The 49,307-nt window shown below is 39.9% G+C and carries 32 protein-coding genes, 2 tRNA genes and 5 pseudogenes (1 of these 39 cut by a window edge); 14 read left to right on the forward strand and 25 right to left on the reverse strand.

The window, feature by feature from the left end:
• The 3 genes in view from J7R12_RS06280 to dprA are tightly spaced (at most 8 nt apart) and all read left to right on the forward strand, a layout consistent with a single transcriptional unit that may run on beyond the window.
• Positions 1–764, forward strand: partial view of a dihydroorotase gene (locus J7R12_RS06280; RefSeq protein WP_126603948.1) — the 3' portion only. 541 nt of this gene lie to the left of the window's left edge; the window shows 764 of its 1,305 coding nt (coding positions 542–1,305); its start codon lies off the left edge, out of view; the stop codon is at positions 762–764.
• Between the two features lie 8 nt (positions 765–772).
• On the forward strand, positions 773–1,408 hold the full coding sequence (plsY, locus tag J7R12_RS06285; RefSeq protein WP_126603947.1) for a glycerol-3-phosphate 1-O-acyltransferase PlsY: 636 nt from the start codon (positions 773–775) through the stop codon (positions 1,406–1,408).
• A complete protein-coding gene (dprA, locus tag J7R12_RS06290; RefSeq protein ID WP_126603946.1) occupies positions 1,383–2,597 on the forward strand; it encodes a DNA-processing protein DprA in 1,215 nt (404 codons plus the stop codon). Before plsY ends, dprA begins: the two co-directional genes overlap by 26 nt.
• Here the strand turns inward: dprA and J7R12_RS09025 are convergent.
• Positions 2,527–2,733: a hypothetical protein gene (locus J7R12_RS09025; RefSeq protein ID WP_126603945.1), complete on the reverse strand. Its 207-nt coding sequence runs from the start codon at positions 2,731–2,733 to the stop codon at positions 2,527–2,529. The two genes, dprA and J7R12_RS09025, sit on opposite strands and share 71 nt — an antisense overlap.
• 265 nt (positions 2,734–2,998) lie before the next feature.
• Here J7R12_RS09025 and topA point away from each other — a divergent pair, with 265 nt between their 5' ends.
• The 6 genes from topA to J7R12_RS06320 all read left to right on the forward strand — a co-directional run bounded on the left by topA (position 2,999) and on the right by J7R12_RS06320 (position 11,425).
• A complete protein-coding gene (gene topA / locus J7R12_RS06295) occupies positions 2,999–5,560 on the forward strand; it encodes a type I DNA topoisomerase (protein ID WP_126603944.1) in 2,562 nt (853 codons plus the stop codon).
• A 3-nt stretch (positions 5,561–5,563) separates the two neighbouring features.
• The gene (gene rnr / locus J7R12_RS06300; protein WP_126603943.1) at positions 5,564–7,849 is read left to right on the forward strand and encodes a ribonuclease R; all 2,286 of its coding nucleotides are present in this window, start codon (positions 5,564–5,566) and stop codon (positions 7,847–7,849) included.
• Positions 7,850–9,173: 1,324 nt separating this feature from the next.
• Positions 9,174–9,341 carry a 50S ribosomal protein L33 gene (rpmG, locus tag J7R12_RS06305; RefSeq protein ID WP_004864083.1) on the forward strand — a complete coding sequence of 56 codons (168 nt, stop codon included), beginning with the start codon at positions 9,174–9,176 and terminating at the stop codon, positions 9,339–9,341.
• 357 nt (positions 9,342–9,698) lie between these two features.
• Positions 9,699–10,259: a thermonuclease family protein gene (locus J7R12_RS06310; protein ID WP_126603942.1), complete on the forward strand. Its 561-nt coding sequence runs from the start codon at positions 9,699–9,701 to the stop codon at positions 10,257–10,259.
• Positions 10,260–10,289: 30 nt separating this feature from the next.
• Positions 10,290–10,925 (forward strand): uracil-DNA glycosylase family protein, encoded by a 636-nt coding sequence (locus J7R12_RS06315; RefSeq protein WP_126603941.1) that lies wholly within the window; start codon positions 10,290–10,292, stop codon positions 10,923–10,925.
• Between the two features lie 17 nt (positions 10,926–10,942).
• Entirely contained in the window at positions 10,943–11,425 is a 483-nt protein-coding gene (locus J7R12_RS06320; RefSeq protein ID WP_126603940.1) for an Lrp/AsnC family transcriptional regulator, read from the forward strand.
• 52 nt (positions 11,426–11,477) lie between these two features.
• Here J7R12_RS06320 and J7R12_RS06325 read toward each other — a convergent pair whose 3' ends face one another.
• From J7R12_RS06325 to glpD, 3 genes are all read right to left on the reverse strand, one after another.
• Positions 11,478–12,467 carry a nicotinate-nucleotide--dimethylbenzimidazole phosphoribosyltransferase gene (locus J7R12_RS06325; protein WP_126603939.1) on the reverse strand — a complete coding sequence of 330 codons (990 nt, stop codon included), beginning with the start codon at positions 12,465–12,467 and terminating at the stop codon, positions 11,478–11,480.
• Positions 12,468–12,814: 347 nt separating this feature from the next.
• Positions 12,815–13,795, reverse strand: a complete 981-nt coding sequence (dusA, locus tag J7R12_RS06330) for a tRNA dihydrouridine(20/20a) synthase DusA (protein ID WP_126603938.1) — start codon at positions 13,793–13,795, stop codon at positions 12,815–12,817.
• 466 nt (positions 13,796–14,261) lie between these two features.
• Positions 14,262–15,797, reverse strand: a complete 1,536-nt coding sequence (glpD, locus tag J7R12_RS06335) for a glycerol-3-phosphate dehydrogenase (RefSeq protein ID WP_126603937.1) — start codon at positions 15,795–15,797, stop codon at positions 14,262–14,264.
• A gap of 340 nt (positions 15,798–16,137) precedes the next feature.
• On the opposite strand from glpD, the gene J7R12_RS06340 reads away from it, so the two are divergent.
• The 4 genes from J7R12_RS06340 (at position 16,138) to J7R12_RS06355 (ending at position 19,410) form a co-directional block, all read left to right on the forward strand.
• On the forward strand, positions 16,138–17,010 hold the full coding sequence (locus J7R12_RS06340; RefSeq protein WP_126604073.1) for a DsbA family protein: 873 nt from the start codon (positions 16,138–16,140) through the stop codon (positions 17,008–17,010).
• 254 nt (positions 17,011–17,264) lie between these two features.
• A complete protein-coding gene (accB, locus tag J7R12_RS06345; RefSeq protein ID WP_126603936.1) occupies positions 17,265–17,756 on the forward strand; it encodes an acetyl-CoA carboxylase biotin carboxyl carrier protein in 492 nt (163 codons plus the stop codon).
• Between the two features lie 14 nt (positions 17,757–17,770).
• Complete coding sequence (gene accC / locus J7R12_RS06350) at positions 17,771–19,129, forward strand: acetyl-CoA carboxylase biotin carboxylase subunit (protein ID WP_126603935.1); 1,359 nt, start codon at positions 17,771–17,773, stop codon at positions 19,127–19,129.
• 205 nt (positions 19,130–19,334) lie between these two features.
• Positions 19,335–19,410, forward strand: a tRNA-Thr gene (locus J7R12_RS06355).
• Between the two features lie 137 nt (positions 19,411–19,547).
• On the opposite strand, the gene J7R12_RS06360 is transcribed toward J7R12_RS06355, so the two are convergent.
• The 11 genes and pseudogenes from J7R12_RS06360 to J7R12_RS06415 form a co-directional block, all read right to left on the reverse strand.
• Positions 19,548–19,766, reverse strand: coding sequence for a hypothetical protein (locus tag J7R12_RS06360; RefSeq protein WP_126603934.1), 219 nt, complete (start codon positions 19,764–19,766; stop codon positions 19,548–19,550).
• 128 nt (positions 19,767–19,894) lie between these two features.
• On the reverse strand, positions 19,895–20,122 hold the full coding sequence (locus J7R12_RS06365) for a hypothetical protein (RefSeq protein ID WP_126603914.1): 228 nt from the start codon (positions 20,120–20,122) through the stop codon (positions 19,895–19,897).
• Positions 20,119–20,505, reverse strand: a pseudogene (locus J7R12_RS06370) (lysozyme); the annotation flags it as partial. The gene J7R12_RS06365 and the pseudogene J7R12_RS06370, both read right to left, overlap by 4 nt.
• Positions 20,504–23,156 (reverse strand): annotated as a pseudogene (locus J7R12_RS06380) (DUF6990 domain-containing protein). The pseudogenes J7R12_RS06370 and J7R12_RS06380, both read right to left, overlap by 2 nt.
• 5 nt (positions 23,157–23,161) lie before the next feature.
• Positions 23,162–23,650, reverse strand: a pseudogene (locus tag J7R12_RS06385) (SMI1/KNR4 family protein); the annotation flags it as partial.
• Between the two features lie 52 nt (positions 23,651–23,702).
• Positions 23,703–24,269, reverse strand: coding sequence for an SMI1/KNR4 family protein (locus tag J7R12_RS06390; protein WP_126603931.1), 567 nt, complete (start codon positions 24,267–24,269; stop codon positions 23,703–23,705).
• A gap of 107 nt (positions 24,270–24,376) precedes the next feature.
• Complete coding sequence (locus J7R12_RS06395; RefSeq protein ID WP_126603930.1) at positions 24,377–24,841, reverse strand: SMI1/KNR4 family protein; 465 nt, start codon at positions 24,839–24,841, stop codon at positions 24,377–24,379.
• A complete protein-coding gene (locus tag J7R12_RS06400) occupies positions 24,838–25,314 on the reverse strand; it encodes an SMI1/KNR4 family protein (RefSeq protein ID WP_126603929.1) in 477 nt (158 codons plus the stop codon). Before J7R12_RS06400 ends, J7R12_RS06395 begins: the two co-directional genes overlap by 4 nt.
• 52 nt (positions 25,315–25,366) lie before the next feature.
• On the reverse strand, positions 25,367–25,942 hold the full coding sequence (locus tag J7R12_RS06405) for an SMI1/KNR4 family protein (RefSeq protein ID WP_126603928.1): 576 nt from the start codon (positions 25,940–25,942) through the stop codon (positions 25,367–25,369).
• A gap of 65 nt (positions 25,943–26,007) precedes the next feature.
• Positions 26,008–33,627: a two-partner secretion domain-containing protein gene (locus tag J7R12_RS06410; RefSeq protein ID WP_126603927.1), complete on the reverse strand. Its 7,620-nt coding sequence runs from the start codon at positions 33,625–33,627 to the stop codon at positions 26,008–26,010.
• Between the two features lie 90 nt (positions 33,628–33,717).
• A complete protein-coding gene (locus J7R12_RS06415; protein WP_126603926.1) occupies positions 33,718–35,481 on the reverse strand; it encodes a ShlB/FhaC/HecB family hemolysin secretion/activation protein in 1,764 nt (587 codons plus the stop codon).
• A gap of 434 nt (positions 35,482–35,915) precedes the next feature.
• Between J7R12_RS06415 and J7R12_RS06420 the strand changes: the two are divergent.
• Positions 35,916–36,295: pseudogene (locus J7R12_RS06420) on the forward strand (type ISP restriction/modification enzyme); the annotation flags it as partial.
• A gap of 315 nt (positions 36,296–36,610) precedes the next feature.
• Here the strand turns inward: J7R12_RS06420 and rpoC are convergent.
• The 10 genes and pseudogenes from rpoC to J7R12_RS06470 all read right to left on the reverse strand — a co-directional run.
• Positions 36,611–40,821: pseudogene (rpoC, locus tag J7R12_RS06425) on the reverse strand (DNA-directed RNA polymerase subunit beta').
• Positions 40,822–40,999: 178 nt separating this feature from the next.
• Entirely contained in the window at positions 41,000–45,148 is a 4,149-nt protein-coding gene (gene rpoB / locus J7R12_RS06430) for a DNA-directed RNA polymerase subunit beta (protein WP_126603923.1), read from the reverse strand.
• 284 nt (positions 45,149–45,432) lie between these two features.
• The gene (rplL, locus tag J7R12_RS06435) at positions 45,433–45,804 is read right to left on the reverse strand and encodes a 50S ribosomal protein L7/L12 (protein WP_126603922.1); all 372 of its coding nucleotides are present in this window, start codon (positions 45,802–45,804) and stop codon (positions 45,433–45,435) included.
• A gap of 100 nt (positions 45,805–45,904) precedes the next feature.
• Complete coding sequence (rplJ, locus tag J7R12_RS06440) at positions 45,905–46,423, reverse strand: 50S ribosomal protein L10 (RefSeq protein WP_126603921.1); 519 nt, start codon at positions 46,421–46,423, stop codon at positions 45,905–45,907.
• 365 nt (positions 46,424–46,788) lie between these two features.
• Positions 46,789–47,487: a 50S ribosomal protein L1 gene (gene rplA, locus J7R12_RS06445; protein ID WP_126603920.1), complete on the reverse strand. Its 699-nt coding sequence runs from the start codon at positions 47,485–47,487 to the stop codon at positions 46,789–46,791.
• Between the two features lie 4 nt (positions 47,488–47,491).
• Positions 47,492–47,920 (reverse strand): 50S ribosomal protein L11, encoded by a 429-nt coding sequence (gene rplK, locus J7R12_RS06450; protein WP_126603919.1) that lies wholly within the window; start codon positions 47,918–47,920, stop codon positions 47,492–47,494.
• A 148-nt stretch (positions 47,921–48,068) separates the two neighbouring features.
• Positions 48,069–48,599, reverse strand: a complete 531-nt coding sequence (gene nusG / locus J7R12_RS06455) for a transcription termination/antitermination protein NusG (RefSeq protein ID WP_126603918.1) — start codon at positions 48,597–48,599, stop codon at positions 48,069–48,071.
• 20 nt (positions 48,600–48,619) lie between these two features.
• The gene (gene secE / locus J7R12_RS06460; protein ID WP_126603917.1) at positions 48,620–48,832 is read right to left on the reverse strand and encodes a preprotein translocase subunit SecE; all 213 of its coding nucleotides are present in this window, start codon (positions 48,830–48,832) and stop codon (positions 48,620–48,622) included.
• Positions 48,833–49,039: 207 nt separating this feature from the next.
• A tRNA-Trp gene (locus tag J7R12_RS06465) sits at positions 49,040–49,115 on the reverse strand.
• A 55-nt stretch (positions 49,116–49,170) separates the two neighbouring features.
• Positions 49,171–49,307: EF-Tu C-terminal domain-related protein (locus J7R12_RS06470; RefSeq protein WP_455708587.1), on the reverse strand; the 137-nt coding region annotated here is incomplete at its 5' end.

Raw genomic sequence — 49,307 nt, forward strand, 5'->3', positions numbered from 1 at the left:
CATTGATGCACGAAACACAAGATAGGGACCTCTCAGAACAAGGCGTGATCAATGAAGGACTTCTAGCAAGTTGGCTCGGTCTTTCTGGAATACCCCGTGAAGCAGAAGTCATTCCACTTGAAAGAGATTTGCGTTTGGCCGCATTAACACAAACCCGCTATCATGCCGCACAAATATCGACAGCACTCTCTGTTGAAGCACTTCGCTTAGGAAAACAACGAAGTGAGAAGATTTCAGCCGGTGTATCCATTCATCACTTGTCTCTTAACGAAAATGACATTGGTGAATATCATACCTCTTTTCGTTTTATGCCTCCATTGCGTACAGAAGAAGATCGTAGAGCAATGATTGAAGCAATAAAAGATGGAACAGTAGATATTATTGTCTCTTCTCATGATCCTCAGAGTCTTGATACAAAACATTTACCATTTAATGAAGCATCTGCTGGCGCCATTGGTATGGAAACCTTATTGAGTGCCGCTTTACGCCTTTATCATGATGAAAGCATCTCCCTTCTACGTCTTACTGAACTTTTATCAACGGCACCCGCAAAACTCTTTGGACTCAGTGCAGGAACACTCAAAAAAGGTGCTTATGCAGACCTTATTTTGCTTGATCTTCATGAACCATGGGTCGTTTCTACAGAGAAGTTATATTCATGTTCAAAAAATACACCTTTTGAAAATACACCATTCCAAGGACGTGTTCTTGAAACCTTTGTCAAAGGGCGATCAATTTTTAAAGTCGATCAACAAACGAAATGAGATTTTTCATGAATGAAGGTGAAATATTTTTTCAATTTGGTACATGGTTTGTTTTTCTGTTGTCTTATCTCATTGGTTCTATCCCATTTGGTCTACTTTTTACGCGTTTGGCTAAACTTGGCGATGTAAGAACTATTGGTTCTGGAAATATTGGAGCTACAAATGTTTTACGCACAGGGAATAAAAAAGTTGCTGCCCTCACACTTGCTTGCGATATATTGAAGGGAACTGTTGTTGTTCTTGTAATAAAATTTTTAAGTAATCCAATAGAAAAGAGTATTGTTGTTTCACTGGTTGGTTTTTTTGCCTTCTTGGGACATCTTTTTCCCATATGGCTTAAGTTTAAAGGCGGCAAAGGTGTTGCTACCTATCTTGGTATATGCTTAGGACTCTACTGGCCAGCAGCTATTGTTTTCATTGTTGTATGGATGGTGATTTTTCTACTCACACGCTACTCTTCATTATCCGCACTCGTTGCTGTAGTTATCACTCCAATCTTTTTCTATTTTTCCTATCCTTATTTCTATGCGCATTGTATGCTGTTATCTATGAGTATATTGGTGATTATAAAACATCACGCCAATATCGGTAGATTATTAATTGGGAAAGAAAGCAAGATTGGTACGCAAAACGGGGACAAATAAAGGAATCTTGCTCACGGATCGTCAACGTCTAAATTGGCTACGGTTGTTGCGGAGTGAAAATATTGGAGCCGTGAGTTTTCGCAATCTCATTGATCATTATAAAACAGCAGAAAATGCTTTAGCTGCACTTCCTGAACTGAGTAGAAAAGGTGGGTTGTCTACATCTCTTCGGATAACAACGATAGAAGATGCAGAAAAAGAAATGCAAGAAGCCGAAAGATTAGGTATTCGCTTTATCGGTATAGGAGAACCAGATTATCCAGCCTTTCTTAAGGTGATAGAAGCATCACCACCGCTTATTGCCATAAAAGGCAATGTTTCAGTTTTTCAGACACCTTCTGTTGGAATTGTGGGATCTCGAAATGCCTCAGCGGCCGGTAAAAAGCTTGCTTCTCAATTTGCTCATTTTCTTGGTGATGCTGGCTTTACAACAATTTCTGGACTCGCTCGTGGAATTGATAGCATCGTGCATCAAGCAAGCCTGTTAACAGGCACAGTCGCAGTAATGGCTGGTGGAATTGATCACATCTATCCTCCTGAAAACAAAAAATTGTACGAGGATATTATTGCTAACGGTGGAGCTATTATCAGTGAAATGCCTATTGCTTGGAAACCACGGGCTATCGATTTTCCAAGAAGAAACCGTATTATTGCAGCTCTATCACTTGGACTTTTGGTTGTAGAAGCTGCCACACGATCAGGCTCCTTAATTACCGCACGTCAAGCAGCTGAAATGGGACGATTGATCTTTGCCATCCCCGGCTCTCCACTTGATCCAAGATCTATTGGTACAAACAATCTTATCAAAGATGGCGCGTTGCTCACCACACATCCTTCTGACATCATAGAAGCACTTACACCATTAACCCCAACTCCCACACATTCTCAACTCAATTTTTTTGAGGAATCAGCTTCTCTACAATTCGAAAAGGAATGTTTTAACACACCTGATGAAAAATCCTGTAGCCCTTCTCCTCTTGGAGATGATGAAGAACGCACAGCTGTTCTTTCTGCCCTTTCAACAACTCCAATCGATTTAGACACACTCAGCACCCATTCAGGTGTTTCACTCCCAAATCTTTACCTCTTGCTGGTGGAGCTCGAGCTTGCTGGAAAGCTTATTCGACACTCTGGTGGTTATGTGTCATTGTCGCGTTCGGATCTTCTCCAAGAGCCTCAGCACTATTAATAATGCTTTGTCCTTCTTTGGCAACCATATCCAAAAGCAACGCTAAAAGCGGGCTATGTGCTTGACGCGCCATCTGATTCATTTGCTTTGACATATCTGTAATATATTGGATAACTTTTAAATGATTTATAAACATAATCCTCTATCCTTGAGTATTTCCCCTCCTACTTCTCAATAGACGTTATCTTAGTATTTCGCCGTATGTTGTTGTATTAACAGTGGAAAATAAATCGTGTAATTCTATATAGGGTGTATTTTAATAATAACAATTACAAGTTGTACAATATTAATGTTTTTTATATGGCTAATGTTTTTTTATGTGCTCTTCATAAATTGCCATTAGCTATTCCTATGAAAGGAGTTTATAAGAAAGATTTTTATTTCAACATTCGGGTAAAATTATGAATATCGTTATCGTTGAATCTCCAGCAAAAGCAAAAACAATTAATAAGTATCTTGGATCTCAATATAAAGTCGTCGCATCATTTGGACATGTTCGTGATTTACCTGCAAAAGATGGCTCCGTTCTACCCGATCAAGACTTTTCTATGAAATGGAGTGTAGATTCTGCTGCCACTAAGCGCTTAAATGAAATAGCAAAAGCAGTTAAAGAGGCCGATAGTCTCATTTTAGCAACGGACCCTGATCGTGAAGGAGAAGCCATTTCATGGCATATTCTGGATATTCTTCGTCAAAAAAAAGTTTTAAAAAATAAATCCATTAAAAGAGTTGTCTTCAATGCCATCACCAAAAAGTCTGTGCTTGATGCTATGAACAATCCACGTGATATTGATACATCACTTGTAGATGCCTATCTTGCACGTCGCGCTCTTGATTATCTCGTTGGTTTTACACTCTCACCTGTTTTATGGCGCAAACTTCCTGGTGCGCGTTCAGCAGGACGCGTTCAATCGGTTGCTTTGCGTATTATTTGTGATCGTGAATCCGAAATAGAACATTTTATCAAAGAAGATTATTGGTCCATTGCAACACAGTTAAAAACCATCCGAAATGATAGTTTTCAAGCAAGGTTAACAATGTTTAATCAAAGAAAAATAGGCAAGCTTGATATTCAATCTCAAGAACAAGCAGACCAAATTCGCTTTATGTTGGAGAAAGCCCAATATCATACACTCAGTGTTGAAGCAAAACCAACAAAGAGAAATCCTTCCCCTCCATTTACAACATCCACTTTACAGCAAGCGGCTTCTTCAAAACTAGGTTTTTCAGCCTCTCGCACTATGCAAGTTGCTCAAAAACTTTATGAAGGTGTTGAAATGAATGGTGAAATGGCAGGGCTTATTACTTATATGCGTACCGACGGTGTACAAATAGCACCAGAAGCTATTGAATCAGCACGAAAAGTGATTCATGAATCCTTTGGCAGGGACTATATCCCTGAAAAACCGCGTTTTTATTCAACAAAAGCAAAAAACGCACAAGAAGCGCATGAAGCTATCCGCCCAACAGATTTTCAACGCACTCCAGATCAAGTACGAAATTTTCTCGATAGCGATCAAGCAAAACTCTATGAACTGATATGGAAACGCGCTATTGCTAGCCAAATGCGTTCTGCTGAAATTGAACGCACAACTGTTGAAATTGAAGCACAGAAAGGAGAAAACAGCGCAAATTTACGTGCAATAGGCTCTGTTATTCGTTTTGATGGCTTTATTTCTGTCTACACTGATCAACGAGAAGAAGAAAACAGTGAAGAAAATGAAACAACACGTTTGCCACAAATTAACGCAGGCGAATCGCTTACAAAAGAAAAAGTTGAAGCTATACAACATAGTACAGAACCACCTCCCCGCTATTCTGAAGCTTCCCTCATTAAAAAGCTTGAAGAGCTAGGAATTGGTCGACCTTCAACCTATGCATCTACATTGTCCACACTTTGTGATCGTGGATATATTGTCATGGATAAACGAAAGCTTATTCCTGATGCGAAAGGACGTATTGTTACAGCCTTTCTTGAAAATTTCTTTAATCGCTATGTAGAGTATGGTTTTACAGCAGATCTTGAAGAAAAACTGGATCTTATATCGGATGGAAAACTTTCTTGGAAAGATGTAATGCGTGATTTTTGGGATGAATTTAACGCATCTATTACCAATATACAAGAACTCCGTATAACCAATGTTCTTGATGTTTTAAACGTAACATTAGCACCTCTCGCCTTCCCTCTCCGTGAAGATGGAAGCGATGTCCGCTCTTGTCCGCTTTGTACAAATGGTCAGTTATCCTTAAAGTTAGGGCGTTATGGTGCATTTGTTGGCTGCTCTAATTATCCCGAATGCAAATATACCCGCCAACTTGGAACAGAGACAGGAGAAGAGAATGATGCCATGCGTAATGATGAACCACTTATGCTTGGTATCGACCCTGAAACAGGAAAAAATATCTCTCTTCTTAATGGTCGTTTTGGCCCTTATATTCAACTCGGTGAAAGCAAAGAAGCTAAGCGTGTAGGACTACCAAAAGAATGGCAAGCAGAAACTATAACCCTTGATAAAGCCTTGGCCTTAATATCCTTGCCCCGTGAAATTGGCATTCATCCTGAAACAGGCAAAATGATTACAGCCACCATTGGACGTTATGGTCCCTATCTGTCACATGACGGCAAGTCTGCTCCTCTTCTTCATACCGATGAAGTTTTTGATATTGGTATTAATCGCGCTGTTACAGTGCTTGCTGAAAAACAAGGGAATAAAACAACGCACAGTAGAACAGCACCAACAGCACTCGCAACATTAGGAAATCACCCAGATGGGGGAACAGTCACTGTGCGCAATGGACGTTACGGTCCATATGTTAATTGGGGTAAAATTAATGCAACATTGCCAAAAGATAAAGATCCAATTAGTGTAACACTTTCAGAAGCATTAGAACTTATATCCGCTAAAGCATCCGGCAAAAAAACAACTTCAAAAAGAGCTTCTTCTTCAAAAAAAGAGACATAAATCTTGGCTAAAGGTGAAAAAAAAACAAAATATCCCCACTCATTTAATATGGAACGGCTGCCTAACAAAGCAGAAATTCTTTCCTTTATTAATGAGAATCCTCACCTATCAAACAAACGTGAAATTGCCAAAGCCTTTAACTTAAAAGGCAATTCTCGTATCTGGTTAAGAGACATCTTACGTGAATTAAAGGACCAAGATCTTATATCAAAACAGCGTAAAAAGGGAATAAGTAGAGAGAAGTTACCACCGGTTGCTGTCGTAAAAATTAGCGGGCGTGATGAAGATGGTGATTTTATTGCACAACCTCTTGAATGGGAAGGGGATACAAAACCAAATATCGAAATACGTGCTTTTCCTCGCATAAAAGGGGCAAGCGTTGGTGTTGGAGATCATATTCTTGTAAAAATTTTTCGAAATAAAACGTCTCAAAGCTCTGCTTATATAGGACGAATTATTCGTAAAATTGATGTATCGCCAAAGACTACATTTGGTATTGTCCGAAAATTAAAAACTGATCAATGGCGCCTTGACCCTATAGATCGTAAAACAAATGAACTCATTATTGATACCTCTGAACCATCTTCAAAAATGAAGATAGAATCTGGCGATCTTGTTGAAGTCGAAATTAAAAAAAATACTGGGTATGGACTGAAAAGCGCACAAATAAAAAACGTTTTAGGACACATTGAGAGTGAAAAAACACTATCAATGATTGCGCTTCTTTCAAAAGGGATTCCCTATATTTTTCCTGAAGAGGTTCTTGAGCAAGCAAAACATATAAAACCTGCCAAGATAGAAAATCGCGAAGATTGGCGACAATTGCCACTTGTTACAATTGATCCTCCAGATGCAAAAGATCATGATGATGCTGTTTATGCAACAAGGGATAAAGACCCTGCAAATCCTGGTGGCTGGATTATTGTCGTCGCAATTGCAGATGTTTCTTACTATATAAAAACGGGAAGTGCTTTAGATAAAGAAGCATTCAAACGGGGAAATTCTATTTACTTCCCTGATCACGTTGTGCCAATGCTCCCAGAACAAATTTCTAATAATTTATGTTCTCTACGTGAAGGAAAAGAAAGACCAGCTTTAGCTGTTCGTATGACTTTTGATGAAAAAGGTCATAAACTAAGACATAGTTTTCATCGAATCATGATGCGTGTAATAGCCAAGCTCTCTTATCAAGAGGTACAATTAGCCATTGAGGGAAAGATAACCCAAAAAACTGCTTCTCTTATCGAAAATGTCTTGCAACCATTATGGCAAGCTTATGGGTGTCTAAAAATCGCACGAAATCGTCGGCAACCTCTGGAATTAGAAATAGCAGAAAAAAAAATTATTCTTGATCAAGATGGATGTATCAAAGATGTTGTAAATGAAACATATCTAGAAGCACATCGTTTGATTGAAGAATTCATGATACAAGCGAATATTTCCGCTTCTGAAACATTAAAAGAACATCATCAACCCCTCATTTATCGTATCCATGATAAGCCCTCTCTTGCAAAACAAGAAATACTGCGAAATTTTCTTCAAAGTTTAGGCATATCACTCTCTCGAGGTGTAGAACTTACATCCGCACGTCTTAATAGCATTTTAGCAAAAGTCATGAATACACAACAACAAGAATTGGTCAATCAAGTTATTTTGCGTACACAATCTCAAGCTGAGTATAATCCTAAAAATATCGGCCATTTTGGTTTGAACTTACACAACTATACACATTTCACCTCACCGATCCGTCGTTATGCTGATCTTATTATTCATCGCGCACTCATTAAAGCCCTAAAACTAGGGAATGACCAATTAACAAACATACAAGAAGAAAATCTTACAGAAATCGCTACACAAATTTCTTTCTATGAGCGCCGTGCCATGATAGCTGAAAGAGAAACCATTGATAGGCTTGTTGCACATTATTTAACCAACAAAATCGGATGTAGTTTTACAGGCCGTGTTTCAGGAGTCACAAAAGCAGGTCTTTTTATCTCACTCGATAAACTCAATACAGATGGTTTTGTGCCTATTTCTACTCTTAAAAATGATTATTATTATTTTGATGAAGTACAGCATATTCTTGTAGGAAAGCGTAGCCACAAAGGCTATCAACTCAGTGATAGAGTAGAAGTGAAGCTGATAACAGTACAGCCTTTTGCTGGCGCCTTATGCTTTGAGCTCTTAACAGCCCCTCGTCCAATAGCCTTTTCATCTACATCCTACAATAAGAGCAAATTCATAACGAAAAAACGAAGACAAAGTTTTTATGGGAAAAATATTAATTAAATATAAAAAATAATAAAATAGAAATTATTTAAAATACAATAAATAATATTAGATATATTTTATTTATGAAATTATTCTTATTTATCATTAATAATTATATTACTTAATTAACAACAATACAATAAAGATAGAATAGTTTTCTCTATTAAACAAATTAATGTATATATTTATTTCATTATCAATAAACTTTTTATCAGTCGAATGAAAAAAGCATAATTAAGCTCTCCTCATGCTAAATCAGTTTGAATCTTCAAAATTATTTTTTATCTGCAACCATTACAATCATGGGTATTGTCGAAATAGCATTGCACTCAACTGATTTTACTTCTAATAACTGAGAAAAATATTCCAAAGAATACCATCAACTATAGCAAAACAATTGGCGGAGAATCTGCTACAATTTATTGTAACCATCTTTACTGTTCGAATCTCCTCTAGGTATTATTTAAACAATAATGGCTCATAGAATATTTAAGCTTTCTAAGTTTCTGTTTTTATTTTGCAAAGCAATTTGAATTTTGTTTATTTCAAGATTTATATGAGGTTTCATACTATTTACCAAAGTAAGGACACAAAAAAACATATCTCTTTTACTACTGGCTGCACCTTCATTGTACTGGAAAAATTTTGTGGTTTAAAAAATAAGCTCAGAATTTAAAAAAGAACCCAAACACGCTATTTTTCCCCTTTCCAGCTTTATAATGACAGTATTTATTTATAATATTGTCCAAATGGAAAACTTGTCTCTTATAATACAGTTTATCCATGAGTATAATAAAATAAGCTGCACATTTTATTGGCAATACACAGCCTTGGTAACATTTTCACTAATCTCTATTAGCATTTATAAGCAAACATGGAAGAGATCATCGCTCTTCACTAATGGGCTGCACTCTCTTTAGGATTTAGTGAACTTTTATGGTTTCATAGATAATAAAAACATCAATGGCTTTGATATTTGCTCTCTTTCCCTCTAAGATAATTTCACGTCTTTATACAATCGGGCTTGCTTATCTAATGGGTGTAGCTCAAAAAGCATAAACTTTCTCATGCTCATTGTGCTTTTTTGTTATGGAACAATATACTTATGGATCAACCATTCCAAACAGAGTATGAAATATCTTAAACCATTTTATTTTTTAGAAGCAGTGGTTTGTTTTTTCGCTTATATATTATTTTACTGCTTGTACAATGCATAAGGAAATTAATCAGCTCTTGACTTTTTTTAGAACATCCGTAGTGTTGCCACAAAATCTGATTACATGAGAAATAGATTTTGATAGCAAGATAATATCGTTTTCAGTATAAATAGGATTCTTACATTATGGCTAAGGCAGCAACCATTAAGATCAAGCTTTTATCAACTGCAGATACTGGTTTTTTCTATGTCACAAAGAAAAACAGCCGTACAATGACTGACAAAATGAGTAAACGTAAATATGATCCAGTTGTGAAAAAACACGTCGAATTTAAAGAAACAAAAATTAAATAACGGACTGTACCACTTAACTGGTGAGTTCTGCAATTGAAGGTTGACACAGTTTTATTCCTCTTCAAAATCATTTTTTTGAGGGGTGTTTTTATTTTTTTATAAAGGAATACTATATCTGTAATCTGTACGTTTTATATAAACTTGGATAGGTTGACTTATTTTCTGGTTGCCTATTTTTATAGTCATACGTCTTATCACGATATTATATTTGATCTATTTATGTAACCGAAATACAAAGCTCATATAAAAAGATTTTCTTATTATCATGAGATATTATCGAGGAAATGGGAAATTTTATAAAAATTATGAGTACTTCTCATTCAATCAAACATGTCATAATGGCAGTTTCTTTATTTCATGAAAAAAAATTACCATTTTAATTCAAGAATCTTTCATTTAAAGTTTATCGGTTTTAGCTTTCTTGTCGCTACTACCTTTCTTATCATTATAACGATTTATTTTAAGCATACTCAAACACTCTCTCAAAAAGAATATTCTTCTTCTAAAGCATTTGTCGAAGGTCATGCCTCTGTTATTGATGGCGATTCAATCATGATTTCTTCTGTTACAATCCGGCTTGCTGGAATTGATGCTCCAGAACTCCACCAATTCTGTGGTAAAAAAGATGCACGCTATCCCTGTGGGCTCGAGGCAAAAAAATACTTAGAACAGCTCATAGAAAATCAACCTGTTAGATGTCACTGGCATAAAAAAGATAAATATCGCCGTATCCTTGCAACATGTAAAACAAAAGAAATTAGCAATATCAACGCAACACTTGTACAAAATGGTTGGGCTGTAAGTTACTATGACTATCCTGAAGAAGAGCGAAAAGCCAAAAAGACAAAAAAGGGGATATGGCAATCTAATTTCCAACGACCAAAAGAATGGCGAAAAACACATCCTCGAACAGAATAAGAAAATTATTTTTTAACCTTCTATCTGCCAATGAAGCAATCACACTATAACGCAATTATTGAACTTGAAAAAAAAATTTATTCCTGTCGTACTTGTATCCAACATCCCCATTATCTCCCTCCTCTTCCTCATGAACCAAAACCGGTCGTTTATTTGTCTGATACAGCTTCGATTGCAATCGCAGGTCAAGCACCAGGATTGCGTGTCCATGAAACTTCTATCCCTTTTAATGATCGTTCTGGTGAAAGATTGCGTAATTGGCTCAACGTAACAAAGGAGGAATTTTATAATAGATCTCATTTTGCTATTGTCCCTATGGGCTTTTGCTTTCCAGGCTATGATCAAAATAAATCTGATTTGCCTCCAAGACGTGAATGTCGTGAAATATGGCATGAAAAAATATTTCACGCTATGCCACAAATAAAGCTTGTCCTTGCTATTGGAAGTTATGCACAAAAGTGGCATATTACTGAGTTAAGACATAAAACTGTTTCAGCAACCGTCAGTGATTGGAGAAATATTCTTTCCATACGTCAACCTCGAGGCTATCATGTCATGCCTTTACCTCACCCATCATGGCGAAACACTTCTTGGTTACAGAAAAACGCATGGTTTAACGAAGAGCTTATTGTGTACCTACAGAGTTTAATACGTGAATTTTTATAAACTGAATCGAGAAAAATATGGATCGCCTTGATCGAAAAATTCTATATCTTTTACAAGAAAATGCAACACTTTCTGTCGCTGATATCGCTAAAAGAATTGGACTTTCAACCACTCCTTGCTGGCGCAGAATCCAAAAACTTGAAGAAGATGGTGTTATTCAACGTCGTGTTGCTGTGCTTTCTCCAGAGAAAGTAAACGCACACGTTACTGTTTTTGTTTCTATTCGTACAAATACACACAGCCATGAATGGTTTAAGCGTTTTTCAAAAATTGTTCGAGAATTTCGTGAAGTCATCGAATTTTATCGAATGAGTGGAGATATTGACTATTTATTACGTGTTGTCGTTCCCAATATTGAAGCTTATGATCTCTTTTATAAAAAATTAATTACTAAAATTGATATTCGTGATGTCTCATCTTCTTTTGCAATGGAACAAATTAAATATACAACAGAACTTCCACTCAGTTATATAAAATTGCAAGAAAAAACGAGCGAATAAAGTTCTTAAAATTTTCTTTTAATACACTATCATCTTAGGTGATCAAATCTCCTTATTCAACAGCCACCATTTGTGTATGCATCAAAATAGCAGCCTTGACAATACCCGCTGCCATGGCCGCCCCTGTCCCTTCACCAAGACTCATCTCTAGATCTAAAAGCGGTTCTTTGCCAATTTTTTTTAAAAGTTTGCGATGTGCAGATTCACAAGAAACATGCCCAATCAGAATATGATCAAGAGCCCTAGGATGCATTTTATAAAGTAACGCGGCGGCGGCTGTTGCTACAAAACCATCTAAAATAACCGGTATTTTTTCCATTCTTGCTGCTAAGATAGCACCAACTATAGCAGCAATTTCGCGTCCTCCTAAACGACGCATTATTTCAAAAGGGTCATTAAAATAATCCTTATGTAAAGAAATTGCTGCCTTAACTGCTGCTATTTTACACTGATAGAATTCTCCTTCAGATTTTATTCCACTTTCTGCCCATTCCTCAACTTCTCCACCAAATAACGCTAAACATAAAGCTAAAGCTATTGTTGTGTTTCCTATGCCCATTTCACCTATACACAGGAGATCTGTCCCACCAGCAATGGCTTCCATTCCAAATGCCATTGTAGCAGCTGCACTACGCTCATCCATTGCTGCATCCTTAGTAATATTCATTGTGGGATATTCCAATGCTAAATCAAAAATCTTCAATCCAAGATCATAAGCTATACAAATTTGATTAATAGCACCCCCACCAGTTGAAAAATTTTGTACCATCTTTTGCGTCATAGATTGTGGAAATGGTGTAATATTTTCTTCTGTGACACCATGATTCCCAGAAAAAATAGCAACTAAAGGGCGCTTTACGATAGGCTTTTCTGTTGCTCTCCATCCAGCATACCAAACCGCAATATCTCCTAATTTTCCTAGTGATCCTTGAGTTTTCGTTAATTCTGTTTGCCGTTTTTTTGCCAAAGTTACAGAGAATTCATCTGCAATAGGTAAATTTGTGAGTAAAGCACGAAAATCATCAAATGGACTAACGGTCATGAAGATACCTTTTCAAATCTAAATTGTTTAATGAGAATCTCGTCATATATACAGGATATGAATATTTATTGGTTTTTTAAAAGCGGCTTTTAAAGAACATTAAATTTTGTTAGTAAATTTATTTTTGCATGATATCTTTCAACAAAGTGACTATTTTACTGATTTATAAACTAAAATATTATCAATATCTTATTATATATTTTTAAATTATAGTCTTAATTTATTTTTACATTGCATAACCTTCATCAGTATACTGTTTAACATGTAATACTAACATCCTCTTCATAATAAAGATTGAGAACTTTAGGAAATTTAAACTTTAAGAAAGATCAATCTGTAAACTGTTGTTAAATGAGGGCAGAAAAAGCCTCTTTCAAAATATGCACACCTGCATCGGTTTTTGTTGCATCACTGGATAATATTTGCCGCCATCGGCGTGCTCCATCTCGCCCATGAAATAAACCAATCATATGACGAGTCACATGGGAAAGGCGCCCTCCTAATGCGATATGTCGAGCAGCATAATCACACATGGCTTCAATAAGATCACTATCACTCATTTCACTCTGGAGCTCACCATATATTTCAAAATCAATATGTTTTAATAAAGCTGGATCATGATAAACTTGTCGACCAACCATAGCAGCATCACACAAAGTCAAATGTTCTTTGATCTCATAAATAGATTTAATTCCCCCATTTATCCCAATAAATTTATGAGGATATTTCTGTTTTAGTTTATAAACTCTTTCATACTTAAGTGGAGGAATATTGCGATTTTCTTTCGGACTCAATCCTTGTAACCAAGCTTTTCGTGCATGTACCCAAAGGCCGTCACACCCAGCATTCCAAACCTGATCGGCTAAAAGATCTAAAGCGAACTCTTCATCCTGCTCATCTACACCAATACGACATTTGACCGTTACAGGGATCGTAACGACTTGTTTCATCGCTTCCACAGCACTTGCTACAATATTAGGATGTAACATTAAACAAGCACCAAATACACCTGCTTGAACCCGATTTGAAGGGCAACCAACATTGAGATTTATTTCGTCATAACCAAATTCTTCAGCAATTCGAGCAGCCTCTGCCAATTTCTTCGGATTTTTTCCTCCTAACTGCAAGGCAATTGGATGTTCTTTATCATTAAAAGTCAATAGTTGTTCACGAACACCACGGATTACAGCATCAGCTACAATCATTTCTGTGTAAAGAAGAGCTTTTTTTGTTAAAAGGCGATAAAAAAATCTACAATGTTGATCTGTCCAGCCCAACATTGGTGCTACCGCAAATTTTACTGATGATGGAGAACTATAAGTTATCATAAGAGCTTAGTTTCTCATCTCTATTAAGTATTTCCCATACATAGTAGGTCTCCACTCTTTTCCACTTCACCGAAAATTTTATTTTCTTTACCATTACTTAGAGAGGAAAATACGCTCTCTATCCAACTCTTTTCCTCAAATAACCAAAATTTTTCAATAGTTTAAAAAAGAAAGACAACAGAACGTTTCTAACAAAACGAAATATCCAGATATCATGGCCATGCAACTGATGTTATAAGAAATAAAATTGTACCTAAAAAACGCATTTGAATAATACTTCCTGTCACTCAAATAGTCCTTGAAGGATTATAAAGACATTATACAATACAGTATCGAAGATATTTTGGGTCTCACAAAATAATAAACGAAAGCTCCTCCCACACATCATTATAGCTTATTTCTCTTCAACGTTTTTCAGTTTATTGTGCAAATAGATTTTACAATAAGGTGCTCGTGTAAAGCTGAATTAATATAAATCTTGTTCGCTCTCTTTTTGGCTTTTCATATAAGCGAAAAGAGCATCAATCTCTTTTTTCTTAAACAAAAGCCCAAGTTTCGAACGACGCCATAACACATCTTCGCATGTTTTAGCCCACTCCTTTTCCATTAACCATTTGACTTCTACTTCATAAAGTCCATGACCAAAACTTTTCCCCATATCTGCTTTCCCATTTGCAAATATCACCAGAGCCTCCGAACCATAAGAGCGCGCAAGTCTACGATATGTAAAATCATCTAAATCTGGAATCAAAAGAGCGATCTTATTTTCAAGTGTATCTAGCCTATTATATGGAAAATCACCTCCGGGAAGCGTTGAATTTTCTGTCCATGGAGCTCCTTTTATCCCAAGCGCTTTTTCAACAAATTTCATTGCATCTTCAGCCAGCTTACGATAGGTCGTAATCTTACCACCATAAAGATTAAGGAGCCGTGGCATATTTTCTGTGCCCATTTCCTTTAAAACGTAATCACGCGTAATTTCTTGTGCTTTTGAAGCTCCATCATCATACAGCGGACGAACACCAGAGTAAGTCCAGACAATATTCTCACGCAATACTGGTTGTATAAAATATTCACTCGCTGCTGCACAAATATAATCAATCTCTGTATCCGTAATATGAACATTAGCTGGATCACCCTGATAGTCACAATCTGTTGTTCCAAGCAATGTAAATTTTTCCTGATATGGAATAGAAAATATAATACGTCCATCACCGTTTTGAAAAATATATGCACGGTCATGAGCATAAAGCCTAGGAACCAGAATATGAGACCCCCTGACAAGCCGTACGGGCGGCTTCTCCTTACAGCCTAATACGTTTTCCAGAATATGATTAATCCAAGGCCCCGTCATATTCGCAACATAAGAAGCCGTAACGCAATATTCCTCGCTGTTTAATTTATTTCGAAGAATTATAAACCATTTTTTTTCTTCTCTCTTTAAAGAGAGAATTTCTGTGCGCACTTTTATATCGGCGCCCTGCTTTTTTGCATCACGAGCATTAGCAATTACCAAACGCGCATCATCTACTCTTGCATCAGAATATTCAAAACCCTTCTGATACTCTTCCTTAAGCGTAGAACAAAAATCTTTTGAAAAATTAACCTTTTTACTGCGCCACAGTTTTTGTTTCCAGCTTCCTAAATAATCATAAATGAAAAGCCCCATACGCAACATCCAAGCAGGACGCAACTCTTTATGATAAGGGAGAATAAAACGTAAAGGACGCACAATATGTGGAGCCATCCGCAAAATAATCTCGCGCTCTTTTAGCGCTTCACGAACAAGTTTAAACTCATAATGTTCAAGATAGCGAAGACCACCATGAATAAGCTTTGTCGATGCACTTGAAGTCCCTGACGCAAGATCATTCATCTCCGCCAATCCCACTTTAAATCCGCGTCCAGCTGCATCCCTCGCTAACCCACATCCATTTATTCCTCCACCAATGATAAACAGGTCGTAATGCGTTGTGGTTTTCATCATTTTATTTTTCATCATTTATTTAATTTACTATACTCAATAAGATAACAGCTAAAAGATAATGCCAATGCTCTTAATCGAATGGTTACGTTCTTTTTTCCAATAATAAATACGCATAAAAATATTTTTGATATTATAGAATTAAAAACAACATTTGATAAAAAAACGGAAAACTTAGCCACTGTAAAAAACAGTACTATCGTAAAATATGCTTTATATGAAAGCTCCTTAGAAAAAAATTGATATTTTCTCTGCAACCTACTAGATTTACACTATTTAAATATCTTATTGCACATAGACAATAGCTTTCATATAAATTTACTCAACATTACAATAGGAATATGAAGCCATATAAATGATGACCTATCAGTCCCAACACTCAAAAACAACGCTCATTTCAAAATTTTTAACAACAGCTCTGTTGACTATTTTGACCTTTTCTTCTTTTTCATCAAATGCAATAGCACGCGAGAAAACAGCCAATCATTTCAGCTCAGAAAAACTTAAAACAGAGCTTCTAGAAGATCCTGCGTTCTTATCTAAGCTAAAAAAAAAGCTTATACCACTTATCAATGATCACGATATTCAAAATATTGTAAGAGATTATTTACTCACTCATCCAGAGATTATGGTCGAAATGCAGCTTATCCTCCAAGAAAAGCTGGAAAAGAACAGCAAACAAACGGCTCAAAAACAAGCTTCAATCATCAATTTGTTTAAAAAGGAAATTTTTCAGTCTCCTCATGATGCTGTTTTGGGAAATCCAAATGGTAAGAAAGTGCTTGTTGATTTTTTTGATTACAATTGTGGATATTGCAAAATGTCCTATTCATACATAGAAAACTTAATAAAAGAGGATCCAGATCTACGGGTTATTGTCAAAGATCTACCAATTTTGGGAGCTGATTCTATGGCAGCACATACTGTTGCCTATGCTTTTCGAAAACAATTTCCAGAAAAATATCCTCAGTTTCATAGAGCGCTTTTAACTAGTAAAAGTCGCGCGAATGAGGCCAAAGCTATCAAAATAGCAGTTTCATTAGGAGCAGATGAAAAAAAACTGCGCGATGCACTAAGGGATTTTAATCTTCAAAATTCCTTTAAAGAAAATATTCAAATTGCCTCTGCTCTCAATATTACAGGGACACCTTCTTATATTATTGGTGATAAAATACTCATTGGAGCCGCAAGCCAAGATGTTTTAAAAGAAGCCATCGAAAATATACAGTAAATATCTTTTCTTCCTCTCGTCAACTTGATGAAGAATACCGTACATGAAATAATTTTATGCTTTCTCTTTTTTGGTAACAGGCTTATAAATGTGATTTCATATAGCAGATACTGGATTAAAACTGCAAAATATAATGCTTTAAAAGTAAATAGCTTTTAACAGAAGCCTTAAAAAAGGTCATCCATAGTCTAGAGATATTCGATCATAACAATTAAATAGTAACGATCTTCATTGATCAAGGAGTGAAAAATAAAATGGCAACAAAAAAAATGGATGCAGGAAAATATACCGCAATTGATACGAACATTATCCGAGACCTCGCTGAAATTTTAAATGATACAAATTTAACAAATATTGAACTTGAACAAGGTGAACTGCGTATTCGTGTATCCCGTCAAAATACCCCAGTCACTCCTGAACAAACAATTTATGCCCCTATTTCGACCCCTCCTGTTGCCGTAACTTCTCCTCCTATCCCAACAACTGAAACTCCTCTACAAGAAGACAAATCAAAAAATGCAATAACATCTCCAATGGTTGGGACAGCCTATCTTGCGCCTTCACCAGGTGCACAACCTTTTGTGGAAGTAGGACAAAATGTTTCTGAAGGACAGACTTTACTTATCATTGAAGCGATGAAAACAATGAATCAAATTCCATCACCACGCTCAGGAACGGTGACTGCTATTTTTGTTCAAGATGGACAACCCGTTGAATTTGGTGAACCACTTATTGTTGTTGAATAAAGCAAGGGGCAACTATGATTCGAAAAATTCTCATTGCTAATCGTGGAGAAATTGCTCTTCGCGTACTACGAGCCTGCAAAGAGCTTGGAATAAAGACTGTAGCCGTTCACTCCACTGCTGATGCTGATGCGATGCATGTTCGTCTTGCTGACGAAAGTGTCTGTATTGGCCCTCCCCCAGCACGCGATTCTTATTTAAGTATTCAGCAAATTATTGCTGCATGCGAAATTACAGGAGCTGATGCTGTTCATCCAGGCTATGGCTTTCTTTCTGAAAATGCAAAATTTGCAGATGTTCTAGAGGCCCATGACATCACATTTATCGGCCCAACAGCTGCGCATATTCGGATCATGGGCGATAAAATTGAAGCAAAGAAAACCGCCAAAAAACTTGGAATTCCTGTAGTCCCTGGTTCTGACGGAGCTGTCACTGAAGAATCTGAAGCTCTGCGTACTGCTCGTGAAATTGGTTATCCAGTTATTATTAAGGCTTCTGCTGGTGGTGGGGGACGCGGTATGAAAGTGGTCCATTCTGAACAAGAGTTTGCTATAGCTCTTAAAACAACCCGTTCAGAAGCAGCAGCGGCTTTTGGAGATGATGCAGTTTATATCGAAAAATATCTAGAAAAGCCCCGTCATATTGAGATTCAAGTAATCGGTGATGGAGCAGGGAATGCTGTTCATTTAGGAGAACGCGATTGTTCTCTTCAACGACGTCATCAAAAAATATGGGAAGAAGCGACATCACCCGCGCTTAATGAAACTGAACGGAAAAAAATTGGTGACATTGTCGCAAATGCCTGTGCACAACTTGGATACCGTGGAGCCGGTACTATTGAGTTTCTTTATGAAAATGGCGAATTCTATTTTATTGAGATGAATACGCGTTTACAAGTCGAACATCCTGTAACCGAAGCGATTACAGGCATAGATTTGGTTCACGAACAAATTCATATTGCATCAGGCTGTAAACTTTCAGTTGCACAAGATGACATTTGCTTCTCTGGTCATGCTATTGAATGTCGCATTAATGCGGAAGATCCTATTAACTTTACGCCATCTCCAGGAACCATTACACATTTTCATACACCAGGAGGTTTAGGCATTCGCGTTGATTCAGGTGCTTATTCAGGTTATCGTATTCCTCCTTATTATGACAGCATGATTGGAAAGTTGATTGTTCATGGACGTACACGTTTAGAATGTATGATGCGATTACGGCGCGCTTTAGATGAATTTGTGGTCGATGGAATCAAAACCACATTACCTCTCTTTCGCGATCTCATTAATAATAAAGATGTTGCAGAGGGTAATTATAACATTCATTGGCTAGAAAAATATCTTTCTAACCAATCGAATTCTTCAGATTCGTAAATCTGGTAGCAAAAAGCATTTTTTTCTCAACGCTTTTATAAAGTATCAATGTAGAAATAATTTCTGACATTGTGATAAAGGATGATAAGAAAACAAAGAAGTTCATTATTTTATAATTTGTCGTATAATTTCTAAAAATATGCACAAAAACTGATAATTTTCTATTTTCCTTTTTGTGAGTTTGTGCTACCTCCTATGTGGTTATGCCCTTATAGCTCAGTTGGTAGAGCACCTGATTTGTAATCAGGGGGTCGGGAGTTCGAGTCTCTCTGGGGGCACCATTCTCTTTTTTATCCGAAATAATTTATTGATTTTCCATATATTTTTAAAAGTAAGGGATTCATGGATAAAAGTGAGGGAATAGGATTTCAAATCATGCCTCTACAACGGGGAATTTTTTTGAGAAAACTTTGCACATTTAGCTCTTTGTGAACCATCTTTTGAGGTGTGTGAAGATGTTATCAAGTGCATCCATAATGCGGGCAAAATCGATAATGAACATAAAGATAATGAACGCCACCCACTTCACGCAACGAGACATCATCTTTAATCCCTGATAGGTATTGATCATCTCATAAAGCAGCTGTCGTTCGGTTTCTGTAAGTTCTTTATCTTTGTTGCTTGCTTTCTCGACCATCTTTCCAACCGCATAAATGCGTTCCCTGCTTGTTATGCTTTAAAATATCTCTTGCTAAGTTGGGACTGATGACCGAAACATCCCGCTTATCCAAATAAATAGGCAACCAGCCAACACAAGAAACAACCCTATTTCCCGCGCACCCAACGAGAAAGTTCAGTGCGAACATCACCATCACTTTTCTGATTAACTTCATTTTCAACCTCAAACCGTCTCATTGCTGTCTTCAAAGCATGCTTGGTTTGCTTGTGCTGTTCACTTCTTTTACCCAAATGAAAGGCTTTTGCTAATGCCATAAAAAAAACGGCTAAAGCCGCTGTAATCATCAGGGAATATTTCTTGAGCCAGAAAATCACAATCGTTGCTCCCGAAACCGCTTGGCCACAAACACTATACCTGTTACAGCCGCTAAAACCATTATGCCTGCTAATGCCCATTGGATTGGTCCATTGCCTGCTAACAACCCTCCAAGACCTGAACACGAGCCTATAATCGGGGCTAGCGCTTCTGCTTTGAGAAGTCCTGTTGCCTGTTTCGTTTCTACATGTTGATAGTTAGAAGAAACATAAGATCCCTTCGCCCATAACCCCGCTTCTGCCGCTCTACGGTTTGCTAATCCTTTCAGAGGCTTGCCCCCTATCTTATTCCATCTCTGTAATTCTGCTGGAACCGATTCATAATCACCCTGATTAAGCTTCTTCAACAATGTTGACTTGCGAAAAGCAGCTGTCCCTACATTATTTTTTTAAGATACTATTTCTTGTCTTTTTTCCGATAAACTGAGCGATTTTCTCTTTCCAAGAGCGGGGTTGCTCTTCACTAGAAACCTCTCGTTGTTCATCAAGATTTTCTCCAACCTGTTTAATCAAAGCATAGCTGAGTTGTTTGCTTCTTTCTACTTCTTTGGCTAAAACCAATGCACGTTCAAGATGGGTTTGGTTGATATTCTCATCAAAGCCTAGATGATCTCCTGTCCCAAAGCTTTGTTGATAAGACTGTAAGCTTTCAATATCACCCAATAAAGCAAGGGCACCAATATGAAGTAAAGCATAATCCTTATTGTCCGCTTTAGATGTTGCATCCTTTTCCCAAGGCGCGGTGCCATAATCACAACGAAGTCTTTGAGAAAGATCAATGGCACTTACTGCCCATTCTAGCGCATCATCAAGTGCTTGCTTTAAGCGATCCGCAGTGACTTCTGGTTCAAAGATTTCCAATCCCTTGGCTTCAAAATTAAGCTGTATATCTGGAAAATCTTCCGTGTGGGTAGGATCAATGAATTTACAAGCGGTGGAAAGAATGGCCGTGCTAATCAAAAAAGCGCTATCAAATTGCGGGTAATCTTTGGCAATTTCGTCGTTATAAAGAATGTTTACTTCACGATCAGCCAATTGATAGCTTGCCATATGGTCATTCTCATTGATTTTCTCGGTTGACCAGCCTAAGCTTTTCAAAAGTGCTGTCGCACTTTCCATGGTGAGACGATCATCAGTGTCATACGCTTCATCCACTTCCTCTGCCACTTCAACAGGCACTGTTTTTGAGTCAAGGGGTGCTGTTTGCGCATCCAAGCTTAAAATCCGGAGCGTTTTTTGAAAAACCCGTTTGATAACCCTGTGCAAGAGTAAGAGCCTTGTCAATATCATATCTTGTGATAGTATCCACAAAGCCTAAATAGTTCTTTCTTTGAAAACTCTCCTTATAAAATTTGAGTTTTTTGACATTGCCAGTCAAAATAAGTGCAATAAGGTGAAATTCTGCAAGGCAAAATTCACTATCTGTTGGCAAAGCGGCATAGTCATAGATAATTTGATTGACATTTTGTTGGTCTGCCCACTCAAGAATATTCATACAGATCTGCTGTAATTTTCCTTCATCCAAGTCAGCACCAGACAATGTATAAACTTCTTCTGCCTCTTTAAGAGCTATATATTGAGGCATATTATAGAAAATTTCTTTATGAGCAGTTGAAAAACCAAGTGTTGAAAGTGAAGCTTTCAAGGTAATAGTGGAGGGCTCTCCTTCTGTCTCAAGCTTATAAACTATATTGATGAGACGGTCTTTGCTGATAAAATAAGCATTGCGATTGTAATTTTTATCGCGATAAACTGTCCAACCCATCGCTTTTAGGTGCTCGGCAATTTTATTGAAAACCACTAAAGTTTGTGGACTAATATGAGCTTCTGTTGTCTCTCTCTTCTTTAGAGTTTTTAGATGCTTTTCAGCAAATTCAAGAGCACGATTAACATGGGTTTCTAGTTCTTCATCAAGACTTTGCAAATGCTCAGGAATCTTACCTACCGCAATGGAATTTTGATAAGATTTCAGCACATCAATTTTACCGGTCAACGCTAAGCAAGCCAAATGCCAAGGAATATCTTGTGTATAGCTATATTTTTGAACACGTGCTTTGCTTTCTATTGATGCTTCTAAATCCTGAGCGCGTGCCCATTGTATTATTCGCTCAGAGATTTTGATAAACTCTTGCTCATTCAATGTCTCCACACAAATATCAATCCCTTTATCAACACCACTAAAAAGCCCTCGCCCAATCGTATTAAAAGACTGATAAATATTTGTAGCTGATATCTTCCTACATTTTCCACTATCGTGAATATAATGGCAAGCTACAGAAATCTCTTCGTTAGAGATCTCTGCTTCAAGATGGACATTGTAATCATCATGAAGACGGATAAAACCAAAATCAAATTGAATAAAACGATCCGGCAAAACCAACCACATTTTCCCAGGCTCTGTGGCAAGCCACCCTTGGGTTTTGAGAATACGAGTTGCTGTTGTAAGACTTATCGAACGCTGTTTAGGCTTTTTGCGCGCCAAAAGATCATCCAATTCGTTATTTTTATAAGCCTCAGCAAAAAAGATGGCACGCTCAACCTGCGTCATCTTTTCATAATCAGAAAACTCTGGTGTATATAATTGAGATGTGGATTTATAATTCCTTAAAGCCTCAATATCGCCAAGTAGAGCTTTTGCAACGAGAGAATGATTGGCAGATTCTTCACGTAATTTTTGCTCAATATCTTGTGCTTGCGCCCAAGCTAACACTTTGTTTAAAGCCACCTTGACATGGTTTTCAAAAAACTCCAGCGCTGTAACTCCAAAATTTTCTTCTGAAAAAATCAGCATATCCTCATATTGATGTTGCGATTCTTTACCGTTAATGTATTCACAGCCAAAACAATAAGCAGCAGTAGTAAGACTGACAGAAACCCACAATCTTCCGCTATCCCGTCCATAATCTATGACACCATAATGAATACGCACTATGCGATCGGGAAGGTGATAATAAGCAAACATATCACCCATTTTATCGCGATGAGGCTCCCAGCCAAGTCTTTTTAAAATCTCTGTTGCGTCTTTGGTTTGCATCGTCATTCCCCCCCAGCATGTTCCATAATTCTTTTACAGAGAAATTCATAAAAATTACTTGCATAATAATGTGACGCTCCAGATGGAATCTCGACGTAGAGTGGGCATTCACCATCCCGAAACTGAGTATAATCAAAGTAAAATGTCTCACCAAAATCTGTTCTGCTAACGAAAAGCTGCTCTGGTGTCACAAAACCACGTTCTCTATTGAGTAAGTTTCGGTAAACAATATCACCAGCAGGAATACCTTCCCCACAATCTCCATAAATGCTAAAAATTTCATCACCACCAATTTCTCCTCCTCCATATTTTTTTAAGAAAACTTTGTAAGAGGATGTGAATTGTACGCCGAGAGCTTTCTCCGCCTTTTCAATCTGTAAATCATCTGTTTCATTCTCTTCATCATCTTCACTACCCAAATTGATAATCTCTTCATCATATTTATTCACTTTATCAATTAATACTGCAACATCATCTAAGGTATAGGTTTTCATAGATGATCCTCAAAACTTGCATTATAAACGCTCCATATTTGCTCTATCAATTTCACCTCTTCCATAGTTTTTTCCAAAAACGCTTGTAAAAAGGGATAGGTTGCGGAGTGGGAGAGTTCTCAATCTTTTCAATCGGTTGGTCACCTTCAGGTATCTCAGCTCCCGCGTGTACTTTAATTCTTTTGCAAAGGAACTCATAAAAATTGCTAGCGTAATATTCGGACTCCTCATCCGCAAACATGACATAGATTGGACATTCTCCATCCCGAAACTGTGCATAATCAAAGTAAAAGGTTTCATCAAGATCATAACTAACAACAAGTTGTTCTGATGTCGTAAAACCACGTTTTCTATCATTTAAGTTTTGGAAAACAATATCACCAGCAGGAATACCCATAGGATTATCATAAAGACTATAGATTTCTTCACCACCAATGTCCCCGCCTTTACAATGTTCTAAAAAACTCTTGTAAGACGATGTAAATTGTAAACCGAGAGCTTTCTCCGCCTTTTCAATCACGAGATCACCAACTGCATCATCTTCAGTACCAAAATTGATAATATCACAATTATATTTATAAACTAATTCTACAACATCAGCTAAGGTATAGGTTTTCATGAGTCCTCCCCCCTAAAAAATATTAACGATGCTTGCATTCTTGAAAAGAAAAAAATAACGGTGGTTTAACATTGCAATTTGGAAGTAAAACCACCATACAAAGAAATTTACTTCAAGTTATCTGTAATTCTTTTACAGAGGAATTCATAAAAATTACTTGCATAATAAAGGGGATCGCTAGGTGGAAATCTAAGATAGAGCGGGCACTCACCATTCTGGAATTGAGAATAATCAAAATAAAATGTCTCACCAAAATCAGTTCTACTCACAACAAGCTGCTGTGGTTTTGCCAAACCATTTTCTATATCCGTTATGTGATAATAAACGATATCATCACTACGAGCAATTTCAAAATTTGTATTATAAACACTTAATATTTCCTCACCACAGATCTCCGCTCTTCCATAATTCTTCAAAAAACTTTTGTAGGAGGATGTGAATTGCAATTTAAGAATCCCCTCTGCTTTTTCAATTAGTACATCATCAACTGCTTCATCTGTAGTGCCAAAATCGATACTATCGCTATATTTATCAACTAGTACTGCAACATCAGTTAAGGTATAGGTTTTCATGAATCTTCCCCTGCATGGTCCTTAATTCTTTTACAGAGAAATTCATAAAAATTACTTGCATAATAAAGGGGATCTCCAGATATTATCTCAAAATAGAGCGGACATTCACCATCCTGAAACTGAGAGTAATCAAAGTAAAATGTCTCACCAAAATCAGTTCTACTGACAACAAGCTGCTGTGGTTTTGCTAAACCATTTTTCATTTCTGTTAAGCGATTATAGACAATGTCACCACCATAAACAGTTTCAAAGTCTACACCATAAATGCTAAAAATTTCCTCGCAACCAATTTCTCCTCCTCCGTAATTTTTTAAAAAACTCTTGTAAGAAGATGTGAATTGCAAACCTAGAGTTTCTTCAGCTCTCTTTATCCATACATCATCAGGAGCATCCTCTGCAGTACCCAAATTGATAATATCATCATCATATTTATCAACTAATTCTATGACATCATCTAAGGTATAGGTTTTCATAGATGATCCTCAAAACTTGCGTTATAAACGCTCCATATTTCCCCTATCAATTTCACCTCCTCCATAGTTTTTTCCAAAAACGCTTGTAAAAAGGGATAGGTTGCGGAGTGGGAGTGTTCTCAATCTTTTCAATCGGTTGATCACCTTCAGGTATCTCAACTCCCGCGTGTACTTTAATTCTTTTGCAAAGGAATTCATAAAAATTGCTAGCGTAATATTCGCAATCGCCCAATGCAAACCGGACATAGATTGGACATTCTCCATCCCGAAACTGCGTATAATCAAAGTAAAAAGTTTCATCAAGATCATAACTCACAACAAGTTGTTCTGGTGTCACAAAACCACGTTCTCTATCGAGTAAGTTTTGGTGAACAATGTCACCAGCAGGAATACCCATAGGATTCTCATAAAGACTATAGATTTCTTCACCACCAATTTCTCCTCCTTTGTAATTTTTTAAAAAACTCTTGTAAGACGATGTGAATTGTAAGCCGAGAGCTTTCTCCGCCTTTTCAATTACAAGATCATCAACCGCATTTTTTGCAGTACCAAAATTGATAATATCATCATCATATTTATTCACTTTATCAATTAATACTGCAACATCAGCTAAGGTATAGGTTTTCATCAATTATTTCTCCATAAATTATTCTATAAGCTGCTATCTTTCTCTTTTCACCAACCGGTAGATCACTACTGCCGATGCTCCTGTCCCCATCTGTCAAAATCTAGACCTATGATACTCCATTTCATATCAATTATTCCTCCTAAATTACTGTTTTTTTGTTCTCTATATCCTTTAGCGCGTTCCTTCCAATATTCCTCTCTCCACCTATCAAACATATCTCTATCGATAAGCGATTGATGTGTTTTTGGATTAGCATGAATCACGGAACTATATTTGTTATGATCTTTACTACCAATTTCTGCTATGGGACCTTCATGCGTTTGCTTTAGGTGATGCAATTCAACAGATTTACCATCAAATCCTATAGGTGCTCTTCCTGCTTCCATTCTCTCAACATTGGTGCCCCACACTTCTTCCCCTTTTACTGTCCAACTAACAATTTGGTTAGGATCAAACAAATCGTCTCTCTGATAGGCTTTGTTAGTCTGTCCAAATTTGCTATCGGTAAATTTAATGGGTTTTTCTTTTAACCAATTCTTTTTGTCTTTAGCAGCAAGTTTGGTCAGTTCTTTCTTCGCTGCAAGTTTGGCAGGATCTCCTTGAGCTGCAAGTTCTGCAAGATTTTTCTTGGAAGCGAATTGGGCAAAATCTTTCGTAGCATTGAACTTAATCACAGCCTTTTCGCCAAGCTTTATGGCTCCCTTGGCTGCTCCAGCTCCTCCGACCATTTCGGCCACTGTTCCTAGTGGTTTACCTATCATTTGGCCGAATTCAAAACCAGCACTGAGTGCTCCATCCCCTCCCTCTTTATCCATTGTTTCCGTTATGTGATTTATATGCCCGACAAAGGAATCCCTAATACCTCCCCAGAATTGACCAAAACTTCCGTAGACATCATCAATCACATGTCCACTCGTGGCCCAAGATATTGCCGTTCCAACGCCTTTAACAGCCTTTTTACCGCTCTCAATTGGATTGCTAACTATTTCTAACCCTATTTCCACAGCGCCATGAACGGCATCATTTAATTCTTCTACGGCACCAGCAATCGCACCGGCCGTTGCAGCTGATGCAAAAATCCTATCTTGTTGGTCATCAATATCATGCCATTTTTCGTTAACATCTTTTCGACACTGATCATCAGGGCACTCTTCTAACTCTTTCTTCATCTGAGCGCGTTGTGCACTCCCCAAAAAGTTATTTGCAGCGGCATTGCCTGCGGCATCAGCACCGGCATCAACATTGCCACCAGCAAGGCCAGCAGCAAAGCCACCCGCAGCCCGTGCAACATTAATGGTGTTGTCTCTAAAGGAAGGAAACTCAGCATCAATCCTTGCGTTTATACGGGCTTCCTCTTCAGGGGTTGGTGTGCGACCGTTTAGATCCCCCACTTCCTCTTTTACAATGCCCTTCACCCACAATTGAAACTGGAGCATAGCTGTGGCTTCGCCCACAGCCCCGCCGATAGCACCGGCAGAGCAAGCGCCACTCGCAACCGCGCCTTTTAAGCAGCCAAGACCGGCATGAGCAACGATCTGTGTGACTGTGTTCATCTTCCCTTCTGCCTTGGCCGTGCCAATTTCTTCCGCCAATGTCTTGCCAACCGTATCAGACAAGGCGATGCGCAGATTGTTAAAAAAGTTCTTGTCAAGAGAGCCGCCCTCAAGAGCCGTTTGAACACCCGCGCCAATGGCGGCTTTGATCAGGTTCTTTTCCGCTTCAAGGGCGATACGATCGACAAAAGGAGCGGTTTTAGGTAAAGACTGACCAACCCCTGCCATATCTGTCAATTGGCTGGTTAAACCTGCAGTCAACATCGACGAGACAACGCTGAGGAGAGTCTTGGAAGAGCCAAGCTCATGCAAGGCGCCGGCAATGTTGCCGCGATTATTGACAAGAGCTATGGCGCTTTTGTTAATCAGTGCTTGGACACCTGCCTGTATCGCCGCATTCATCGCTGTGCTCGAGCCAAGCCCTAAAGCACCGGTAATCGCACTGGCAGCGCCCGAGGCTGCTCCGCCCGTAACCGCCGTGACAACCAATGCCACGAGAGCCGCGCCAGCTTCTGTCAATCCTTGGGCTTTATAATCCCAGTCTTTAAACTCAGCTTGAACTGCTTGCCAATCTACTTGCTTGGCTAATTCTGGATCATCTCGTAGTTGCTTAATCCATGCCATCCCTGGAGAGCGAGACAATTGCTCAAGGGATTTGTCTAAATCACCGGTTGCCTTATATTCAACAACAATGCCATTGCCAGCATCAATCTTCATACCACCCTTAGCATCTATGGTGACATGCTCGATGGTCTCCTTAAGGTAACCTTTGTCGCTCTCACTCCACCACACAAGGTTTTCGTTACGCTGATAAACATCCTTAAAATCTTGATCCTTATTGGTGAGAAACTTGATCTTCCCCTTATCTGATGCCAAATGCGTCTCACCATCACTTGAGAGCCCTACCGCACCAAGCGTGAAATCACCGTTTTGCGCATGCATGGAGAGGTTGCCACCAATGTCAAACGTGCTTTTGTTTGTGGTAACTTCTGTTGATTGTTGACGAAACTTATTCTTTTGCTTCGATTTGTCGCCTTCTTTACCCCTAAGGTCTAAATCAAAACTGTTAAAATCTTGCACCGAAGTCAGCGTGAGAGCACCACCACTGGTGAAATTCCCATTACCTTCTCCTTTAACCTTAGCCCCATCCATGATGAGGTCGCCGTTCGTAACAAGGTTAAGATCACCCCCACTGTTGATTTCACTCAACTGATGGAGACTGCTTTGGGCGTTATAATGCCCTTTTTCCAATGTCTCCTTGTGTTCACTCTCTAGCACCAATGTACTAATGCTAGCAGAACCATCGACAATCATCGTCATTGGACCGCCGCTGGTGAATTCCCCACCCTCTGCGCCAAGATCTCTAAGGGAGTGAATGTTTAATTCATCATCAGAGAGAATTTGTCCCTTCTGCCCAGCCCGATCAACAAAACCATATGCATTCGTGTCACGGATTTTTGCCGTGCTATTGACAATTGTATCACCCGTCATGGTGACCGTATAACCATGAATAGCACCTGACACATTGGCTAAAAGACCGCCACTGGTGAGATCTATAGGTCCGGTAGCATCCAAAAAACCACCGTTATTGAACAAAGTTTGTGTGGTCGTCACATGGAGTGCAGCATCACTTAGCACAGCACCGCTATTGGTAAGACGGTTCGCATTCAAGGTGACCCCATGCCCTTTCAAACCTGCACTGGCAAGAGTTTCTTGCGATCTTTGTGCATTGTTTATCCCTTGTTCTGAAGAGGACGTGCTTGCCAAATAAACGTGGGGTACCAAGACCTCTTGTCCATCGACAAAGTGGGTTTCAAGCCAGATCATATCCTTTTTGATCCCAGCAATCTGCTGGGGCGTTAAGGGCTTGCCTAGCTCTAATCCCAAAGGACCTTGCTGCTCTACAGCATTGTCATAGAGCCTTTGCATTTGTGCATTGGGGTCTTCAACCTCAAGAAGAGTGCGATTGCCTGTCAGATCAAAGATTTGCTCACCCACCAGACGATATTCAAAATAAGCATCCCCCAACCTTTTGAACACTTGCTCAGGCTTATAATTGCCAATCTTTTTTAAGTAATAGTCCGAGCCTAAAAATTTACTTGGATTGATAAAATCTGGACGCGTCTCAATTAAAAACGGCACATCCGGAGATTGTTTACCTGCCAGTTCTGTCTTAACAGAGCTAAGTCCATCTTGCGTTGGCACCTGTATGGATTCTGATGCGGGTGTTTTTGTGCTTGGTGCAAAAAGCGCCTTGTGCCCTGTCAAACCATTGATAATGCCGTCTAATCTATCATCGCTGATCAACGGTTTGAAGCCGTCAACTTCAGTATTTTTAACCCCAGCCAAGCCTTTATTGCCAGAGCTTAAGCCAATTTGCTCAACCCCCTCACGCACCGCATGATTATCAAGAGTCTCTTTGACCTTAACATCAAGAGTGCCACCAGCTTCTATCGTGCCATACACAACATCATAGGTACGTGTGGTTATTTTGGTATCGGTATAATGTCCCTCATCTGTTATGCCTCCCAAAGCACACCCTCCTAACAATGTGTGGCAGTGTTTTTTTCTGCGGCTCGTTTCAGTTACAGTCCTGGTTGTTTCGATTAAATCGCGCCCTTCATTGAGCAGGGTATCGCCCCGCATCTCAATGTTGCCATTAGCAGCAATCAAACTGTAACTATTGCGGATATCGCCGGCATGAACTATGAGATGACGACCTGCAAAAATCTGTGCAGCTCCATTGGTAAAATGAGGCTGCTGACGAATGATCGTAGTGTCAACATCTTCCTTTATCTGGTGGTGTCTAACACCAGTGCCTCTCCATTCTCCTCGCACGTAACTGTGACCAACCACCTTATCAGTCACTTCAACCCCACCTTCACGCATATTGGTGAGTGAAGAGACATCGAAGGTCATATCACCGGAGACAGCTTCTAAAAGCCCAGAACTGTTGATCACAGAGCCAGCCCGCTCTCCACTTAAACCACGGATGACTAAATTGTCTTCGGCAATGACATCGCCAAACTTATTGAGGAAAGATCCATCCAAAGAGAGCGTTGTGGATTTTTTTGCATAAATCAGTCCGCTATTGCTCATATCAGCGCTCACATTGAGCACAACCCCATCATCACTCGAACCAATACTTCCGCTATTGTCCAAAACATCTGCAGTTAAAACAAAAGCGCCACCACTTTTGAGGACCCCACCTTCCCCATTTAAAAGAAGACCACCCTTCCCCCCTAAGGAATCATGATTTGCTGCTATAAGCGTCAAAGTGTCACTGGCTAAAAGCTGTCCAAAATTTGCTAAAGAACCAAGCTTCGCATCAACAACACTGCCCACTATGATGCCGTGATTGCTTAAAACACCATGGCTGTTGAGAGTAAGTACTCCGCCTTGCGCTTCCACAAGCCCAGCTTGGATGAGTGTGCCTGCCTTAAGTGTTACATCATAGGCGCCAACCTGGCTTGTCTCACCCATTGTCAATATACCATCACTGGAAAGCTCCACCCGCTTTTTAGAAACAATGCGCCCCGTTTGGCTGAGATTTGTTTGCGCATGCAAAGCAATGGTATCATTGCTTTCTATTGTGCCACTATTGCTTAAATCACCGTGGCTGGTCAGTTGAAGCTCACCACGCTCAATCTCTATGTGCCCTGCTTGTGCTATACTATCAGCAACAACACTAACAGCCCCTTGCGTAGAAATGAGACCATCAACATTCTCAAAACTGCCCACATCAATGCGCAAACCATCCCGCGCTAAAACATGCGCACCTTCATCAGGTGGAGTGTTTTTGGGGTCTGAATTTGTCGTTTCAGCTCTTTTATTGACAAAAGACGTTGCAACAATCTTCATCTCACCGGCTAAAGCACTGAGAAGACCCGCCTCATTGTTTATATGACCAGCACGTGTCTCTTTCAGCCCACCAATGGTGAGAGCCTCTTCAGCAATCATTCTGCCCCGTGTGTTGGCCAGATTACCATCACTGGATATATCCAGTGATTTTTTGGCGTAAATCAGCCCGCTATTGGTGACATCCCCCGCCACATTGAGAGCAACGTTCTCACCACTGGAGCCAAGCGCACCGGCATTGTCTAATTGTCCTGCCGACAAGACAAAAGCACCCCCACTTTGGAGGACTGCTTCAGATGCATTCACAAGAAAAGCTTGTTGTTGAACAGCATTTTCTGATGCGCTGATCATCAGATGCAAATCATGGGTTGCGATAAGGATGCCTTGATTGGTAAATGCACCAACATGGGCATCGACGCTCTCACCGCGCATGGTGCCGCTATTGATGACCCCATCACGCACCTGAAGGGTTAATGCTCCCCCTTGGGCTTCTACAGCCCCCACTTGGGTTAAAGCATCAGCACTCAAAACCACATCATGACCTAAAAGCGTACTGTGCGTGCTGGTTGTGAGCATGCCCCCCGCTGTCAAGGCAACTTTCTGCATACTGACAATATCACCAGTGTGATTGAGGGCACCATGAGCATCCAGCGTTATCTCCCCATTGGACAACACAGTGCCTTCTTGGATCAGGGCACCGTGATGCGCATAAAGGTCAACTTTTTGCTCTGCCACTAAGCGAGCGCGGGATGTAAGCTCTGCTGCTTGCATCAAAAGAAAGCCGCCGGCGCTATAATGACCAGCACCTACAGTGAGAGCCTCATCGGCGCTCAAGACGATATTCCCCTTGGCACCAATATGGTTGTTTAAAGCGCTGATTTGATTGGTTTTAATCGTCAGATCACCAAGGGAAGAAACCCCGGTTTGATCATTGTCTTGCATGCGGCTTAGATCAATTGTTGCTGCTTGGATCTCTAAAAGATCACCGGCTGCTATCCGACCATCCCCCGCCTCAAGCTTTGTCGCCTTTAAGTGCAAAGAACCCGTCGCTGACTGTTGACCATCACTCCCAATACCGCTTGCTAAAAGAGCATGAGACTGGAGCTTGATCACATCGGCGCGCACATCAACAGTACCGCTTGCTGCAACGCGAGCATGTTCAGCCAATTCAACATGTTTCAAAGCCTTCAGTTCAACCGCTTCTTCTGAAAAAAGCAGATCGTTCACATGCACACTGTCGTGATGGGAATGTGCCTTCACCGCTCCTTTGGCACGTGCTTTGGCAATTACCAGCTTGCCATCACTGGTCAACCTCATGGCGCCTGCATTGGCAACCATGTTGCCAAGCATCTTAACGCCGGCGCCTTTATCATTGGCAAGAACCCGGATCTGCCCCGCATACATCCCACCAAACTCGCTAGAATCAATTGCCAATTCTGGCTCTTTGCCATCAGAGCCAAGTGATGTTGCTTCGCGCTTCCCATAAGCAAAATGATTATGCCCCGCTATAACGGCCAATTCCCCTTTGACTTGAAGAGGACCCTCTACACGGATCTTGCGCGAAACAAGATCAAAAATATCCACTGTGCGCCCATCCGCACCCTTGGCTCCAATGGTGATGTTGCCACCTTCAACGCGCAAACCACTCAAAAAACCATCAGCCCCAATGATCGGCTGTCCTGTCGATAACGTCACCCGTGGTGTATTGATAAAACCGCAACCATTACAGGTAAGTCCGTTGGGATTAGCGATAATCACATCAGCCGCTTGCCCATGAACCTCCGTCATCCCTTCAAGACGCGAGCGATTGGCACTCACCACTTCATTAAGAATAACCTTTGCGGCACCGGTATTCCGTAAATTACCATTGCCAGGTACCAATCCCCCAAGCTGTGAACGCGAAACCTCCTCTGTCGAATTGTTCAAAATCACGCCATGGGTATCAACATTGAAACTGTCATATTTGTTATGAGAAAGACCTTGTCCATTGGGGCGAACAATATCAATCAGCGGCACATCATTGCCGGCTTTCCCCACCGTGGGGCGGAAAACAGAGCCAACTCCATCAGCCGCTTTAATCCCTTGGCTCTCTTGCACAACAGGGTTTTGTGCACCAAGCGCTTGTGCTTGCAACAACAAAGGCTGAAAAGCTAAGCAAAAACTTAAAACCAGTGAAAGCCCCTTCTGTGCCCCTCGCTGCAAAACACCAAGAACAGGCTGTCCCAGCTTGTATCCATATCCCAATTTATGCTTTTGATCTTTCAATCCCCGCATCTTTCACTCCTTATAAATTCTCTATCTCTTTGTAAAAAAGACCCCCCAAAGGGTCTAAACAACAAGGCGATATTTTTACCGCCCCTTATTCTAAAACCTTAACAAAGTCCGTACTTGAAAGACTCCAACCGCGTTCCCCTTCTCTATCGGTCTCGACGCCTTCAAAAGATTGGAATAAGACAAATCAATATCCATCATCTCTCCATCCGCATGGAAACCAAGCGTTGCTCCAACCAAGCGACCACCAAAACTGTTTTTGCTTACATCATTGGCCACGGCTCCCAGATCAAGCGCCAGATAAGGAGAAAATTGGCTCATCACCTTACGACCTTTTTCGGAGGTAAAACCTGGCAATAACAGAGACAATTCATTGCGCCAAAACACTCCGTTATTGCCGTAATAAACTGCCTCACGCACCCCACGCACAGATGAATTGCCCCCTAACGATATTTGTTCTGAACCAAACAATGTATCGGGAGACCACTGCCCTGAAAGCAGCGTATTGTAGCGAAAGTGATATGAATGGAGTGAAAAAGGACGCACATAGCCCAAAGAAAAAGACCATTTTCTAAATTGCCCTTTAGGCGCATTGGGCGAAATATTTTCTTGCTCTTTATCATCATAGGCTTCTAAAATCGCTAAACCCTTATGAAATCCTAGATGAACATTCAATTCTCCTCCAAGCCATTGGCGCATATGATCAAATTCAAAGGTCGCAATAGCCAATTTACGGCTCGATACATCAACCCTACTGCCCAGAATAAAATTATCGGCATATTTCCAAGTCAATCGTCCCGTAAGCCAAGTCTTGCCCTCTTGATTACGGGCAATAACCCGTGAAATCCAAGGGGTAAGTGATAACGACTTGCCCGATGTTAAAATATCGGAAAATATTCCTTTAACACTCGAATGATATTGGCTCCACGTCCCATCAAAACCCGTTGTCCAAGTGCCATAGGGAATGGAAAATGAACCAGTGATCGTATCGCTATTGGGACGCTTTTTGGAGAAGTGATACGGTCCACCATCCATGGAGCGCTGATAGCTAAACGACCATTGATCATTCCCACCTAAAAGATCATCAAAAGAAAGGCTCAAGCGCGTTTGATAAAGCCCTGTGGCTTTAGCGCCAAGATTATCGCTGGAAAGCGTAATAAGCCAAGGTTTCTGTTTTTCAATATGAACATCGAGTATCGAAGCACCCGAATTGCTACCCGCTCCAAGATTAATGGTGGCTTGGCGTGAGAAAAGCCGATTGATTTGATCAAGCCCTTGCTCTATCTGGCGCAGATTGGTCGGTTTCCCAATAAGGTTTGGAAAAGCCATAATGATCTCGCCTTGATCTTTCCTCTCAACTTTATGCCCATCAAGGGTAATATCTTCCATCACACCTTCAACAACAACAATTTGCAGATGACCGCCGCTTAAATCTTGCTCAGGCAAATAAGCCCGCACCGCTATATAGCCACGCTGCATATAAAGCTTAGTGACAGCTTTGAGCACTTTGTTGATATCATCAATACCTAAACAGCGCCCTTCCCAATGAGAAATAGCATCATGAAGATCTCTGTGAGAAATCAATCGAACACCAATCAGTTCAATGCTTTTGATCAACAAACAGGTTGTATGGGGGGAAGCATCATGGAGAACTGTAGCATCATCATCCGGTAAAGATATCCCTTGCGTTTTGTTTCTACGATGTAATTGCTGAAAACGTTGTTCTTGCGTTTGTTGACGCTGAATGCTCTCTGATTGATTAATCGCTTTCTCACGAATGTTATGTGCTAAACTCGGTAACGAGAAAAGGCACAAAAAAGCCGTGGTAAGCACAAAAGAAAATAAAGAGCAACGCATTTAATTTTTACACTCAATGTGACGTGCAAAACAAAACGCCTTATCCTCTCCAAAAGGAAAAGAACGAACCGCGTAACACTCTTTTAATTTTCTCAGGAGAGTAATTCTTTGAAAATGGTCGTAAAGAGTATAAACTACGTTGACCGCACCATATATCCCCGTCTTATTGCTTGCATAAGTCATATATCTCCCCCCACCTATGAAGATGATAATCACCCGTTAAAGTGTAATCTTACACACTATGCACTCTTTATCTAAGGCACAATACGTAAAGCTTTTTGAGAATAAAGAAAGACTTTAATGCACAGAATATACAAAATTTATTGGAACTGTCACATATTAGAAACAACAACAAGCTATCTACTGTTACTATGATCTGATAAACAAAACAACATGACCATGGCTTATTACCTACAAAAGTAAAAAAGAAAGGTCGCTATAGAATTACTAATGAAGGATTAGCACACTTTAAAACAGCTTATCCAAATGACAAAATTACTAAGGATGATATCTTCTATTATGTTTACGGTCTCTTGCACTCAGAAGATTATAGGGCTCGTTATGCTGATAATTTATGTAAAGAACTCCCTCGCATCCCTTGTGTAAAAAGTTCTGAAGACTTTTGGATGTTTGTTACAGCAGGGCGTGAATTAGGAAATTTACACGTCAATTATGAAACTGTGGAATCCTATCCTGTTCCTTTAAAAAAGGCAATCCAAAACTTACAGATATTCCTAATCCTGAGAAATTCTATTACGTTACAGAAATGAAATTCTTTAGCAAGGATAAGATAAAAGATAAGTCTATAGTTATCTTATTTTGAGATAATATGTCCTTTTCTCTTAACATATGATAGCTCATCATCTTAAACATTTTTCAATTTTAAATGTATTTAAAATAAAGTTTCTATCTTACTGCATAAATAAAAAACTTTATAAATAAAGTAAAAGATGAATATTATTATAAAAAATACAATAAGCTACCAAGAATTCGTTAAACTATAATCGCTTTACAGCCTTTGCAGTTATATTTATCAGAAAATATACAAATTTTATATTCTGAGATATAAAAAAACGCCCAAATTCTCTATTTGGGCGCTCTCATATCATTTGTTAACATGCATGTTAAATTATTCAGCAACCGCTTCAGTTGTCATATTTGTCAACATAGCTTTAGCCATCTCATTGTTGCTAGATTTGCGCTGCCATCTACGATCAAATCATCACGAACTGCAGCGATACGGCGGATTTGAGCGATCGTACCACCTGTCCCTGCAGGAATAAGACGGCCGACAATAACATTTTCCTTAAGACCTTGCAAAGTATCAATTTTACCAGAAACTGCTGCCTCAGTAAGCACCCTTGTTGTTTCCTGAAATGATGCTGCTGAAATAAATGATGGTGTTTGAAGAGATGCTTTTGTAATCCCAAGTAGGATGGGGGTACCAGATGCAGGTCTTTTCCCCTCTGCAATTAAATTATCATTGATTTCATCAAGTTCAATACGATCAACATTGTCACCTGGAATATAGCCAGAATCTCCAGATTCAGTAATCTCAACTTTCTGCAACATCTGACGAACAATCACCTCAATGTGCTTGTCATTAATTAAAACTCCCTGCAAACGATAAACTTCTTGAATTTCATTAACAAGATAAGATGCCAACGCTTCAACACCCTTAATTGCCAAGATATCATGAGGAGCCGGATTTCCATCAAGGATATAATCTCCTTTTTCAATTTGATCGCCTTCTTGGAAGTAAAATAGTTTACCCTTTGGAATTAAATATTCTACTGGTTCAAGAGTCTCATCATTTGGTTCAATGATAATACGACGCTTATTTTTATAACCACGACCGAAACGAATTGTACCACTAACCTCAGCAATAATAGCGTGATCCTTTGGACGCCTTGCTTCAAAAAGCTCAGCCACACGTGGTAGACCACCTGTAATATCCTTTGTCTTAGCACTTTCCATTGGCAAGCGAGCAATAACGTCACCGGCCTTAACATGAGAACCAGGCTCAACAGAAAGAATGGTTTCCACTGACATCATGTAACGGGCTTCACCTCCCTTATATAATTTGGCAATGGTCTCACCTTTTTTATCTGCATATATAATAATAGCCGGCTTTAGATCAGCACCACGCGGATTAGCGCGCCAATCAATTACCAAACGTTTCGTAATACCTGTAGATTCATCAGCTGTTTCAGTAACTGATAAACCATCAATCATATCTTCAAAACCTACATAGCCCTCAACTTCAGTTAAAACAGGACGTGTATAAGGATCCCACTCTGCTATACGTTGACCACATTTAACCACATCACCATCATCAACAAAGATATGTGCACCATAGCTAACACGATGCACTACACGCTCTTTACCGAACTCATCCTTGATAAGGATAGCCATATTACGCCCCATAACCACCAAATGACCTTCAGAATTGCGGACCACATTGCGATTACGAATCTCCACTGTACCTTCATAAGAGGCTTCTAAATAGGATGAATCAACAACCTGCGCCGTTCCCCCTAAGTGGAAAGTACGCATAGTAAGCTGCGTTCCCGGTTCACCAATGGACTGAGCTGCAATAACACCAACAGCCTCTCCCTGATTAACTGGTGTCCCGCGTGCCAAATCACGACCATAGCATTTGGCGCAAACACCAAGGCGCGTTTCACATGTCAAAGCAGAGCGGATTTGAACAGACTGAATTCCAGCTTCTTCGATCTTAGCAATATCAGCTTCCTCAATCATTCCCCCCCCTTCAAGGATAACCTCTCCAGAAACTGGATGTAAAATATCAACAAGTGCTGTGCGACCAAGAATTCTTTGCCCAAGAGATGCAACAATTTGTCCTGCATCAACAATCGGCTGCATAGTAAGCCCTTTTGTAGTACCACAATCAACTGCTGAAATAATAGCATCCTGCGCAACATCAACAAGACGTCGTGTGAGATAACCAGAGTTGGCTGTTTTTAACGCAGTATCAGCAAGCCCCTTACGTGCACCGTGAGTCGAGTTAAAATATTCATTAACAGTTAGACCTTCCTTAAAGTTTGAAATGATTGGTGTTTCAATAATTTCACCCGATGGCTTTGCCATTAAACCACGCATACCAGCTAATTGTTTCATCTGGTTAGCAGAACCACGCGCACCAGAATGCGACATCATATAAATCGAATTCATTGGCCGCTGACGACCTGTTTTAGGATCAAATTCAACAGCCTGAATACGTTTCATCATTTCATCTGCAACACGATCCGTACATTTACCCCAAGCATCTACGACTTTATTATATTTTTCACCTTGCGTAATCAGACCATCATTATATTGCTGCTCATACTCTTTAGCCAAAGCTTCTGTTTCTGCAACCAAACGTGACTTACTATCAGGGATAACCATATCATCCTTGCCGAACGAAATTCCTGCACGACAAGCATAAGAAAAACCAAGCTGCATAATACGATCACAGAAAATAACTGTCTCTTTTTGTCCACAATGCCGATAAACCTGATCAATCATTTTAGAAATATTCTTTTTAGTCATTTCTTGGTTGACAATATCAAACGAGATATTCGGATTTTTCGGCAAAAGTTCTCCAATAATCAAACGGCCAGGTGTTGTCTCATAAAGTTTAGCAACTTTCTTCCCATCTTTTCCTATATTGTTAACGCGGCCTTTGATCTTTGTGTGGAGAGTTATAACTTTATTTTCCAAGGCGTGATGGAGTTCACCTATATCGGAAAAAGCCATTCCCTCACCTGGTTCTTTTTCAGAAACAATTGAAAGATAGTAAAGACCAAGAACCATATCCTGTGATGGAACAATAATCGGTGCACCATTGGCTGGATGAAGAATATTATTGGTCGACATCATCAAAACACGCGCTTCAAGCTGCGCTTCAAGAGAAAGCGGAACATGGACTGCCATTTGATCGCCATCAAAATCCGCATTAAAAGCAGTACATACCAATGGATGAAGTTGTATAGCTTTTCCTTCAATTAAGATAGGTTCAAATGCCTGAATCCCCAAACGATGCAATGTCGGCGCACGATTCAGCAAAACAGGATGTTCACGGATAACCTCATCCAAAATATCCCAAACTTCCGGATGCTCTTTTTCAACAAGTTTCTTTGCTTGTTTTACAGTTGATGAATAGCCCTTTGCATCAAGACGCGCGTAAATAAATGGCTTAAATAATTCGAGAGCCATTTTTTTGGGAAGACCACATTGATGCAATTTTAATTCAGGACCAGTCACGATAACAGAACGTCCCGAATAATCAACACGCTTTCCAAGTAGGTTTTGACGGAAACGCCCTTGCTTACCCTTTAACATATCTGAAAGAGACTTAAGCGGACGCTTATTCGCTCCAGTAATCACACGCCCACGTCGACCATTATCAAACAATGCATCAACAGCTTCTTGCACCATACGTTTCTCATTGCGCACAATAATTCCAGGAGCACGCAATTCAATCAATCGTTTCAAGCGGTTATTACGATTTATCACACGTCTATAAAGATCATTCAGATCTGACGTCGCAAAACGCCCACCATCAAGTGGAACCAATGGACGTAAATCAGGTGGAATGACTGGAATCGTTTTCATAATCATCCATTCTGGCTTATTGCCAGATTCAAGGAAATTCTCAACGATCTTAAGTCTTTTAATCAGCTTTTTCTGCTTTAATTCTGAAGTCGTCTCAGACAATTCGACACGCAAATCATTCGCGATTTTCTCTAATTCCATGCCGGCTAGAAGCTCATAAATAGCCTCAGCGCCAATCATCGCTGTAAACTGATCTTCCCCGAACTCATCAATAGCAAGCATATATTCTTCTTCAGAAAGAAGCTGATGGAGCTTAAGGGATGTCAATCCTGGTTCTGTTACAATATAGTTCTCAAAATAAAGAACCCGCTCAATATCCTTCAAAGTTAAATCTAAAAGTGTAGAAATACGACCTGGTAAAGACTTAAGAAACCAAATATGTGCAACGGGTGCCGCGAGCTCAATATGCCCCATGCGCTCGCGCCGTACGCGCGAAAGAGTCACCTCTACACCACATTTTTCACAGATAATGCCCTTATATTTCATGCGTTTATATTTACCGCATAAACATTCATAGTCCTTAATAGGGCCAAAGATACGTGCACAAAAAAGTCCATCACGCTCTGGCTTAAAAGTCCTATAATTAATAGTCTCAGGCTTCTTGATCTCACCGTACGACCAAGACAAAATCTTCTCAGGGCTCGCAATGGAAATACGAATAGAGTCAAATGTCTGCGCTGGCGCCTGAGGATTGAAAAGATTCATGACCTCGTGGTTCATGCCGTTCTCCTTCAAAGATTCTTAGAACCTGTTGTAATATCTCATTAATTTTGTCACAGATTGTATTTAAAACCCATTTCTATTTTTTAAACTATCTGTGCCACCTTAATAAAAGTTTTTTTTATGAGTCTTTCTCAAGACAATCAAAGCGCATCCTTCCCACTGCGCTTCTTGATTATTATTCTGCTGTATCAGACAATGTCCGCTGTGCAATAAGTTCACGCGCATCATCAAGTTCTACATTAAGAGCTAGTGACCGCATTTCTTTTACCAATACATTAAAACTTTCGGGTATACCGGCCTCAAATGTATCATCACCGCGCACAATCGCCTCATAGACTTTTGTTCGACCAGCCACATCATCTGATTTTACAGTCAACATCTCTTGCAAAGTGTAGGCAGCACCATAAGCTTCAAGTGCCCAGACCTCCATTTCACCAAAACGCTGCCCACCAAATTGTGCCTTACCGCCTAATGGTTGCTGTGTAACCAGCGAATATGGTCCAATCGAACGTGCATGAATCTTATCATCAACAAGGTGATGCAGTTTCAACATATAAATATAGCCAACTGTCACCGGACGATCAAAAGGCTCTCCAGTACGGCCATCATAAAGCGTAACCTGTCCTGAACTATCTAATCCTGCATCCTCCAGCATCATGTTGATATCAGCTTCATGTGCTCCATCAAAAACAGGTGTGGCAATTGAAACACCTTTCTTCATCTGCAGCGCTAATTTGTAAAGGCTCTCGTTATCATACTGACGTACTGGTTCATTATGATCATTATCAGACATGAGATTCTCAATACGCTGACGCAAAGGAAGGATATCCCCAGTCTCTTGATACAACTCTATCAAATCGCCAATCTTCTTGCCCATCCCAGCACACGCCCAACCAAGATGTGTCTCAAGAATTTGTCCAACATTCATACGACTAGGCACACCAAGCGGATTCAACACGATATCAGCATGGGTCCCATCCTCAAGAAATGGCATATCCTCTACGGGAAGAATACGCGATACAACACCCTTATTACCATGACGTCCCGCCATTTTGTCACCTGGTTGGATTTTGCGTTTTACAGCCACAAAAACCTTTACCATTTTCATGACACTAGGAGGCATTTCATCGCCTCTTTGAATCTTCTCAACTTTATCCATAAAGCGACGTTGTAACGCTTCTTTCGATTCATCATATTGCTTACGCAAAGCCTCAATTTCATTCTGAAGCTTTTCATCTTCAACAGCAAATTGCCACCATTGTGAACGCGGATAGTGGCCCATCACCGTATTGTCAAGCTTCTTGCTGCCTGAAAAGCCCTTTGGGCCTTCTACAGCAACTTTACCTGTCAACATATCAGTAAGACGCGCATAAACATTGCGATCAAGAATTGACTGTTCATCATCACGATCTTTCGCTAAACGCTCAATTTCTTCACGTTCAATAGCCATTGCACGTTCATCTTTTTCCACACCATGGCGGTTAAAAACACGAACTTCAACAACAGTTCCAAAAGTTCCAGGAGGCATTCGCATAGAAGTATCACGAACATCTGAAGCTTTTTCTCCAAAAATGGCACGCAGAAGCTTCTCTTCTGGCGTCATGGGACTTTCACCCTTTGGTGTAATCTTACCAACCAAAATATCACCAGGCTGAACTTCAGCACCAATATAAATAATGCCAGCTTCATCAAGATTTCTTAACGCTTCTTCTGCAACGTTAGGAATATCGCGTGTAATTTCTTCAGGACCAAGCTTTGTGTCACGTGCTGCAACTTCAAATTCCTCAATATGAATAGAGGTAAAAACATCATCGGCAACAATGCGCTCGGATAACAAAATAGAATCTTCATAATTGTATCCATTCCAAGGCATAAAGGCCACAAGAACATTTCGCCCAAGAGCTAAATCACCAAGATCTGTAGATGGACCATCTGCTATAATATCACCCTTCTCTATTCGATCACCAACATGCACGAGAGGGCGCTGATTAATACAGGTAGACTGATTGGAACGTTGAAATTTCTGTAGACGATAGATATCAACACCAGACTTTGAAGGATCTAAATCTTCTGTCGCACGGATAACAATACGGGTTGCATCCACTTGATCAACAATACCACCACGCTTTGCACTAACAGCTGCGCCTGAATCACGAGCAACAACAGATTCCATACCCGTACCAACAAAGGGTGCTTCAGCACGTACAAGCGGAACCGCCTGACGCTGCATGTTTGATCCCATCAACGCACGATTTGCATCATCATTTTCCAAAAATGGAATAAGAGCTGCCGCTACCGAGACCAACTGTTTTGGTGAAACATCCATCAAATCCACATGATCCCGCGGTGCCATCAAAACTTCACCAGCATGGCGGCAAACAACGAATTCTTCTGTAAAGCGCCCTTCAGCATCTAATGACGAATTGGCTTGAGCAACATAATGCTTTGATTCTTCCATAGCAGACAGATAAATAACTTCTGTTGTCACTTTACCATCAATAATTTTGCGATACGGACTTTCAATAAAACCGTATTTATTAACGCGCGCAAATGTTGCTAAGGAATTAATCAAACCAATATTAGGACCTTCCGGCGTTTCAATCGGGCAAATACGACCATAATGCGTAGGATGTACGTCACGAACTTCAAAACCTGCACGCTCACGGGTCAAACCACCAGGGCCAAGAGCAGAAAGACGGCGCTTATGGGTAATTTCTGATAAAGGATTCGTTTGGTCCATAAACTGCGATAACTGCGAAGATCCAAAAAACTCACGAACCGCTGCAGCAGCAGGCTTTGCATTTATCAAATCCTGAGGCATGACTGTGTCAATTTCAACTGATGACATACGCTCTTTTATCGCACGCTCCATACGAAGTAAACCAATGCGATACTGATTTTCCATCAGCTCCCCAACTGAGCGAACGCGTCGATTGCCAAGATTATCAATATCATCAATTTCACCACGACCATCACGCAATTCAACCAACATCTTAACAACAGCAAGAATATCTTCTTGACGCAAAATGCGAACCGTGTCTGGACAATCAAGGTCCATACGCAAATTCATCTTAACACGCCCTACGGCTGAAAGATCATAACGCTCTGGATCAAAAAATAACGAATGGAACATAGCTTCCGCTGTATCCATTGTTGGTGGCTCACCTGGACGCATAACGCGATAAATATCAAATAACGCATCCTGCCGACTTTCATTTTTATCCACTTTTAAAGTATTACGGATATAGGCTCCAATATTCATGTGATCAATATCAAGGATATTAATTTGATCCGCATGTACATCAGACAAAACCTTCAATATTTTTTCATCAATTTCATCACCAGCTTCAAGATAAATCTCACCCGTCTGATAATTGACTATATCTTCTGCTAAATAACATCCCAATAAATCATCTTCACTAACTTTAACCGCCTTGAGACCTTTCTCAGCTAAAGACTTTGCAGCACGAAGTGTTAGCTTTTTACCAGACTCGGCAACAACTTCACCACTGTCTGCATCTACAAGGTCAGAAACAAGCTTCATTCCTTTAAAACGATCAACAGAATAAGGAATACGCCACCCATCCCCATCTCGCTCATAAGTGACTTTATTATAAAATGTTGACAAAATATCTGATGCATCCATACCTAATGCCATCAGAAGACTTGTAACGGGAATCTTGCGCCGCCGATCAATACGGGCATAAATAATGTCCTTAGCATCAAACTCAATATCAAGCCAAGAACCACGATAAGGAATAACACGAGCAGCAAAAAGAAATTTTCCCGATGAATGCGACTTTCCTTTATCATGATCAAAAAATACACCAGGAGAACGATGCATCTGTGAAACAATAACACGTTCCGTACCATTAATGATGAAAGTACCATTTTTCGTCATTAAAGGCATATCGCCCATATAAACGCCTTGCTCTTTAATATCTTTGATATCTTTTGATCCAGTATCCTCATCAATATCAAAAACGATTAAACGTAATATCACCTTTAATGGTGCAGCATAAGTCAAATCACGCTGACGGCATTCTTCAACATCAAATTTTGGTAAATCAAATTCATAACCAACAAACTCGAGCATAGCTGTACCGGAAAAGTCCGAAATAGGAAATACCGATTTAAAAACAGCTTGCAAACCTTCATCTGGTCGTCCACCTTTTGGTTCCTCAATCATGAGAAACTGATCATATGACGCTTTTTGAACCTCAATAAGATTCGGCATCTCTGCTACTTCAGGAATCTTACCAAAAAATTTGCGTACGCGCTTACGACCATTGAATTGAGACATCATCGCTAGGGTCTGAGCCATCGTCGCTCCTTGATCTTTACTCTTCAAGGTAGACTAAACCTTGAAAGCTTTATGTCATTAACCTGCACATGCAGACCAGTTCACTTAATACCCGATAACGAGTACCACCATTATTCCCCACAACACAAGCCAACCACACACTTGGCTCTCCAATGAGGAAATAAGAAGTAAAGCCCACATCCATTACAGCTATTCGACTGCTGGAAAAAGGCTTTCATTAATCATCTCCCCTCTTTTAGAGAAAGGAAATCGGCGAACATAAATGCCCGCCGATTAAAACAAATTTATTTAAGTTCAACTTTAGCACCAGCAGCTTCAAGCTGAGATTTAATTTTTTCTGCTTCATCTTTAGAAGCACCTTCTTTAATAGGTTTAGGCGCTCCCTCGACCAGATCTTTAGCTTCTTTCAGACCAAGCCCAGTCAGTGCGCGAACTTCTTTAATAACATTAATTTTTTGCGCACCACCTTCAATAAGAATAACATCAAATTCTGTTTTTTCTTCTGCAGCTGGAGCAGCAGCACCAGCAACAGCAGCTACAGCTACAGGAGCAGCAGCTGAAACGCCCCATCTTTCTTCCAATAACTTAGAAAGCTCAGCAGCTTCCAAAAGGGTTAGGTTAGAAAGGTCTTCTACGATCTTCGCTAGATCAGCCATTTTTAAATTCCTTCAATTAAAAGATTCAAACCATTATTTATTATTCAAAAAAAACAAAAAAGCATAAAAACTTTTCCATAAACGTGAACATCAAACAGCCTTAAGCCGCCTTATTCTCCTGAGCATATGCTCCAATGACACGTGCAACCTGACCAGCAGGAGCATTAACAACTTGTGCAATACGGGTCGCAGGGGTAGAAATCATACCTACGAGTTTTGCCCGCAACTCGTTTAATGAGGGCAATGAAGCCAATGACTTCACAGCATCTACACTCAAACTTGTTGCACCCATTGAACCACCAAGGATGACAAATTTGTCATTGTTTTTAGCAAAATCAACAGCAACCTTCGGTGCTGTAATTGGATCTTCTGAATAAGCAATAAGTGTTTGCCCAATAAACAAATCCACTAACGATTCAGATTCCGTGCCCTGAAGAGCGATTTTAGCAAGACGGTTTTTGGCGACTTTAACGGCACCGCCAGCTTCACCCATTTTTGAACGAAGATCGTTCATCTGTGAAACTGTCAGGCCAGAATAATGTGCAACAACAACAGAACCAGACTTCCGAAAAGCCTCGTTAAGCCATGTAACAAATTCGCGTTTTTCCGCTCTATTCACTGTTTCTCTCCATTTAACAGATTTATTGAAAACAAATCTGTTGGTTACCTTTGATAACATAAAACACTTTATGTCATCGATGAGGATCCTGTCCCCTTCTTCACGCACAGCGATCAAAGGCAACCTTGGTTCAAACCCTTTAAGTCTTTTAACTCTCAGTTTTTACCCCAGTCTCATGCGGGTTTTTTTCGATTAAGATACCTCAAACAGTATCACCCACAATCTCGGACAGGATATTCCGGAATTTCTTCCGGTATAACCCAAGCTCGATAAAGCTCAGATAGATAAATGCCGAAAAATCGACATTCTAAACACAATCTTGATCTTTACATACCCCAAAATAAAATTACAAATCTGGTTTAAACTCACTCTGAACGAACAGTTGCAGGATCAACTTTAACTCCAATCCCCATAGTCGAAGAAACTGCAACCCTCTTAACATACTCACCTTTTGCACCTTGCGGTTTAGCTTTAATAACAGCACTAGCAAAAGCTTTAATATTTTCCACTATCTTTTCAACACCAAAAGAAGCCTTGCCAATACCAGCATGCACAATACCAGCTTTTTCAACACGAAACTCCACAGCTCCACCCTTAGAAGCTTTGACAGCACTAGCGACATCAAGTGTCACAGTACCAACTTTCGGATTTGGCATTAAACTGCGTGGACCAAGAATCTTACCAAGACGACCAACCAGAGGCATCATATCTGGTGTCGCAATACAACGGTCAAAATCAATCGTTCCACCATTAATGCTCTCGAACAAATCTTCAGCCCCGACAATATCAGCACCAGCAGCCTTTGCTTCTTCTGCCTTATCCCCACGCGCAAAAACAGCCACACGGATATTCCGCCCTGTTCCATTAGGTAAATGAGCAACACCACGAACCATTTGATCAGCATGACGAGGATCAACACCTAAGTTCATTGAAATTTCAATTGTTTCATCAAATTTAGCAACTGCACGCTCTTTAACCATCGAAACCGCATCTTTTAAAGCGTAAAGCTCATTAAAATTAATATCTTTGCGGATATTTTTTATTCTCTTTGCTACCTTTGCCATAATCTTAGCCCACCACTTCCAAGCCCATAGAGCGCGCTGAACCTTCAACCATGCGCATCGCAGATTCAACGTCATTTGCATTAAGATCCTTCATCTTCGCTTCTGCAATTGAACGAATCTTATCACGAGAGATGCTTCCTACAGACACTTTACCAGGCTCTTTTGAACCAGATTTCAAATTTGCCTCCTTCTTTAAAAAGAATGATACGGGAGGCGTCTTTAAAGAAAATGTAAAAGACTTATCTTGATAATAAGTGATAACGACTGGAATTGGTGCCCCCTTCTCCATTTCCTGCGTAGCGGCATTAAACGCTTTACAGAATTCCATGATGTTAATACCACGCTGCCCAAGAGCTGGACCAATCGGGGGAGACGGAGTAGCAGCTCCCGCAGGAACCTGCAACTTAAGCTGCCCTATACTTTTTTTTGCCATAATAATCTGCCTTCAATTTCATTGATATACGAACAATTGACCTTGCCCGCCACCCTTTGCAGTTAAGTGGTTCGGATCATCAAGCCGACAAAAGCCATAAATCACCTCCCACCAATTACTCAAAGTGGTCAAAACCACTCTAAGCTCATCAGAGTTTTTCAACCTGACCAAACTCCAAATCAACAGGCGTAGGACGCCCAAAAATCAAAACCTCTACCTTAAGGCGAGAACGCTCTTCTTCAACCTCTTGAACAATACCATTAAACGAAACAAAAGGGCCATCAGCAACACGAACCTGCTCTCCAACCTCAAACAATACAGAAGACTTTGGAGACTCCCCCCCTTCTTGAACTTGTTTCAGAATCTGTTCAACCTCCCGATCAGAAATGGGAATGGGACGCGCATCAGACCCTAAAAAACCTGTTACTTTAGGTGTATTCTTAATGAGATGATAAACTTCATCTGTCAACTCGGCACGAACAAGAACATAACCAGGAAAAAACTTCCGCTCAGCATCAACCTTACGTCCACGGCGAACTTCCACAACGCGCTCTGTTGGAACAAAAATCTTTTCAAAGAGATGATCAAGCCCTTTTTGCTTTACCTCCTTCTCAATAGCTTCCGCTACCTTCTTTTCAAAATTTGAATATGCTTGAACAATATACCAACGAGCAGCCACAGTCACACTTCCTTGTACTCTCAACTAAAAAGATATTTTAGAAGATCAATACCTCGCCAAACACCAAAATGCATAGCCTGATCCACAATAAAAAAGAAAACTGAAGCAAATGCAGTCACTAACAGCACCATAACAGTAGAAATCACAGTCTCACGACGTGTAGGCCATTTCACCTTAACTGTTTCTGCATAGACTTGCTTTAAAAAGGTAATTGGATTGGTTTTAGATGCCATCAGTCACACTATATTCTTTCCAGTTTTATTGTGATTTATACAACAAAATAAACACGACAAAATTGCAAAAGCTCCCCTCCAGCCTCATACAACTTCCTCATCCTCTATTCAATACCGATTCATACACAAAAAAACAAGCCCCATACAAAAAAAAGCGAAGAAGGCAGTTAAAATCCACTTCCTCACAGAAAAAATCCCATCCCCCTTTGGCAGGGGCAGCAGGGTTTGAACCCGCGACCTGCGGTTTTGGAGACCGCCGCTCTACCAACTGAGCTATACCCCTAATTCTTAAAACCAAAACATCCCTTACAACGAAGACGTTTTTCAATAACCATTCCTTACTCAATAATCTTAGAAACGATACCAGCACCAACAGTACGACCACCTTCACGAATAGCAAAACGAAGCTTTTCTTCCATGGCAATCGGAACTATCAAAGAAACATCCATCGCAACATTATCTCCAGGCATGACCA

It is taken from the genome of Bartonella vinsonii subsp. vinsonii (assembly GCF_902825235.1).
GTDB classification, from domain to species: Bacteria; Pseudomonadota; Alphaproteobacteria; order Rhizobiales; family Rhizobiaceae; genus Bartonella; species Bartonella vinsonii.

Bases quoted from the DNA above. Each gene is read 5' to 3' on its own strand.
- plsY (WP_126603947.1), top strand. From the start codon at position 773: ATGAATGAAGGTGAAATATTTTTTCAATTTGGTACATGGTTTGTTTTT.
- rplL (WP_126603922.1), bottom strand. From the start codon at position 45,804: ATGGCTGATCTAGCGAAGATCGTAGAAGACCTTTCTAACCTAACCCTT.
- accB (WP_126603936.1), top strand. From the start codon at position 17,265: ATGGCAACAAAAAAAATGGATGCAGGAAAATATACCGCAATTGATACG.
- J7R12_RS09025 (WP_126603945.1), bottom strand. From the start codon at position 2,733: ATGTTTATAAATCATTTAAAAGTTATCCAATATATTACAGATATGTCA.
- dusA (WP_126603938.1), bottom strand. From the start codon at position 13,795: ATGATAACTTATAGTTCTCCATCATCAGTAAAATTTGCGGTAGCACCA.
- rpoB (WP_126603923.1), bottom strand. From the start codon at position 45,148: ATGGCTCAGACCCTAGCGATGATGTCTCAATTCAATGGTCGTAAGCGC.
- J7R12_RS06395 (WP_126603930.1), bottom strand. From the start codon at position 24,841: ATGAAAACCTATACCTTAACTGATGTTGCAGTACTAGTTGATAAATAT.
- J7R12_RS06325 (WP_126603939.1), bottom strand. From the start codon at position 12,467: ATGACCGTTAGTCCATTTGATGATTTTCGTGCTTTACTCACAAATTTA.
- rplK (WP_126603919.1), bottom strand. From the start codon at position 47,920: ATGGCAAAAAAAAGTATAGGGCAGCTTAAGTTGCAGGTTCCTGCGGGA.
- J7R12_RS06310 (WP_126603942.1), top strand. From the start codon at position 9,699: ATGAAAAAAAATTACCATTTTAATTCAAGAATCTTTCATTTAAAGTTT.
- secE (WP_126603917.1), bottom strand. From the start codon at position 48,832: ATGGCATCTAAAACCAATCCAATTACCTTTTTAAAGCAAGTCTATGCA.
- J7R12_RS06410 (WP_126603927.1), bottom strand. From the start codon at position 33,627: ATGCGGGGATTGAAAGATCAAAAGCATAAATTGGGATATGGATACAAG.
- J7R12_RS06415 (WP_126603926.1), bottom strand. From the start codon at position 35,481: ATGCGTTGCTCTTTATTTTCTTTTGTGCTTACCACGGCTTTTTTGTGC.
- J7R12_RS06390 (WP_126603931.1), bottom strand. From the start codon at position 24,269: ATGAAAACCTATACCTTAGCTGATGTTGTAGAATTAGTTTATAAATAT.
- J7R12_RS06360 (WP_126603934.1), bottom strand. From the start codon at position 19,766: ATGGTCGAGAAAGCAAGCAACAAAGATAAAGAACTTACAGAAACCGAA.
- J7R12_RS06340 (WP_126604073.1), top strand. From the start codon at position 16,138: ATGACCTATCAGTCCCAACACTCAAAAACAACGCTCATTTCAAAATTT.
- rpmG (WP_004864083.1), top strand. From the start codon at position 9,174: ATGGCTAAGGCAGCAACCATTAAGATCAAGCTTTTATCAACTGCAGAT.
- J7R12_RS06405 (WP_126603928.1), bottom strand. From the start codon at position 25,942: ATGAAAACCTATACCTTAGCTGATGTTGCAGTATTAATTGATAAAGTG.
- accC (WP_126603935.1), top strand. From the start codon at position 17,771: ATGATTCGAAAAATTCTCATTGCTAATCGTGGAGAAATTGCTCTTCGC.
- J7R12_RS06315 (WP_126603941.1), top strand. From the start codon at position 10,290: ATGAAGCAATCACACTATAACGCAATTATTGAACTTGAAAAAAAAATT.
- J7R12_RS06400 (WP_126603929.1), bottom strand. From the start codon at position 25,314: ATGAAAACCTATACCTTAGATGATGTCATAGAATTAGTTGATAAATAT.
- rplA (WP_126603920.1), bottom strand. From the start codon at position 47,487: ATGGCAAAGGTAGCAAAGAGAATAAAAAATATCCGCAAAGATATTAAT.
- J7R12_RS06320 (WP_126603940.1), top strand. From the start codon at position 10,943: ATGGATCGCCTTGATCGAAAAATTCTATATCTTTTACAAGAAAATGCA.
- glpD (WP_126603937.1), bottom strand. From the start codon at position 15,797: ATGATGAAAAATAAAATGATGAAAACCACAACGCATTACGACCTGTTT.
- topA (WP_126603944.1), top strand. From the start codon at position 2,999: ATGAATATCGTTATCGTTGAATCTCCAGCAAAAGCAAAAACAATTAAT.